Origin of the sequence: Profundibacterium mesophilum KAUST100406-0324 (assembly GCF_009835145.1) — a bacterium.
In the GTDB taxonomy this organism is placed as follows: Bacteria; Pseudomonadota; Alphaproteobacteria; order Rhodobacterales; family Rhodobacteraceae; genus Profundibacterium; species Profundibacterium mesophilum.
Genome location: NZ_APKE01000001.1, coordinates 114,525 through 169,155 on the forward strand (window position 1 = coordinate 114,525; position 54,631 = coordinate 169,155).

Annotated in this window: 50 protein-coding genes and 2 tRNA genes (1 of these 52 running past the window's edge); 28 read left to right on the forward strand and 24 right to left on the reverse strand. The window is 67.4% G+C overall.

What is annotated here, in order from left to right; translation table 11 throughout:
• Positions 1–573, reverse strand: the beginning of a protein-coding gene (aceE, locus tag PMES_RS00490; protein ID WP_159963564.1) for a pyruvate dehydrogenase (acetyl-transferring), homodimeric type. Its footprint begins 2,082 nt before the window's first position; 573 of the gene's 2,655 nt are visible here — the first part of the coding sequence; the start codon lies at positions 571–573; its stop codon lies off the left edge, out of view.
• A gap of 449 nt (positions 574–1,022) precedes the next feature.
• Here aceE and hisB point away from each other — a divergent pair, with 449 nt between their 5' ends.
• Positions 1,023–1,610 carry an imidazoleglycerol-phosphate dehydratase HisB gene (gene hisB / locus PMES_RS00495; protein WP_159963565.1) on the forward strand — a complete coding sequence of 196 codons (588 nt, stop codon included), beginning with the start codon at positions 1,023–1,025 and terminating at the stop codon, positions 1,608–1,610.
• A gap of 103 nt (positions 1,611–1,713) precedes the next feature.
• Complete coding sequence (hisH, locus tag PMES_RS00500; protein ID WP_159963566.1) at positions 1,714–2,355, forward strand: imidazole glycerol phosphate synthase subunit HisH; 642 nt, start codon at positions 1,714–1,716, stop codon at positions 2,353–2,355.
• Positions 2,356–2,485: 130 nt separating this feature from the next.
• Here the strand turns inward: hisH and PMES_RS00505 are convergent, their stop codons facing one another.
• Positions 2,486–2,869: a DUF2147 domain-containing protein gene (locus tag PMES_RS00505; protein ID WP_159963567.1), complete on the reverse strand. Its 384-nt coding sequence runs from the start codon at positions 2,867–2,869 to the stop codon at positions 2,486–2,488.
• A 146-nt stretch (positions 2,870–3,015) separates the two neighbouring features.
• Here PMES_RS00505 and hisA point away from each other — a divergent pair, with 146 nt between their 5' ends.
• Positions 3,016–3,732 (forward strand): 1-(5-phosphoribosyl)-5-[(5-phosphoribosylamino)methylideneamino]imidazole-4-carboxamide isomerase, encoded by a 717-nt coding sequence (hisA, locus tag PMES_RS00510; protein WP_159963568.1) that lies wholly within the window; start codon positions 3,016–3,018, stop codon positions 3,730–3,732.
• Positions 3,733–3,805: 73 nt separating this feature from the next.
• On the opposite strand, the gene PMES_RS00515 is transcribed toward hisA, so the two are convergent.
• Positions 3,806–4,252, reverse strand: a complete 447-nt coding sequence (locus PMES_RS00515; protein WP_159963569.1) for a DUF302 domain-containing protein — start codon at positions 4,250–4,252, stop codon at positions 3,806–3,808.
• Positions 4,253–4,421: 169 nt separating this feature from the next.
• Between PMES_RS00515 and hisF the strand changes: the two genes are divergently transcribed.
• Both hisF and PMES_RS00525 read left to right on the forward strand, forming a co-directional pair.
• A complete protein-coding gene (gene hisF / locus PMES_RS00520) occupies positions 4,422–5,183 on the forward strand; it encodes an imidazole glycerol phosphate synthase subunit HisF (protein ID WP_159963570.1) in 762 nt (253 codons plus the stop codon).
• Entirely contained in the window at positions 5,180–5,503 is a 324-nt protein-coding gene (locus tag PMES_RS00525) for a phosphoribosyl-ATP diphosphatase (protein ID WP_159963571.1), read from the forward strand. The genes hisF and PMES_RS00525 overlap by 4 nt, the downstream gene beginning before the upstream one ends.
• 63 nt (positions 5,504–5,566) lie before the next feature.
• On the opposite strand, the gene PMES_RS00530 is transcribed toward PMES_RS00525, so the two are convergent.
• Both PMES_RS00530 and rlmB read right to left on the reverse strand, forming a co-directional pair.
• Positions 5,567–6,034 (reverse strand): CoA-binding protein, encoded by a 468-nt coding sequence (locus PMES_RS00530; protein WP_159963572.1) that lies wholly within the window; start codon positions 6,032–6,034, stop codon positions 5,567–5,569.
• Between the two features lie 212 nt (positions 6,035–6,246).
• Positions 6,247–7,029, reverse strand: a complete 783-nt coding sequence (rlmB, locus tag PMES_RS00535; protein ID WP_159963573.1) for a 23S rRNA (guanosine(2251)-2'-O)-methyltransferase RlmB — start codon at positions 7,027–7,029, stop codon at positions 6,247–6,249.
• A gap of 153 nt (positions 7,030–7,182) precedes the next feature.
• On the opposite strand from rlmB, the gene PMES_RS00540 reads away from it, so the two are divergent.
• From PMES_RS00540 to PMES_RS00575, 8 genes are all read left to right on the forward strand, one after another.
• Positions 7,183–7,266: transfer RNA gene (locus PMES_RS00540), tRNA-Tyr, on the forward strand.
• Between the two features lie 276 nt (positions 7,267–7,542).
• Positions 7,543–7,749 (forward strand): 50S ribosomal protein L32, encoded by a 207-nt coding sequence (rpmF, locus tag PMES_RS00545; protein WP_159963574.1) that lies wholly within the window; start codon positions 7,543–7,545, stop codon positions 7,747–7,749.
• Positions 7,750–7,771: 22 nt separating this feature from the next.
• Entirely contained in the window at positions 7,772–8,881 is a 1,110-nt protein-coding gene (gene plsX, locus PMES_RS00550; protein WP_159963620.1) for a phosphate acyltransferase PlsX, read from the forward strand.
• Positions 8,882–8,885: 4 nt separating this feature from the next.
• On the forward strand, positions 8,886–9,857 hold the full coding sequence (locus PMES_RS00555; protein ID WP_159963575.1) for a beta-ketoacyl-ACP synthase III: 972 nt from the start codon (positions 8,886–8,888) through the stop codon (positions 9,855–9,857).
• A 123-nt stretch (positions 9,858–9,980) separates the two neighbouring features.
• Positions 9,981–10,283, forward strand: coding sequence for an integration host factor subunit alpha (gene ihfA / locus PMES_RS00560; RefSeq protein ID WP_159963576.1), 303 nt, complete (start codon positions 9,981–9,983; stop codon positions 10,281–10,283).
• A 17-nt stretch (positions 10,284–10,300) separates the two neighbouring features.
• The gene (locus tag PMES_RS16970; protein ID WP_438943215.1) at positions 10,301–11,089 is read left to right on the forward strand and encodes a MerR family transcriptional regulator; all 789 of its coding nucleotides are present in this window, start codon (positions 10,301–10,303) and stop codon (positions 11,087–11,089) included.
• A 75-nt stretch (positions 11,090–11,164) separates the two neighbouring features.
• A tRNA-Pro gene (locus tag PMES_RS00570) sits at positions 11,165–11,241 on the forward strand.
• A gap of 58 nt (positions 11,242–11,299) precedes the next feature.
• On the forward strand, positions 11,300–12,379 hold the full coding sequence (locus PMES_RS00575) for a 2'-deoxycytidine 5'-triphosphate deaminase (RefSeq protein ID WP_159963577.1): 1,080 nt from the start codon (positions 11,300–11,302) through the stop codon (positions 12,377–12,379).
• Positions 12,380–12,395: 16 nt separating this feature from the next.
• Here PMES_RS00575 and scpB read toward each other — a convergent pair whose 3' ends face one another.
• The 5 genes from scpB to argS form a co-directional block, all read right to left on the reverse strand.
• Entirely contained in the window at positions 12,396–13,091 is a 696-nt protein-coding gene (scpB, locus tag PMES_RS00580) for an SMC-Scp complex subunit ScpB (RefSeq protein ID WP_159963578.1), read from the reverse strand.
• Positions 13,088–13,873: a segregation and condensation protein A gene (locus tag PMES_RS00585; RefSeq protein WP_159963579.1), complete on the reverse strand. Its 786-nt coding sequence runs from the start codon at positions 13,871–13,873 to the stop codon at positions 13,088–13,090. Before PMES_RS00585 ends, scpB begins: the two co-directional genes overlap by 4 nt.
• A gap of 4 nt (positions 13,874–13,877) precedes the next feature.
• Positions 13,878–14,870, reverse strand: a complete 993-nt coding sequence (gene nagZ / locus PMES_RS00590) for a beta-N-acetylhexosaminidase (RefSeq protein WP_159963580.1) — start codon at positions 14,868–14,870, stop codon at positions 13,878–13,880.
• A gap of 4 nt (positions 14,871–14,874) precedes the next feature.
• A complete protein-coding gene (locus tag PMES_RS00595) occupies positions 14,875–15,990 on the reverse strand; it encodes an SPOR domain-containing protein (protein ID WP_159963581.1) in 1,116 nt (371 codons plus the stop codon).
• A 100-nt stretch (positions 15,991–16,090) separates the two neighbouring features.
• A complete protein-coding gene (gene argS / locus PMES_RS00600) occupies positions 16,091–17,815 on the reverse strand; it encodes an arginine--tRNA ligase (RefSeq protein WP_159963582.1) in 1,725 nt (574 codons plus the stop codon).
• 137 nt (positions 17,816–17,952) lie between these two features.
• Here argS and PMES_RS00605 point away from each other — a divergent pair, with 137 nt between their 5' ends.
• Positions 17,953–18,498, forward strand: coding sequence for a hypothetical protein (locus PMES_RS00605; protein WP_159963583.1), 546 nt, complete (start codon positions 17,953–17,955; stop codon positions 18,496–18,498).
• A gap of 45 nt (positions 18,499–18,543) precedes the next feature.
• Here PMES_RS00605 and PMES_RS00610 read toward each other — a convergent pair whose 3' ends face one another.
• On the reverse strand, positions 18,544–20,376 hold the full coding sequence (locus PMES_RS00610; RefSeq protein ID WP_159963584.1) for a cation:proton antiporter: 1,833 nt from the start codon (positions 20,374–20,376) through the stop codon (positions 18,544–18,546).
• Positions 20,377–20,566: 190 nt separating this feature from the next.
• On the opposite strand from PMES_RS00610, the gene PMES_RS00615 reads away from it, so the two are divergent.
• Positions 20,567–22,141: an alpha-amylase family glycosyl hydrolase gene (locus PMES_RS00615; protein ID WP_159963585.1), complete on the forward strand. Its 1,575-nt coding sequence runs from the start codon at positions 20,567–20,569 to the stop codon at positions 22,139–22,141.
• A gap of 50 nt (positions 22,142–22,191) precedes the next feature.
• On the opposite strand, the gene PMES_RS00620 is transcribed toward PMES_RS00615, so the two are convergent.
• The gene (locus PMES_RS00620; protein WP_159963586.1) at positions 22,192–23,367 is read right to left on the reverse strand and encodes a deoxyguanosinetriphosphate triphosphohydrolase; all 1,176 of its coding nucleotides are present in this window, start codon (positions 23,365–23,367) and stop codon (positions 22,192–22,194) included.
• A gap of 77 nt (positions 23,368–23,444) precedes the next feature.
• Here PMES_RS00620 and PMES_RS00625 point away from each other — a divergent pair, with 77 nt between their 5' ends.
• The 4 genes from PMES_RS00625 to PMES_RS00640 all read left to right on the forward strand — a co-directional run bounded on the left by PMES_RS00625 (position 23,445) and on the right by PMES_RS00640 (position 27,794).
• Positions 23,445–23,774 carry a HesB/IscA family protein gene (locus PMES_RS00625; protein ID WP_159963587.1) on the forward strand — a complete coding sequence of 110 codons (330 nt, stop codon included), beginning with the start codon at positions 23,445–23,447 and terminating at the stop codon, positions 23,772–23,774.
• Positions 23,775–23,850: 76 nt separating this feature from the next.
• Positions 23,851–26,034: a PBP1A family penicillin-binding protein gene (locus PMES_RS00630; protein ID WP_159963588.1), complete on the forward strand. Its 2,184-nt coding sequence runs from the start codon at positions 23,851–23,853 to the stop codon at positions 26,032–26,034.
• A gap of 19 nt (positions 26,035–26,053) precedes the next feature.
• Positions 26,054–26,833: an exodeoxyribonuclease III gene (gene xth / locus PMES_RS00635; RefSeq protein WP_159963589.1), complete on the forward strand. Its 780-nt coding sequence runs from the start codon at positions 26,054–26,056 to the stop codon at positions 26,831–26,833.
• Positions 26,834–26,927: 94 nt separating this feature from the next.
• On the forward strand, positions 26,928–27,794 hold the full coding sequence (locus tag PMES_RS00640) for a hypothetical protein (RefSeq protein ID WP_159963590.1): 867 nt from the start codon (positions 26,928–26,930) through the stop codon (positions 27,792–27,794).
• A 39-nt stretch (positions 27,795–27,833) separates the two neighbouring features.
• Here PMES_RS00640 and uvrA read toward each other — a convergent pair whose 3' ends face one another.
• The 5 genes from uvrA to PMES_RS00665 form a co-directional block, all read right to left on the reverse strand.
• Positions 27,834–30,710 carry an excinuclease ABC subunit UvrA gene (uvrA, locus tag PMES_RS00645; protein ID WP_159963591.1) on the reverse strand — a complete coding sequence of 959 codons (2,877 nt, stop codon included), beginning with the start codon at positions 30,708–30,710 and terminating at the stop codon, positions 27,834–27,836.
• Between the two features lie 234 nt (positions 30,711–30,944).
• A complete protein-coding gene (locus PMES_RS00650) occupies positions 30,945–31,523 on the reverse strand; it encodes a DUF924 family protein (RefSeq protein WP_159963592.1) in 579 nt (192 codons plus the stop codon).
• A gap of 63 nt (positions 31,524–31,586) precedes the next feature.
• Positions 31,587–32,873, reverse strand: coding sequence for an MFS transporter (locus PMES_RS00655; protein ID WP_159963593.1), 1,287 nt, complete (start codon positions 32,871–32,873; stop codon positions 31,587–31,589).
• A 221-nt stretch (positions 32,874–33,094) separates the two neighbouring features.
• Complete coding sequence (queA, locus tag PMES_RS00660) at positions 33,095–34,156, reverse strand: tRNA preQ1(34) S-adenosylmethionine ribosyltransferase-isomerase QueA (RefSeq protein WP_159963594.1); 1,062 nt, start codon at positions 34,154–34,156, stop codon at positions 33,095–33,097.
• A gap of 26 nt (positions 34,157–34,182) precedes the next feature.
• Entirely contained in the window at positions 34,183–37,476 is a 3,294-nt protein-coding gene (locus PMES_RS00665) for a YhdP family protein (RefSeq protein ID WP_159963595.1), read from the reverse strand.
• A 200-nt stretch (positions 37,477–37,676) separates the two neighbouring features.
• On the opposite strand from PMES_RS00665, the gene PMES_RS00670 reads away from it, so the two are divergent.
• From PMES_RS00670 to PMES_RS00680, 3 genes are all read left to right on the forward strand, one after another.
• Positions 37,677–38,153 (forward strand): peroxiredoxin, encoded by a 477-nt coding sequence (locus tag PMES_RS00670; RefSeq protein WP_159963596.1) that lies wholly within the window; start codon positions 37,677–37,679, stop codon positions 38,151–38,153.
• Between the two features lie 266 nt (positions 38,154–38,419).
• A complete protein-coding gene (locus PMES_RS00675) occupies positions 38,420–39,730 on the forward strand; it encodes a M23 family metallopeptidase (protein ID WP_201288933.1) in 1,311 nt (436 codons plus the stop codon).
• A 70-nt stretch (positions 39,731–39,800) separates the two neighbouring features.
• On the forward strand, positions 39,801–40,250 hold the full coding sequence (locus PMES_RS00680) for a bactofilin family protein (RefSeq protein ID WP_438943216.1): 450 nt from the start codon (positions 39,801–39,803) through the stop codon (positions 40,248–40,250).
• Positions 40,251–40,523: 273 nt separating this feature from the next.
• Here the strand turns inward: PMES_RS00680 and prfB are convergent, their stop codons facing one another.
• The 4 genes from prfB to PMES_RS00700 all read right to left on the reverse strand — a co-directional run bounded on the left by prfB (position 40,524) and on the right by PMES_RS00700 (position 46,924).
• On the reverse strand, positions 40,524–41,648 hold the full coding sequence (gene prfB, locus PMES_RS00685; protein ID WP_159963598.1) for a peptide chain release factor 2: 1,125 nt from the start codon (positions 41,646–41,648) through the stop codon (positions 40,524–40,526).
• Positions 41,649–41,733: 85 nt separating this feature from the next.
• Positions 41,734–44,250 carry a penicillin-binding protein 1A gene (locus PMES_RS00690; RefSeq protein WP_159963599.1) on the reverse strand — a complete coding sequence of 839 codons (2,517 nt, stop codon included), beginning with the start codon at positions 44,248–44,250 and terminating at the stop codon, positions 41,734–41,736.
• Between the two features lie 140 nt (positions 44,251–44,390).
• A complete protein-coding gene (locus PMES_RS00695) occupies positions 44,391–45,650 on the reverse strand; it encodes an N-acetylmuramoyl-L-alanine amidase (protein WP_236549643.1) in 1,260 nt (419 codons plus the stop codon).
• A gap of 134 nt (positions 45,651–45,784) precedes the next feature.
• Positions 45,785–46,924 carry a pyridoxal phosphate-dependent aminotransferase gene (locus PMES_RS00700; protein ID WP_159963623.1) on the reverse strand — a complete coding sequence of 380 codons (1,140 nt, stop codon included), beginning with the start codon at positions 46,922–46,924 and terminating at the stop codon, positions 45,785–45,787.
• A 208-nt stretch (positions 46,925–47,132) separates the two neighbouring features.
• Here PMES_RS00700 and PMES_RS00705 point away from each other — a divergent pair, with 208 nt between their 5' ends.
• Positions 47,133–47,888, forward strand: a complete 756-nt coding sequence (locus tag PMES_RS00705) for a DsbA family protein (RefSeq protein ID WP_159963600.1) — start codon at positions 47,133–47,135, stop codon at positions 47,886–47,888.
• A 32-nt stretch (positions 47,889–47,920) separates the two neighbouring features.
• Here the strand turns inward: PMES_RS00705 and PMES_RS00710 are convergent, their stop codons facing one another.
• A complete protein-coding gene (locus PMES_RS00710; RefSeq protein ID WP_159963601.1) occupies positions 47,921–48,832 on the reverse strand; it encodes an isopenicillin N synthase family dioxygenase in 912 nt (303 codons plus the stop codon).
• Positions 48,833–48,937: 105 nt separating this feature from the next.
• On the opposite strand from PMES_RS00710, the gene tpiA reads away from it, so the two are divergent.
• Positions 48,938–49,696 (forward strand): triose-phosphate isomerase, encoded by a 759-nt coding sequence (tpiA, locus tag PMES_RS00715; RefSeq protein ID WP_159963602.1) that lies wholly within the window; start codon positions 48,938–48,940, stop codon positions 49,694–49,696.
• Here the strand turns inward: tpiA and PMES_RS00720 are convergent.
• Positions 49,671–50,864 carry an FAD-dependent monooxygenase gene (locus tag PMES_RS00720; RefSeq protein WP_159963603.1) on the reverse strand — a complete coding sequence of 398 codons (1,194 nt, stop codon included), beginning with the start codon at positions 50,862–50,864 and terminating at the stop codon, positions 49,671–49,673. The genes tpiA and PMES_RS00720 overlap by 26 nt on opposite strands.
• A 124-nt stretch (positions 50,865–50,988) precedes the next feature.
• A complete protein-coding gene (dksA, locus tag PMES_RS00725; RefSeq protein WP_159963604.1) occupies positions 50,989–51,411 on the reverse strand; it encodes an RNA polymerase-binding protein DksA in 423 nt (140 codons plus the stop codon).
• Positions 51,412–51,588: 177 nt separating this feature from the next.
• On the opposite strand from dksA, the gene PMES_RS00730 reads away from it, so the two are divergent.
• The 4 genes from PMES_RS00730 (at position 51,589) to PMES_RS00745 (ending at position 54,508) form a co-directional block, all read left to right on the forward strand.
• The gene (locus PMES_RS00730; protein ID WP_159963605.1) at positions 51,589–52,428 is read left to right on the forward strand and encodes an AAA family ATPase; all 840 of its coding nucleotides are present in this window, start codon (positions 51,589–51,591) and stop codon (positions 52,426–52,428) included.
• A gap of 102 nt (positions 52,429–52,530) precedes the next feature.
• Complete coding sequence (locus PMES_RS00735; RefSeq protein WP_159963606.1) at positions 52,531–52,971, forward strand: GNAT family N-acetyltransferase; 441 nt, start codon at positions 52,531–52,533, stop codon at positions 52,969–52,971.
• A 5-nt stretch (positions 52,972–52,976) separates the two neighbouring features.
• Positions 52,977–54,347: a DUF2927 domain-containing protein gene (locus PMES_RS00740; protein ID WP_438943218.1), complete on the forward strand. Its 1,371-nt coding sequence runs from the start codon at positions 52,977–52,979 to the stop codon at positions 54,345–54,347.
• Complete coding sequence (locus tag PMES_RS00745) at positions 54,344–54,508, forward strand: apolipoprotein acyltransferase (RefSeq protein WP_159963608.1); 165 nt, start codon at positions 54,344–54,346, stop codon at positions 54,506–54,508. Before PMES_RS00740 ends, PMES_RS00745 begins: the two co-directional genes overlap by 4 nt.
• Positions 54,509–54,631 lie beyond the last annotated feature (123 nt).

The following is a 54,631-nucleotide window of genomic DNA, read 5'->3' on the forward strand; positions in this document are numbered from 1 at the left end:
GACGGTCGGAAACTGCCAGTAATCGGGCATCAGCCACGGATGCGGATAGGAGGACAGCCCGCCCCCGTCGACCTCGGAGCGGAAGCTCTCGAGCTGCTCCTGGCTGATCCGCCCTTCCATGAAACTGCGCGCGTAGATGCCGGGGACCACGTGACCCTGGAAGAATACGAGATCGCCGCCATGCATCGACGAGCGTGCCCGCCAGAAATGGTTCAGGCCGATATCGTACATCGCGGCCGAGGAGGCGAAGCTGGCGATATGGCCGCCATATTCGCTGCTCTCCTTGTTGCGCCGCACCACGGTGGCCATCGCGTTCCAGCGGTTGATCGTGCGGATGCGCCATTCCATCTCGCTGTCGCCGGGTATCTCCAGCAGGTCATCGGCGGGGATGGTGTTCTGGTAGGGGGTCGTGGCGCTGAAGGGGAGCTGGGCGCCGGCGGCACGGGCCTGCTGCACCGCCTTGTCGAGAAGAAAATGCGCCCGGTCCGCGCCGTCACGCGCGATGACGTCCTCGATCGCCTCCTGCCATTCTTGCGATTCGACCGGATCGATATCGGGTGTTCCGTCTTTCATGAGTGCCTCCCGTGACGAGATGAGTGAGCTGCGCATCCGGCGGCCCCGAGGGCCAGGCGTAGCGCGAAACGTGTTGGGGGAACGACGCGAGGGTGCACCGGGTGACGGGTCGACCGTTGCATACCGAGGATGCCGACGTGGCTCCGCCCATGCATTCGGGATCGTTCTGTCATCCGTGCTCCTCCTCGCCCGCGCAGCGCGGGGTCCCCTCGGCCGGTCTTAGACCGCGGCCGCCGGCGGCGATACCGCCGCGCAGGGAATACCCGCTATGCTCTTTTCGCTGCTCTCGAATGCGTTCCATGTTCGCGGTAACGTTCTGCAAGGACGCTCCGAGTGCAATCGTTTTCCTTCCCTTGCGTCAGAACACGCGCTTTTCGAGCGAACTTCCAGCCCTTTCATTAAGGTCGCACCCGTTCTATAACCCACGCGCCCGCGATCAGGAGTGCTCGATGCGCAAAGCCACCATCACCAGAACGACAGCAGAGACCGAGATCGAAGTCGAGATCGATCTCGACGGCAGTGGCCGCGCGGACATGGCGACGGGGGTCGGCTTCTTCGATCACATGCTCGATCAGCTGGCGCGCCATTCCCTGATCGACATGCGCATAACCTGCCGGGGCGATCTGCATATCGACGATCACCACACGGTCGAGGATTGCGGTATCGCTCTGGGTCAGGCGCTGAGCCGCGCACTCGGCAACAAGCGCGGGATCAACCGTTACGGCGAATGCGCGCTGCCGATGGACGACACGCTGGTGCGCTGCGCGCTCGATCTGTCGGGCCGTCCCTGGCTTGCCTGGAACGTGCAGATGACCGCCCCCGCGATCAAGGGCTTCGACACCGAGCTGGTGCGCGAATTTTTCCAGGCGCTGAGCACCCATTCGGGCATGACGCTGCATCTCGATCTCGTGCGCGGGATCAACAGCCATCACATCGCCGAGGCGACCTTCAAGGCGGCCGCGCGGGCGTTGCGCCGCGCGGTCGAGCCCGATCCGCGCCAATCGGATGCGATCCCCTCGACCAAGGGCAGCCTCTGACCGGGCTCCGGCCCGCCCGCACCGAGGCGAATGCGCGGACCTGCGCCCTGCCGGCCGCCGCCGCGCTGCGTCAACCCCCTTCCCCCATTCGCGGAGGCTTTCGATGCTCACGGTTCTGATCGATTACGACAGCGGCAACCTGCATTCCGCCGAGAAGGCGTTCCAGCGCGTCGCCAACGAGACCAACGGCGGCGACGTCCTCGTGTCGAGCCTTCCCGAGGACGTGGCCCGCGCCGACAGGATCGTCCTGCCCGGTGACGGCGCTTTCCCCGCCTGCCGGAACGCCCTCACCCGGGACCGCGCCGCGCTCTACGAGGCGTTGATCGACGCCGTGGAGACACGCGGCCGTCCGTTCCTCGGCATCTGTGTGGGAATGCAGCTGATGGCCCGGTGCGGGCATGAATACGAGCCGACGCAGGGGTTTGGCTGGATCGACGGGGAAGTGACCGCGATCCGCCCCTCCGATCCGGCGCTCAAGGTGCCGCATATGGGCTGGAACGACCTCGTGATCGACCGGACGCACCCGGTGATCGAGGGTTTGCGCTCAGGGGATCACGCGTATTTCGTTCATTCCTACCAGATGGAGATGAGCGATCCCTCGCAGCGCCTGGCCCATTGCGAGCATGGCGGTCCGGTCACCGCCATCGTCGCGTCGGAAACGCGGATCGGGGCGCAATTCCACCCCGAGAAAAGCCAGGAGGCGGGCCTTCGGCTGATCGCCAACTTCCTCCACTGGACCCCGTAGCGGACGGGCTTCATCGGACGAAGCCGCGCGGGCGGGCTCATGCATGCCGGTCCGGTTGGATGAACGTGCCCCGGGCGCATCGAGGCCGAACGGGGCGAAGGCGCGGATCATGCGCGCCCGCCCCGCCCGCTTACTGGACGCGGCGCCAGGTCTGCTTCTTGCAGATCGGACCGATGCAGCCCGACACCTTGAGCACGTTGCCCTCCAGCGTCATCTTCGAGCGGTAGGTCTTGCCCGTCGAGGGCTGCCAGATCTTGCCATCGCCGTATTTGCCCGGCTTTTGCTGAACCATGTTCCATACCAGCGGCTTGCCGATGTTCTCCGAGCGATATTCCCCGGCGGCGTTGAAGGTCCGCGCGATGGTGCCGCAGATCGCGCCGCCGCAGGGCGCCATGCTGACATGGGCGAATGCCCCGTCATCGGCCTCGGTCTGCCAGATGCCCTCGACCGGATCGGCCCAGGCGGCAGCCGCCATCGAGATTGCCGCCGCCGCGGCCAGGATCAGCGTCTTCATGTCGATTTCCTCCCTAGATGCGCCAACGATGCCAAGGCGCCTGCAACCTCGCAAGACTGACGTGAGGTCGGCGGCATCGCGCATCGGGCTTGAGCTTGGCGGCCGCATGGGCTTAGACCGCCATCGACATCACAGGAGACGCAGCCATGATCCTCTACCCCGCAATCGACCTCAAGGATGGGCAATGCGTCCGCCTTCTCAAAGGCGAGATGGACAAGGCGACGGTCTTCGGGGATGACCCGGCCGCGCAGGCGCGGCTCTTCGCGCAATCGGGATGCGAATGGCTGCATGTCGTCGACCTGAACGGGGCCTTCGCGGGCCGCCCGGTCAACGCGGAGGCGGTCGAGGCGATTCTCGCGGCAGTCGACATTCCCGTGCAGCTCGGCGGCGGCATCCGGGACATGGCCACGATCGAGACCTGGCTCGAGAAAGGCCTGTCGCGCGTGATCCTGGGGACCGTGGCGGTCGAGACACCCGAGCTGGTGCGCGCGGCCGCCCGCGCCCACCCCGGCAAGATCGCGGTGGGGCTCGATGCGCGCGCCGGCCGCGTTGCCACGCGCGGCTGGGCCGAGGAGACGGACATGATGGTAACCGACCTCGCCGCCGCCTTCGCCGATGCGGGTGTCGCGGCCATCATCTACACCGATATCGACCGCGACGGCGCCATGCAGGGGCCGAACATCCCGGCGACCGCGGCGCTGGCGAGATCGACCTCGATCCCCGTCATCGCCTCGGGCGGCGTTTCGTCGCTCGCCGACCTCACGGCCCTGCGCGATACCGGGGTGATCTCGGGCGCCATCTCGGGTCGGGCGCTTTACGACGGCGCGCTCGATCTGCGCACGGCGCTGGAGGCCTTGCGCTGACAGCTGCCCCTTCAGCTTCGTGAAAATACCTTCTTCGGCGGGCCGGGCGACACGCGCACCGGCCCGCCCCGTCTTATTCCCCGGCGGCCGCCGCGGCGAGCTTCTCGAGCGCGTCCTCCATCTTGCCGACATATTCGGCGTCATCGTCGACGTCGAGATTGTCGAGGGTCTCCTCGACCTCCTCGTAGGCGACCCAGGTCTGACCTTCCGCATCCGCGTAGACCAGCACCTTGAGCGGCAGGTAGAGCCCCGCGAGAGCATCCGCCTGCATCGCCGGGGTGCCGAGCGCGGGATTGCCGAAGATCAGCAGCTGGCTATCGGCAAGTGTCATCCCCGCCTCGCGCGCGCCGGCCGCGTGATCCACCTTGGCAAAGATCGTCGCGCCGGCCTCCTTCACGGCCGCTTCGAGTCGGGCCATGGCTTCGCCCACATTGCCGTGCGCCTTGCTCCGCTCGATATCAGCGAATGCGGGGATAGCGAGGGTTGCGACAGCGCCTGCCGCGAGAATCGTCTTGAACATGATGTGCCTCCTGTTGTTGCCGTCCCAACCGGGAGGGCGGCGCCATTGTTCCGGTGCGGCCCCGCTTCGTCCCGCGCATCCCCGCGCGCGCGACGATACGCTCAAAGGCACGGCGCGGGGGGTGCAAAGACGCTGGCATCGGCGCGGCAAGGGGCCTAGAACCGCGGTCATGCTGAAGACACGTATCATTCCCTGCCTCGATGTCGCCGATGGCCGTGTGGTCAAGGGCGTCAATTTCGTCGATCTCGTGGATGCCGGCGATCCGGTCGACGCCGCGCGCGCCTATGACGCGGCCGGCGCGGACGAGTTGTGCTTTCTCGACATTCACGCCACGCACGAGAATCGCGGCACGCTTTATGATCTTGCGCGGCGCACGGCGGAGCATTGCTTCATGCCCCTGACCGTGGGCGGCGGGGTGCGCAGCCCCGACGACGTGCGCAACCTGCTCCTTGCCGGCGCCGACAAGGTCAGCTTCAATTCCGCCGCGGTCGCCGATCCCGACGTTGTCGCCGCCTCGGCCAATCGTTTCGGCTCGCAATGCATCGTCGTGGCGATCGATGCCAAGACCGTCGCGCCCGGCCGCTGGGAAATCTTCACCCATGGAGGCCGGCGCGCCACCGGCATCGACGCCGTGGAATTCGCGCGAACGGTGGTGGCCAAGGGTGCCGGCGAGATCCTCCTGACCTCCATGGACCGCGACGGAACCCGCTCCGGGTTCAACCTCGGCCTGACACGCGCCATCTCGGATGCCGTTCGGGTGCCTGTCATCGCCTCCGGAGGGGTCGGCACGCTTGACCATCTCGTCGAGGGGGTGACGGAGGGCGGCGCCAGCGCGGTTCTTGCCGCGTCGATCTTCCATTTCGGGGATCATTCGATCGGCGAGGCCAAGGCGCACATGGCCGCCGCCGGCATCCCGATGAGGATGTCATGAGCGCGCTTCACAGGCTCGCCGCCACGATCGAGGCGCGGCGCGGCGCCGATCCGGAAAGCTCCTGGACCGCCAAACTGCTCGACAAGGGTCCCGAGAAATGTGCCGAGAAATTCGGTGAGGAGGCCGTCGAGGCGATCATCGAAGCGGTCAAGGGGGACCGATCGGCCCTCGTGGGCGAAGCTGCCGACGTGCTCTATCACCTCCTGGTGATGCTTGCGGCACGCGATCTTGGCCTCGCCGACATCGAGGCCGAACTCGAACGCCGCGAGGGCCGCTCCGGCATCGCCGAGAAAGCCGCGCGCGGAAAGCCTGCCGGCTAGGCCGCACCTGCCGGGGGCTTCGCGCCCCCGGATCCCCGCGAGGTATTTTCGCGAAGCTGAAGGCTAGAGCGAGGAGGAGATGATGCCGGTGGCGAAACCGCCCCGACGCAACTCTCCGAACAATCTTTGATACTCGATCTTGGGGCAACGGTCCTGCACCACGGTGATGCCCCGCTCGCGCGCCCGGTGCGCCGCCGCCTCGTGCCTGACCCCGATCTGCATCCAGATGACCCGCAGGCCCGGGAGCGTCTCGAGTGCCTCGTCCACGAGGGCCGGGACATGTTCGGAGCGGCGGAAGATGTCGAGCATGTCGATCCGTCCCTCCAAGGATGCCAAGTCCGGCTGCACGGCTCGTCCGAACATCGTCTGCCCCGCCAGGCCCGGATTGACCGCCGTCACCTCGTAGCCGCGTGCGGCGAGATACCTCGCGACGAAATGGCTGGGCCTGACGGGATTGGCCGACACGCCAACGCAGGCGATCGTCCGGGTCTCGGTCAGCAATGTCTTCAGTTCGGCGTCATTCAGGCTCATACCCCGATCTGCACTCGATCCGCGGCCGCGCGCAATGCCGATCACGACCCGGCACGCAAAAAAGCGCCCGGGACGGACCCGGGCGCAGGTTTGAACGAGGGACAGTAAGGGTCTCGCGGAGCTGTTCCGTCTCCGCGACCTGATGGTCAGATGGGGTTACCCGGCGGCGGCTGCGAGCGCTCTCGCGCAAGCGTGAAGCCCGCGTGAGCCGGTCAGCCACGCATCATGGCCGCGTGCAGGCTCACTGCCGCCGCGTTCGACACGTTGAGCGAGCCGAAGCCGCGCGCAGCGTCGATCCTCGCCAGATGATCGCAGGTCTCTTTCGTGCGGGCCCGCAGGCCAGGCCCCTCGGCCCCCAGAACGAGCCCCACGGGGCGGCCAGCACCCTGCCCGACCGCTTGCGCAAGGCCCAGCTCGCCCTCAGCGTCGAGCCCGATCAGCACGAAACCCATGTCCTTCAGCCGGCCCATTGCCTCCGCGAGATTGCCGACGCGCAGGTAGGGTTGACGCTCGAGCGCGCCCGACGCGGTCTTGGCCAGGGCGCCGCTCTCGGGCGCCGAATGGCGGGAAGGAGCAATGACCGCCGCCGCGCCGAACACCTCTGCCGAGCGCAGGATGGCCCCGACATTGTGCGGATCCGTCACCCGGTCGAGCAGCACCACGAGCGGATGCTCCCCCGACCCGCCGAGGCAGACCTCCTCGAGCGGGCCCCATTCCAGCGGCCGCGTCTCGAGCGCGGCGCCCTGGTGAACCGAGCCGGGATCGAGCGGGACGGGAAACTTGCGCGGATCGGCGATCTCGGGCGTGATGCCCGACATCTCGATCGCCTTGGTGAGCTTGGCCTGCGCGTTGCGCGTCACCACAAGGCGCAGCTTCTGGCGCGCCGTGTTCTCGAGGGCATCACGGACCGCGTGCAGGCCGAAAAGCCAATGCGTCTGGTTGGCCTCCGCCCGCGCGCCGCGCTCCTTGTCGATCACCCATTTCGGCTTTTTCATGACGGTTCCATCCTGTTCGGCGCCCATTCGTCCCTCGCGCGACCCATGCGGGGCGCACCGCCCGAGCGCAAGGATTTTTCCTGTTGACGCTGCCGGGAGGCACTTGTATCCCACGCCTCGCCGGATGGGGCAAACACCCCGGACATGGCAAGTGGGCGACAGGCCGCAAGGTGTGGCAGGGGACTGTAACTCCCTCGCGGAGACGCACGCCTGGTTCGATTCCAGGGTCGCCCACCACTTGCTTCTTGACATCACCATGCTTTGAAATGCCCAGACCGTCTTGGCCTGCGTCCCATGTGGGTCTATAGGGCCCGGGCGCCCGGCGTCCCTTTCGCACGCCCTGCCCGGCCCGCCCGCATGGGGGACGATCGACAGGAAAACGGGTCCCATGCGAGTTAGTTGCCTCGCCGGGCTTGATCCGGGCCGATGAAGGGCGTAAAGCCCCGCGGACCAATTCATGCGAATTCCACATGACCACCGGGCCAGCGGCCCCCGAACCATCGAGGTTGAGACATGGCTGTCCCTCAGAATAAGATCACGAAGTCGCGTCGCAACATGCGCCGTGCCCATGATGCCCTGACCCCCGGCAACCCTGCCGAGTGCCCCAATTGCGGTGAGCTCAAGCGTCCGCATCACGTCTGCGGCGCCTGCGGTCACTATGCCGAGCGCGAAGTCGTCGCTCAGGCGGCAGAGGTCGATCTCGACGACGACGCGGCCTGAAGGCGCGGCGGCTCGCATGGGCATGTCCCCCCAAGGACGACAGGCACAGGCAGCCGCAAGCTCCGAGGATGCCGATCCGCCGGTCATCTCGGTTGATGCGATGGGCGGCGATCAGGGTCCGGCCGCGGTCGTGGCCGGTGTCGTCCGCGCCGCCCGCCAGCATGGCGAGGCGCGTTTCCTGCTGCATGGGCGCTCCGCCGAACTCGCGCCGTTGCTCGCCAAGGCGGGACTTGGCGCGCGCGCCGAGTTGCGCAAGGCGGATGGCGTCGTCACGATGGACGACAAGCCCAGCCATGTCATGCGTCATGGCAAGGACACCTCCATGTGGTCGGCGATCAGCGCGGTGCGTGCCGGCGAAGCCAGCGCGGCCGTAAGCTGTGGCAATACGGGCGCGCTGATGGCCGTCTCGATGCTGCGCCTGCGCAAGATCGAGGGGGTCAACCGCCCCGCCATCGCCTGCCTCTGGCCCTCGCGCGGGGCATCCGGCTTCAACGTGATGCTCGATGTCGGCGCCGATATCAGGGCCGATCAGACCGACCTTCTGCAATATGCCCTGATGGGAGCCGCCTATGCGCGCAACGGGCTCCAGATCGAGCAGCCGCGTGTCGGCCTGCTCAATGTCGGCACCGAAGAGCACAAGGGGCGTGCCGAGCTCAAGGCGGCGCATGAGCTGCTGAGCGTCAACGCGGGTGAGGCCGGCTTCGATTTCGTCGGCTTCGTGGAGGGCGGCGACATTCCCTCCGACAGGGTCGATGTGATCGTCACCGACGGCTTCACAGGCAACGTGGCGCTGAAGACCGGCGAGGGTACCGCGACGCTGATCCGCGACCTGCTGCGCGACGCGCTCCAGACCGGCCTTCTGTCGAAGCTCGGCGCCGTGCTTGCCATGGGCTCCTTCAAGAAATTGCAGACCAGGATCGACCCGCGACAGGTCAATGGCGGCGTCTTCCTCGGGCTCAACGGAACGGTGGTCAAGAGCCACGGCTCGGCGGATGCGACCGGCATCGCCGCGGCACTCTCGCTCGCCGTCACCCTGTCCCGCAGCGGCTTCCAGCGGCGCCTTGCCGCCCGTGTTGCAACCGTGAACGCACTTCGACAAGATGCTCACAGCCCCGAACAAGACGGATCCTGACAGCATGACGAGACGAGCCGTGGTCCGCGGAGCCGGCCACTATCTGCCCGAGCGCGTGGTGCCGAACGCCGAGTTCGAAGGCTCCATCGACACGTCCGACGAATGGATCCGCAGCCGGTCGGGCATCGAGCGGCGCCATTTCGCGGCAGAGGGCGAGACCACCTCCGATCTCGCGGCCCGGGCGGCCGAGGCTGCCCTGAGCGACGCGGGGATGGACGCGGCGCGCATCGACGCGATCATCCTGGCGACATCCACGGCCGACATGACCTTCCCCTCCGCGGCTACGATGGTGCAGGCGAAACTGGGCATGCAGTCGGGCTTCGCATTCGACGTGCAGGCGGTTTGCGCCGGGTTCGTCTATGCGCTGAGCACGGCGAACGCGCTGCTCGTTTCCGGGCAGGTCGACCGGGTCCTGGTGATCGGTGCCGAGACGTTCAGCCGGATCATGGACTGGAGCGACCGCTCGACCTCGGTTCTCTTTGGTGACGGCGCCGGCGCCCTCGTGCTCGAGGCCGAGGATGGCAGCGGCGCGGCATCCGATCGCGGCATCCTGTCATCCGACCTCAATTCCGACGGCCGCTTCCGCGACCTCCTCTATGTCGATGGCGGAGTCGCCACGCGCGATACAGGCTATCTGCGGATGCAGGGCAAGGAAGTGTTCAGGCACGCCGTCGAGAAGCTGGCGCAGACCGCGCATCAAGCTCTCGACAAGGCGGGACTGACCCCTGCCGACGTGGACTGGATCGTGCCCCACCAGGCGAATCTGCGGATCATCAAGGCGACCGCGCAGCGAATGGACCTGCCGATGGAGAAGGTGATCGTCACCGTTCAGGATCATGGCAACACCTCCGCCGCCTCCATTCCCCTCGCCCTGTCGGTGGGCAAGCAGCGCGGCCTGATCAAGCAGGGCCAGCTGCTCGTGACCGAGGCAATCGGCGGCGGCCTTGCATGGGGCTCGGTGGTGCTGCGCTGGTAGGTCACGCCCGGCACCGGTGGTATACCGCTCATACCTTGCTTTAGGCGCATTCTCCAAGCGTCTGATATTGACAAGATTTCCCGAAAGGATCATGTTTTCCCAACATCATCGGGGGATCATGCAATGAGCGAAAAGACGTTGACACGAATGGATCTCAGCGAATGCGTGTTTCGCGAGGTCGGGTTGAGTCGGAACGAATCCGCTCAACTTGTGGAATCGGTGCTCACGAGCATGTCGGATGCGCTCGTGGCCGGGGAGACGGTGAAGATCTCCTCCTTCGGCACGTTCAGCGTCCGCGCCAAGGCGGCAAGGGTCGGACGCAATCCGAAGACCGGCGAGGAGGTTCCGATCCATCCGCGCCGTGTCCTGACCTTTCGGCCCTCCCATCTGATGAAGGACCGCGTCGCGGCCGGCAACAAGAAGTAGAACGAGCAGAGCGCAGCATGGAAAAATCACCAGATGCCTTTCGCACCATAAGCGAGGTCGCCGACTGGCTCGACGTACCGACGCATGTGCTGCGGTTCTGGGAAAGCCGTTTCACGCAGATCAAGCCGGTCAAGCGGGCCGGCGGGCGGCGCTACTACCGCCCGGCAGACATGGAACTGCTCGGCGGCATCAAGCGTCTGCTGCATGACGATGGGCTGACCATCAGGGGCGTGCAGAAGCTCCTGCGTGAGGATGGTGTCAAGCATGTCTCCTCCCTGTCGGCGCCGCTCGGCATCGGCGAGGAGCCGGCGCAGGATGCCGGGCCGCCCCCGGTGCCCAAGCATCGCCAGCAACCCGCCCCGGCCCGGACATCTCACACGGCGCCGCCCGCCGAGGATGCCAATGTCGTCCAGCTGCAACCGGCACGCCCCGGCGCCGGGCGTTCCGGCACGCCGCTCGAGCTGGCGGACGGCACCCCCCACCGCGCCTTCAACGAAGATCACGCCGATCTCGTCTCCAGCGGGAATGGCCGCGGAAATGGTGGAAGGCACGTACCTTCCCAAGAGGATCAGGAGCATGACGCGGCACGCCGCGGCGTCTCCACCGCATTCGCGAGCGATGCGCCCGAGCAGGACCCGGCAGATGACGATCCGGCCTTTGCCGGCGGCGATCCGGTCCTTCTCGCCGCGCTCGAGATCGCAGGCGCGGCCTCGGGCCGCGATGCCCTGCCCGATCCCGCGGTGATCGGACAGTTGCACCAGCGCCTGTCGGCCCTGCATGAACGCCTCTCCATCCGCCAAGGGTGATCCGCGCAAAAAGGCCAGAGAATTGCCCGATCTGCCCTTGCCTCCGCCGTTCGATCGGTTAAAAGCAGCCGCAGTCGGGCTATGGCGCAGCCTGGTAGCGCGTCCGTCTGGGGGACGGAAGGTCGCAGGTTCGAGTCCTGCTAGCCCGACCAAACCGACATCGCCCGCCGCCCGAAAGGGCAGCGGGCGTTCGTCTTTCAGGAGCGCGTCATGACAGGTGTCCTTCCCAGCCAGGCGATCGCCCAGCTGATCGACCGCCGCGTGATCGACGCCCCGATCCCCGTGCACCGCGATCAGCTGCAACCGGCCTCTCTCGACCTCAGGCTCGGCAGCATCGCCTACAGGGTGAGGGCCTCCTTCCTCGCCGGTCACGGCAAGTCGGTGGCCGAACGGCTCGAGGATTTCACCATGCATAAGGTCAGCCTCGATGGCGGCGCCGTGCTGGAGAAGGGTTGCGTCTATGTCGTTCCACTGATGGAACGCCTGGCCCTGCCCGCTGATATCGGCGCCGCCGCCAATGCCAAGAGCTCCACCGGACGGCTCGATCTGCTGACCCGCACCATTGCCGATGGCGGGACCGAATTCGACCGCGTGCCCGAGGGTTATCACGGGCCGCTCTATGCGGAGATCTGCCCCCGGTCATTCAGCGTGCTGGCCCGGCCGGGCATGCGCCTTAACCAACTGCGCCTGCGCCGGGGCGAGGCGCGGCTCGGTGACGATGCGCTCGCGCGGCTGCATGGCCGCACGCCGCTCGTCGACGGGACGGCCGTGATCGGCGACGGGCTCGGTTTCTCGGTCGATCTGGGCCCCGGCCGGGGCGATCTCGTCGGCTACAGGGCCAAGCCGCATACGGGCGTCATCGACCTCGACCGCATCGGCGCCTACGCGCCGGAAGCCTTCTGGGAGGAAATCCGCACAAGGCGCGGCCAGGTGATCCTCGATCCCGGTGCCTTCTACATCCTCGTGAGCCGCGAGGCCGTGACCATACCGCCGGGGCATGCCGCGGAGATGGCCCCCTACCTGGCCATGGTCGGCGAGTTCAGGGTCCATTACGCGGGCTTCTTCGATCCGGGCTTCGGCTATGCGCCCGCGGGCGGCGCCGGATCGCGCGGCGTGCTAGAGGTGCGCTGCCACGAGGCGCCTTTCGCCCTCGAGGACGGGCAGATCGTCGGCAGGCTCATCTACGAGACGATGGAGGAGATCCCCGAACAGCTCTATGGAAGCGGGATCGCCTCGAACTACCAGGGCCAGGGGCTGAAGCTCTCCAAACATTTCTCCCCCGCGTCCTGAGCGCGGCGGCGCGGCCTCACGGGGTCTCGTCGGGGGGCCTGCCGGTCTGCGGGTCGAGGAACGCGGCCTGAACCCCGTCGGACGCACGCGCCTCGGGCATCGGCCGGCTTGCAAGCAGCCCCGAAGCGCGCAGCTCCCCCAGTCCCGGCAGATCGCCCGTGGATGGCAGGCCGAAGTGATCCAGGAAATCGTCGGTCGTCACGTAAGTGACGGGCCGGCCGGGGGACTGCCGCCGCCGACCGAAACGGATCCAGCCCATCTCGATGAGTTGGTCCAGGGTTCCGCGCGAGGCCGAGACGCCCCTGATCTCCTCGATCTCCGCCCGGGTGACCGGCTGGTTGTAGGCGATGATCGCCAGGGTTTCGATCGCGGCGCGGCTGAGCCGCCGGGTCTCGACGATCTCGCGCTCCATCAAGAAGCCCAGATCGGGCGCGGTGCGCAGGGCATAGCCCTCGCCTGCCCGCGTGAGGACCACACCGCGCCCGGCATAGCGCGCCTCGATCCGGGCAAGCGCGGCGGCCACGTCGCAACCATGCGGCAGGCGGACCTCGATCTCGGCGGCGGTGATGGGGGCGGCGCTGGCGAAGAGCATGGCCTCGACCATCCGCTCCTGCTGCGCGATGTCGGGCGCGATCGGCGGCGCGCTGGAAAGGTCCGGCTCCGGACGGGAATCCCGCGCCACGCTCGCTGCTGCCTCGTCGGTCCGGCTCATGTCTGCGATGTCCTGCGGATATGGATGGGTGCGAAGGTTCCGGCCTGTCGCAATTCGAGCCGCCCCGCCTTGGCCAGCTCGAGGGAGGCGGCAAAATGCGAGGCGGTGGCCGAACGCCGGCGCTGCGGGTCGCCCTCCCATTCGGCAGGAAGATAGGCCGACAGGCAGGTCCAGTCGCCCTCAAAGGCAATGAGCCCCCGCAGCCGGTCGAGCGCCTGCTCCATGCTCATCACGTTCGAGCGGTCCATCACGAAGGGGCGGAAATCGTCACGCGTGCGAACCCGCGCATAACCCTGCATCAGATCGAGCAGCGTCGCCGTATGGCGCAGTTTGCGCTTGCGCGAGAATGTCTCTGGCGCTCCGCGCGCGAAAACATCCCGGCCAAGCCGATCGCGCGCCATCAACTGCGCCGCGGCCGTGCGCATCGCCTCGAGACGTTGCAGCTGGAATGCCAGATGCGCCGCCATCTCCGCACCGCTCGGCTCCTCGTCCGCCGGGTCCGGCGGCAACAGCAGGCGCGATTTGAGATAGGCGAGCCAGGCCGCCATCACGAGGTAGTCCGCCGCCAGCTCGATGCGCAGGGCACGGGCACGCTCGACGAAGGCGAGGTATTGCCGCGCGAGCTCCAGCACCGAGATCTGGCGCAGGTCGAGCTTCTGGCTCCGGCCGAGGCTGAGAAGCAGGTCGAGCGGACCCTCGAACCCGCCAACATCCACGATCAACGCCTCCGCCGCGCGGCGTTCGGCGACGTCGGTGCCGTCGGTGCCTGTTGAATCCGTCATGGCTCTACCCGGCCAGAAGCGCGTCCAGCTCGCGCTCGAGCGCGGCGATGTCGGCATCATCGGGCGCCGCCCTCATCGCCAGCGCTTGGTCGGCCCTGGCGGCGGCGGCGGCGGAGAACCTGCCGGCCTCGCTCACCGCCTCTTCCATTTCCGGCCGCTCGCCATTGCAATGCAGGATCAGGTCGCAACCGGCATCCATCGCCGCACGGCTGCGCACCGCGATGCTTCCGCCGAGGGCCTCCATCGAGATGTCATCGGTCATCAAAAGACCGCCAAAGCCGATCTGCTCGCGGATCAGGGCGATCACGGAGCGCGACTGCGTTGCGGGGCTTTCGTCGAGAGCGCCATAGACGATATGCGCCGTCATCGCCATCGGCAGGTCCGCCAGCGCGGCGAAGGGTGCGAAATCCTCCGCTTCGAGATCACGCCGCGTCGCGCTGACCACCGGCAGGGCAAGATGCGAATCGCGCGTTCCCCGCCCATGGCCGGGAATATGCTTGAGCACCGGCAGGACACCGCCCGCCAGAAGTCCCTGCGCGACGGCACGGGCGATCCCCGCGACGAGCCCCGGCTCCGATCCGTAGCAGCGATTGGCAAGGAAGGGATGTGTCTCCGGCCGCGCGACATCCGCCGAAGGCGCGCAGTTCACGTCGATGCCGAGCGCATGCAACTCGTCCGCCATCAGCCGCGAGCGCAGATACATGGCGCGCTCCGCTGCCGCTCCGGCCGCGCGCACGTGATCGAGCGGTGGGCTCCAGGGGCGCCAATACGGCGGCCGCAGGCGCTGCACGCGCCCGCCCTCCTGGTCGATCAGGATCGGCGCATCGCGCCCGACGCTGCCGCGCAGGTCATCCGTCAGTCGGCGCAGCTGCTCGGGCGTGTCGACATTGCGCGAAAAGAGAATGAAGCCCCAGGGGTCGGCCTCGCGAAAGAAGGCGGCCTCGCCGGCTCCGAGGCGCGTCCCCGCGCAGCCAAGGATACATGCCCCCGCCGTCATACCCTTAGCGCAGCTCGACCGGGATGCAATCGGTGCCCTCGGCCACGAGTGCCGAGCAGAAGCGGCGTGCGTCGCTGAGATCGGCGAAGCCTTCGGCACGCAGACGGTAGAAGGTCTTGCCGCCCGACTTGGCGCGCTGCACCACACGGCGCTTGCCGGCGAAATACTGGTCGAACCTGCCGGAGATCTTCTGCCATTCGGCGCGGGCGACGTCGTCACTGTCGAAGGCGCCAAGTTGAACGAGGCGGGTGCCGACAGTCAGGATCGACGGGTCGATCTCGATCCCGCCGGGCGCGCTGACGGTCTCGATCTGGGAGGGGTCGACGGTCGAGGCCTCGGCCGGCGAGGCCACGGCATTCGCTGCCGCGAGCAGGAGCTGCGCCGGACGGGTCAGGGGGCGCGGGGAGCGTGAAATGCCCTTCCGGTCGCGCTCGGCGCCGATCGTCTCGGCCTCGGACAGGCGGGGCACGCCCGCGCTGATCGCTTCGGCGAGGGCCAGCGCGTCGGCCTGCGCATCGCCCGTCGATGCCGGCAGCAGCCCGAGCGCCTCGGCCACCGCGCGGTCGCTGGCCGAAGCAAGCAGCGTCTCGCCCTGCGTTCCGGCCTCGGCATTCGTCTCCGCCATCTCGTCCATCTCCGAGGACGCCACATCCGCTTCGGCATCGGCGCCGGGCTGCGCATCGGCGAAGATGTCCTCGCCGGGCGCGAGGTCGGTGACGCTTCCATCGTCTTCCGGCGCGGCCATCAGGCCGGCATATTCGCTCCCCGCGCGATCCTCGTCAGACAGGAGCACGGGTTCGGGCGCGAGAATGACCTGATCGGCGACACGACCGGCGGAGCCCACGGCGGCGACCTCGTTGACAGCGAGGCCCTGGTGATCGGCACGGCTGCCGCCCGGATCCTCGGGAATGATGCGCATCGGACCGTCGAGGGCACGAACCACCGGGATGCCGGTCACGTCGCGCATGACGAGCTGGTAGCCCCACATGGCGGTTCCGGCGATCATCGCGAGAGAAACCACCCCGCCCGAAAGGCTGAGCATACGGGAGACGCGCACGCCCCTGCTCGGCGTATCGAAATCGGTCACGAAGCCGCCGGCCTCGTCGTGATACTTGTTCATCCTGTTGCCTCACTGCCGGTGACCCCGAATTCCCCGCCGAAGGTCACTGTCTGCCTGCTCGATCCCACGGAAGGGGCGCTTTATCGCGGCTTTGCAGCCGTCAGCGCATTTCCTCGACCGGGGTCACCCCAAGAATACCAAGCCCGGCCGAAATGACAACGGACACCGCTTTAGGCAGCACTATTTTGCCTGCCGTTGCCCCAGGGTCACCATCCTGGACGAATCTGAGGGACATGTCGTCATTTCCCTTGTTCCACAGTGCATGAAGCGCGCTTGCCAGATCGTAGAGGTAGAATGCGATGCGGTGCGGCTCGTGATTGCGCGCCGCGATCTCGACGAGACGCGGCCACTCGGCAAGTTTGCGCGCAAGGTCGATCTCGGCCGGGTCCGTGATCTGCGGTTTATCGGCGGGCGCGATGCCCTCCGCCTCGGCCCGGCGCAGCACGGAGCGAATCCGCGCATGGGCGTATTGGACGTAGAAGACGGGATTGTCCTTCGACTGCTCCGTGACCTTGGCGAAGTCGAAATCCAGCGGCGCGTCGTTCTTCCGCGTGAGCATGTGGAACCGCGTGACATCGGGGCCCACCTGTTCGACCACGTCGCGCAGGGTGACGAAGGTCCCTGCCCGCTTGGACATCTTGAACGGCTCGCCGTTCTTGTAGAGCTTGACGAGCTGCGTCAGCTTCACGTCGAGCGGCACCCGCCCCTTCGACAGGGCGGAGACAGCGGCCTTCATGCGCTTGACATAGCCGCCGTGATCGGCGCCGAAGACATCGATCAGCTCGTCGAAACCGCGGGCGATCTTGTCATGGTGATAGGCGATGTCGGGAGCGAAATAGGTCCAGCTACCATCGGATTTGAGCACCGGACGATCGACATCGTCGCCATGGGCGGTGGACCGGAAGAGGGTTTGCTCACGCGGCTCCCAATCCTCCGGCAGCTTGCCCTTCGGCGGCTCGAGGGTGCCGCGATAGATGAGCCCGTCATCGTCGAGTGTCTTGAGCGCCTCCTCGATCCGGCCGGTTCCGTAGAGGGCCTTCTCGGAGAAGAAATTGTCCATGTTCACCCCGAGGGCGGCGAGATCCTCGCGGATCAGCCGCATCATCGCGGCTGTCGCGAAGGCGCGCACATCCTCGAGCCAGTATTGCTCGCCCTTGTCGACGAAGGCATCGCCCACCTTCGCCTTCAGCGCCTCGCCCACGTCGATCAGGTAATCGCCGGGATAGGTCCCGTCCTCGAAGGCGACCTCGCGCCCATGCGCCTCGAGATAGCGCAGGTAGACCGACCGCGCGAGCACATCGACCTGCGCCCCGCCATCGTTGATGTAATATTCGCGCGTCACATCCCAGCCGGAATAATCCAGCAAGGCGGCCAGCGCGTCGCCAAAGACCGCCCCCCGCGTATGGCCGACATGGAGCGGCCCTGTCGGGTTGGCGGAGACATACTCGATATTGACCTTGCGCCCCGCGCCCATCGCCGAGCGCCCGAACCCGTGCGGATCGGCAAGCGCGGCACAGGTGATCTCTTCCCAGATCTCGGCGCCGAGCGAGATGTTGAGGAAACCCGGCCCGGCGATCTGCACCCCGGCGATGCGCGGGTCCGAGGACAACCTGCCGGCAAGCTGCTCGGCGATGTCGCGCGGCTTCATCTTCGCGGGCTTGGCCAGCACCATCGCGGCGTTCGTCGCCATGTCGCCATGCGCGGCGTCACGCGGCGGCTCGACCGCGACGTTCGAGGTATCGAGACCGGCGGGCAGCACGCCTTCGGCGGCCAAGGCGTCCAGTGCCTCGATCACGAGGCCGCGGATTTCGTCGAAGATGTTCATGGCTTTTGTCCTTGCAGGTGGCGCGGGTTTACCACGGCGCCGCCGGCGGTCAACCGCGCCGCGCCCACGGGGCTTGCGCACGGCGTGCACCGACGCCACTCTGCGGCCTTGCCATATCCTAGGAGACCTTACCAGACATGCGCTCGTTCATTCTCGCAACCGCACTCAGCCTGCTGCCCGCCATCGCCATCGCCGAGGGGCACTCGCCGCAGGACGGACGCGTCCTGATCACCGTCGGGGGCGATGCCGGCCCGATGCAGACCGCATCCGAAGGCGCGCAGTCTCTCTTTGCCAAATACGGGATCGACCTTGCCGGCGCGCAAGGCCTCGACGCCGCTGCCCTGGCCGAACTCGAAAGCGCCGAGGTGGTCTCGAACCTGCCCGGCACGCAGACCCAGGTGACATTCTCGGGGCCGCTCCTGTCGGAAGTGATGCGCGCGGCCGGGGCGCAGGACAAGGGCGCCCTTCCGATGGCGCTCGACGGGTATCAGCCCGAGATCTCGGCGGAGGACATCGCGGCTTATGGACCGATACTCGCCACCCATGCCGACGGCATCCCCCTCGCGATCGGCGATATCGGTCCGGCGATGATCATCTTCCCGAAGATCGACGATGCGGAAGCCGCATCACGACTTGATCCGGCGCGTGTCTGGGCCGTGTTCTACCTCGGCGTCGCCGAGTGAATTGAGGGCGCCGGCCCCCATCAGAAGGGGGGGCCGGCGGACCGCTCAGCCGGTGCGAAGGGGCTTGTCGTTCTCCTCGGGGGGCAGCATCGAGACGAGCTTGGTGCCGGGCTCGGGATGCAGATCCCCCTCGTTGCTGCCGAGGAAATGGATCTCGCCCTCGGGATCGATATAGGCCAGCAGAAGCGCGTTGGGCCGCTTCTCGCGCCATTCGGCCATGCCGTATTCCTCGCTCAGACGGGTCACGCGGAAGGTCCAGCCCTGCCACATCATCCGGTTGAGCTCGTTATAGGTGGCCTTGTGGGCGATGCTCTGCCCGCCGAGAGAGGCGGGAAGCGCATGGCGCGCCGTCTCCGATTTCTCGCGGCCGATCTGATAGATGTTCTCGCGGCCGAAATCAGGCGCAAGATCGGTTGCCACGAGCGTGTTGTAGGCATCGTTGTCGGTGGCCACGAGAAGCGTGCTGAACGAGGCCATGTCGATATTGCGCTCCGCCCCTTCCGACAGGATGTCGCCGTAGAAGGTCGTCACGCCCGCCTCGCGTGCGCGGCGCAGGTGGCTGCGGTTGGGATCGGAGATGAGCACCGGCAGATCGAGCTCGCTCTTGAGCGTCTCGGCAAGGCCCGTCGTCCAGCGCGAGCCGCCCACGAAGAGAACGCCCGGCGTCTCGGCGGCCTGCAATCCCAGGGCCCGCGAGAACGGCTTGAGCGTGAAGCCGTGGATCACCACCGTAACCGCCACGAGCACGAAGGCCAGCGGTCCGATCAGCGCCCCATCCTCGACGCCGAGCTCGACAAGGCGCTCGCCGAAGAGGCCGGCCACCGCCACGAGCACCACGCCGCGCGGACCGGTCAGCGCGATGAGGGCGCGCTCGCGCATCGGGATGCGGGTCGAGGCGAGTGCCACCATCACCGTGAGCGGACGGGCCACGATGACCACGGCCGCGACGAAGATGCCGGCCCGCCAGGTCAGCTGACCCAATGCCGAGAAATCGAGCGAGGCGGCCAGAAGGATGAAGACGCCCGAAACCAGCAGCACCGTCGCATGCTCCTTGAACCGGCGCATCTCCTCGTAGCTGGGCAGGTTGGCGTTCGCGAGATAGATGCCCATGATGGTCACCGCCAGCAGGCCGCTTTCGTGCAGGACGCTGTCGGAGACGGCGAAGACCGCGAGCAGGATGGTGAAGAGCACCGGCACCTTCATGTATTCCGGCACCCAGGCGCGGCGGAAGGCCTGCGTCAGACCGTAGCCCGCCGCGAGGCCCAGCGCCGTTGCCACGCCAATGCCGACGCCGAGCTCGATCACCGCGCCGCCCACCTTCTCGGCGGTGCGCAGCACCAAAACCACCTCGAAGGCCAGCACCGCCGCAAGCGCGCCGATGGGATCGTTGACGATCGCCTCCCATTGCAAAAGCAGCGCGGGACGGCGCGCCAGCCGCGCGGTTCGCAGCAGCGGCGCGATCACCGTCGGCCCGGTCACGATCATGATCCCGCCGAAGACGGCCGAGCTCTCCCAGCTCAGCCCCGCGCCCCAGCGCAGCGCCAGCGTCGAAAGCAGCCAGCCCAGAGGCGCGCCGATGAATACCAGCCGCTTCACCCCTTCGGCCGCATCGCGCAGCGTGTGGAAGTTCAGCGTCAGGCCGCCCTCGAAGAGGATCACCGCCACCGCCACCGCGATGATCGCGTTCGTCATCGGTCCGATATCGCGCATGGGATCGAAGAAGCCGAAGACCGGCCCCACCAGCAGGCCGGCGACCAGCATGAGCACGATGGCCGGCATGCGCAGCCGCCAGGCCAGCCATTGCGATCCCACCCCGAGGGTGCCGACGAGGGCGATCGCCATGACGGGATCAAGGCTCCCGATGCTTTCTGCTGCCATGTGCTCTCTTTCTGATCGGCCGCGCGTAACGGCTTGCATTTTCGGTTCTACCGGGATTTGACCGCGCGATGACGAAGGTCAAGGAAAACCGCGCGGCATCGGGGACGCATCCCGCGCCGGCCATCCATGCCGGCTCGGGGCCATGCAGCGCGGCCCGCCGAAACGCGGTCAAACCGGGGGAGTTCCGACAATGACGCACAAGCAGGTCGAATGGTGGAAGCAGGGCGTGATCTACCAGGTCTATCCGCGCTCGTTCCAGGACAGCACCGGCAACGGCGTGGGCGATCTGCGGGGGATTGAACGGCGCCTGCCCTACCTGCGCGACCTGGGCGTCGATGCGATCTGGATCTCGCCGATCTTTCCCTCGCCGATGCGCGATGCCGGCTATGACATCACCGATTACACCGGGATCGAGCCGCTCTTCGGCGACCTCGAAGCCTTCGACGCCCTGGTGGACGCGGCCCATGGGCTCGGGTTGCGCGTCCTTCTCGATTTCGTGCCGAGCCACAGCTCGGATCAGCATCCGTGGTTCCGGGAGGCTCGTGAAGGGCGCGGATCGCGGCGGCGCGACTGGTACATCTGGCGCGATCCCGGTCCCGACGGCGGCCCGCCGAACAACTGGTTGAGCGAGTTCGGCGGCCCGGCCTGGACCTTCGACGCGGCCAGCGGTCAGTATTACCTCAACATCTACCTGCCGGAGCAGCCCGCGCTGAACTGGCGCAATCCCGATCTGCGGGCCGCGATGCTCGATGCGTTGCGCTTCTGGTTCGACCGGGGCGTGGACGGGTTCCGGGTCGATGCGGCCGAACATATCGCCCCCGATGACGCCTTCCGCGACAACCTGCCCAACCCCGACTGGCACGAACGGCTCGGCCCCGCGCGGCAGCTCTTTCGCACCTATTCCTCGCATCAGCCCGACGGGTATGCCTTCGTGCGCGAGATGCGCGCGGTCGCCGATGCCTACGAGGGCCGGGTCCTGGTGGGAGAGGCCTATGGCGAGCTGGCGCAGGTCATGCGCTATTACGGCGACGCCCTGGACGGCTTCCACCTGCCCTTCAATTTCGGCCTGATCGAGGCACCGTGGGATGCGGACCATATCGCGGGGCTGATCCGCGACTACGAGGCCGCCCTGCCCGCGGGCGGCTGGCCCAACTGGGTGCTCGGCAACCACGACCGCGCCCGCATCGCCAGCCGCGCGGGCCCCGCGCAGGCGCCCGTGGCCGCGATGCTGCTGATGACCCTGCGCGGCACACCGACCATCTACCAGGGCGACGAGCTCGGTCTCGAGAACGGTATCGTGCCGCCCGAACTGATCCAGGACCCCTGGGAGCGGAACGTGCCGGGACAGGGGCTCGGGCGCGACCCGGTGCGCCTGCCGATGCCATGGGATGACGGGCCCGGACGTGGCTTCACGCAAGGCACGCCATGGCTGCCGTTATCGGAGGGCAGCAGCGCCGAGGCGCAATCGAATGATCCCGGCTCGATGCTGTCTCTGCACAAAAGACTCCTGTCGCTGCGCCGGAGCGAGCCCGCGCTCTCGCTCGGCGCGCTCGAGCTGCTTGCGGTGGAGGGCGGCACGGTGCTGCGCTACCGCCGAACCCACGAGGGGCGCGTTCTCGAGATTGCCCTGAATTTCGGCACGCAGGATATCGCGCTGGAGCCCGGCGCCGCCCTCGTCATGTCCACCGACACGCAGCGGCAGGGCTGGGACGGACAGCTCGCAGGCAACGAGGGGGTCATCCTGGTGCCCGACGCTGCCGGCTGATCGTGCCCCCCCGGCATTCCACCGGGTGGGTCCTTTCCGCCCGCCGCGCGTCAGAGCGGCGGTGCCATCAGGCTCGGTTTGGGCAGCGCCCCGAGGCAGAGCCGCGCGTGGCTCTGGATCGCGAAACGGTCGGTCATGCCGGCGATGTAGTCCGCGACGATCCGGGCAAGGGCCAGCTCGCCATCGGCCTCGGCCACGTCCTTGCGCCACTGCTTGGGAAGCAGGGACGGGTCGGCCATGAAGAGCGGGAAAAGGTCGTGCACCACGCGCGTCACCTCACCGCGCATCTCGACCACCGACGGCGCGCGGTACATCCGCGTGAAGAGAAAGCGGCGGATCACCTGCAGGTCGCGCCAGAGCGGCTCCGAAAAACGCACCACCGGCCGCCCGGCCATCCGGACTTCCTCGGCGCTGTTCGCGCCCAGTGCCTTGAGCGCGCCACGCGCCTGCTCGATCACGTCCTCGACCAGCAATCCGAAGAACCGGCGCAACGCCTCGTGACGGCGGCGATAGTAGTTCAGATCGGGATAACGCGCATCGACCTCGTTGAAGCATTCCTTCAGGAGCGGCATCTCCGCCAGCTCGTCGGTCGAGAACAGCTCGGCGCGAAGCCCGTCATGCAGATCGTGATTGTTGTAGGCGATGTCATCGGCCAGCGCGGCCACCTGTGCCTCGGCACTGGCATGGGTGTGCAGTTCGAGGTCATGGCACGCATTGTAATCGGCGAGCGCGTAGGGCACCGGCCCGGTCACCGGACCGTTATGCTTGGCGATGCCCTCGAGCGTGTCCCAGGTCAGGTTCAGCCCGTCGAACTCGGCGTAATGGCGTTCCAGCGAGGTGACGATGCGGATCGCCTGCGCGTTGTGATCGAACCCGCCATAGGGCGCCATCAGTTCCTGAAGCGCGTCCTCCCCGGTATGGCCGAAAGGCGGATGGCCCAGATCATGGGCAAGCGCCACGGCCTCGGTCAGCTCGGCATTGAGCCCCAGCACCCCGGAAATCGTGCGCGCCACCTGCGCCACCTCGATCGAATGGGTCAGGCGGGTGCGGAAATAGTCGCCCTCGTGCTCGATGAAGACCTGCGTCTTGTGCTTGAGCCGCCGGAAGGCGCTGGCATGGATGATCCGGTCGCGGTCGCGCTGGAAGCAGGAGCGGAAGGCGCTCTCCTCCTCGGGATGGCGCCGGCCCCGGCTCTGTTCGGGTCGCATGGCATAGGGTGCGTGCATGGTGCCGCCTGCTGTTGTCGTTCCGCCTGCCACTCCATATATTGAACGAAGCGTCATTTGCCATGCGGATTGCCAATATGGAACTCAACCTTCCACCCAAAGTAACGGACCGCGCCTTCGAGCGACTGGCCGAGATCAATTCCGGCACCGAGGGCCAGGCCCTCAGGGTCGCGGTCGAGGGCGGGGGATGCTCGGGTTTTCAATACGAGATCAAGCTCGATGCGCCCGCCGAAGACGACCTCGTTCTGGAGAAAAACGGGCAGAAAGTGCTGGTCGACAGCGTCTCTCTTCCCTTCCTCGCCAATGCCGTCATCGACTTCACCGAAGAGCTGATCGGTGCCCGCTTCACGATCGAGAACCCGAACGCCACCTCGTCCTGCGGTTGCGGCACGTCCTTCTCGATGTGATGACGACATCGCGCCCCGCGCGGGCATGCGCCGCTTCGCCTCGCGCGGCGGCATCGATACCGAGCGCGGGGCGCCGATGAGCAAGACCGAAGACGAAAGCGGCACGAATGCGCAAGAGCGCGGCGACGGGTCTTCTCAAAGCAGTGTCGCGGCGGGGCGTGCCTTCGGCAAGGCGGTGCTGCGCGACGCGCGGCGGGGGGCGGCGCTGGGTGCAGGGGCCCTGCAGCGGGGCGGAAGGCTCCTTTGGTCCCGTCTCGCGGCGAAAACCACGAAAAGCGAAAGACGTGCGTCCCCGGCGCGATCCCCTGCCCCGCGCGGCCCGGAGAGCGGCGCGCCCGCATCACCGCCATTCGGGCGCCGGCGCCTTCGCCGCCTCATGGGCGCGGCGCTCCTGTCGCTGCCGGTCATCATCGCCCTCTCAGCCGCCATGGCGCATATCCTGCTCCCGAACCTCGAGGAGATGGGGGCGCGCGCCGAGGACAGGCAGGTTTTCGAGGATGCGCATGGCGCCCCCCTGATCATCCGCGGCGCCGTTCCGTCGGCCTATGCCCCGCTCGACACCTTTCCACGGCACCTGGTCGATGCGGTGATCGCGATCGAGGACCGGCGCTTCTTTCAGCATGGCGGGATCGATATCGAGGCGATCGCCCGTGCGTTGCTGCGCAACATCCGCTCGGGCGGCATCGCGGAAGGCGGCAGCACGCTGACGCAGCAGCTCGTGAAGATCAGTTATCTCGCCCCCGAGCGCAGCCTCTCGCGCAAGCTTCACGAGGCGATCCTGACCCGGCAGCTCGAACGCCGCGACAGCAAGGAGCAGATCCTCGAGGCTTACCTCAACTCGGTCTATCTCGGCTCGGGCGCGACGGGGGTCCCGGCGGCGGCGCGGATCTATTTCGACAGTGCCCCCGAGGACGTCACCCTTGCCCAATCGGCGGCCCTCGCCGCCATGATCCAGGCGCCCAGCGTGGTCAATCCCCTGGCCGATCTCGAAGCGTTGCGCGCGCGCGGCGCGCTCGTGCTGGACGCGATGGAGGCACAGGGGCGCATCGATGCGGACGAAGCGGGGCAGGCCCGCGACGAGATGGCCGCGCTGGTGCCACGCCCCCCGGCCATTCGCTACGGCACCTGGTTCTCGGACTGGATCACCCGGAGCGCCGAAACCCTTGCCCCCGCGCCGCGCGGCGTGAGCCTCCTGCGCACCACGCTCGAGCCGGACCTGCAGGTGGCCGCCGAGCGCATCATCGAGCAGCATCTCGCCGCCGCGGGGAGCGGGGCGCAGGCCGCGCTGGTCGCGCTGCGCCCCGACGGTGCCGTGGCGGCGATGGTCGGCGGGCGCGACTACGGCGAGAGCCAGTTCAACCGTGCCGTCGACGCTCTGCGGCAGCCCGGCTCCACCTTCAAGACGATCGTCTATCTCGCCGCGCTCGCCGAAGGGTTCGAACCGGGCGACCGCATCCTGGACCGGCAGCTCGACATCGACGGCTACACGCCCGTGAATTTCGACGGCCGCTACCGCGGCGAGGTCACGATGCTCGACGCGTTTGCCGCCTCGCTGAACGCGGCGACGGTGAACATGGCGATGACCGTCGGACTGGACCGTATCGCGCAGACCGCCCGGACCCTCGGAATCGACACGGAGCTGCGACAGACGCCGGCCCTTGCGCTCGGCGCCTCGGAGATACCGCTGATCGAGATGACCGAGGCCTATGGCGCGATCGCGACGGGGCGCATCCCGTTCGAGGCCTTCGGGATCCGCTCCGCATCCGGAATGGCCGGGCAGGATCGCATTGCGCTCAATCCCGTTCCCGGCGCCTCCGGGCCGCAGATCGACAGGATCATGGCCGCACGCCAGGACATGGCCACCCTCCTGCGCCGGGTGATCGACGACGGGACGGGACGCCGCGCGGCCCTGACCCAGCCTGCGGCCGGCAAGACCGGCACGACGCAGGAAAGCCGCGATGCGCTTTTCATCGGCTGGAGCGGCGATCTGATCACCGGCGTCTGGATCGGCAATGACGACAACACGCCCATGGACGGCGTGACGGGCGGAGGCCTGCCGGCGCAGATCTGGTCCGAGTTCATGATCGTCGGACTGAACCTTGCCGATGCGACGACAGTGGGGGGCGCAAAGAGCCTCGAGACCACCCCCGCCCCGGCGCAATGCAACGTCACCGCCTGCCGGCGCGCCTATCGCTCCTTCGATGTGTCGGATTGCACGTTCCAACCCTATAGCGGCCCGCGCAAGCTGTGCACCAGATGATCAGATCACCGGAGGATCCATGAAGATCGCGACGTTCAACATCAACGGCGTCAAGGCGCGGATCGACACCCTGTCGGCATGGCTCGAGGCGAGCAAGCCCGACGTCGCGATGCTGCAGGAGATCAAGTCCGTGGACGAGGGATTCCCCCGCGCCCATTTCGAGGACATGGGATACACCGTCGAGACGCATGGGCAGAAGGGGTTCAACGGGGTGGCATTCCTGTCGCGCCTGCCCCTCGAGGATGTGACGCGCGGCCTGCCGGGAGATGACGACGACCCTCAGGCCCGATGGATCGAGGCCACGGTGATCGGAACGCGCGCGATCCGGTTGTGCAACCTCTACCTGCCGAACGGCAATCCTGCGCCGGGTCCCAAATACGACTACAAGCTTGCCTGGATGGAGCGCCTCGCCGTGCGGGCCCGCGCGCTTCTGGACGCGCAGGAGCCGGCTCTTATGGCAGGCGACTACAACATCATCCCGATGGACGAGGATGCCGCCCGTCCCGAGGTCTGGCGCGAGGATGCGCTGGCGCGCCCCGAAAGCCGCGATGCCTTCCGCCGGATCCTCAATCTCGGCTTTACCGAGGCCTTCCGCGCGAGGGTCCAGGGGCCAGGACATTACAGCTTCTGGGATTACCAGGCCGGGGCCTGGGACCGTAATCACGGGATCAGGATCGATCACGTTCTCATGACCCCCGACTGTGCCGACCTCCTCGTCGAATGCTGGATCGAGGCGGAGCAGCGCGGCCGTGACAAGCCGTCGGACCACGTCCCCGTCTGGGTCGAACTGGACGCCTGAAAGCAGGGTATCTCCGATCCCGACTGGAGGCCCGGGGGGAACCGGAGCGGACACCGCCGGGTTCCAGACAGGCCAAGCTCCCGGAGGATGCGTCATGAAACCAAGTCTTGCCCTCGCCCTCGTGGCGGCATCCCTGTCATTGACCGCCATTCCAGCGGCAGCCAAGGAGCACAAGGAAAAGAAGGGCGGCAAGGCGAAGATCGAGATCGCATGCCCTGCCTTGCTGCAGCGCGAGGGCCTTTGCGACAAGGGAAAGATCAAGATCAAGCATAAGAAGGCCAAGGATCACGACGACGGCACGATCGCCGTCGAGATCAAGGGGCTTCAGGGTGGCAAGCGGACCATCCTGCTCGATCCGCAAATTCCGGCAGCCCGTCCTGCGGAAACGGCGGCACGGGCGGCCCCCGCTCCCGCGCCGGCCGCTCCGGCCATTCCCGCATCGAGCATCGCGCCCCGTGTCAGCCCCTTCCCGCGTCCGGCCCCGCCGGGACTTGCCATGACAACACGCGGCAACGCCCCGATCGAGATCGATCCGCGGCGCACCGTAATTTCGACCGACGAGCGGACCGATCCGGCAGCTGCAAGCCGGCGGTCGCAGACCATCACCGCGATCGAGACCATGCCGCGCCGGATCATGCTCGACACCGAGGCGCCCGAGATGATCGCCGCGCCCGGAACGCAGACGCGCTCCACCACGACAATCGCGGGCGGTGCGAAGACGGTGCGCCCCCAGCTGCAATCGGTCAGCCTCGATGACGGACAGCGCATCACCCGCGGCGAACGCCTCGATGGGGCGGTGCGTGCGCAATATGTTGGCCTGCGGGATCCCGCGCTTTTCGGATTGCCGGCCGTGACCGCGCCCCGGAGCTACCTGCGCATCGGCGACGCGGCCGTGGTCATCGACGACACGACCGGCGAAGTCCTGGATTTCCTGCCCCTTGGCAGCGTCACGATCAACTGAGCATCGGCGCGGTCCCGGCGGCAGGCCGGGACCATCACCTCATTCGGCCGCGATCTCGCGCGGTGAGAGCATCGGCTTGAGATAGTGACCGGTGTGGCTCTCGGCGACTTCGGCGACCGTCTCGGGCGTGCCTTCGGCCACCACCTGCCCCCCGCCATCACCCCCTTCGGGACCGATGTCGATGATCCAGTCCGCAGTCTTGATGACGTCGAGATTGTGTTCGATCACCACGACCGAATTGCCCTGCTCCACCAGCTCGTGCAGCACTTCCAGCAGCTTGCGCACATCCTCGAAATGCAGGCCCGTCGTCGGCTCGTCCAGGATGTAGAGAGTGCGACCGGTCGAGCGCCGCGCCAGCTCTTTCGACAGCTTCACGCGCTGCGCCTCGCCGCCTGACAGCGTGGTCGCCTGTTGTCCGACCTTGATGTAACCGAGACCCACCCGCATCAATGCGTCCATCTTCTCCCGGATCGACGGAACGGCCTGGAAGAAGCCCTGCGCGTCTTCAACCGTCATATCAAGAACGTCCGCTATGCTCTTGCCCTTGTGACGAATCTCCAGGGTTTCGCGATTGTATCTCTGGCCGTCGCACGTCTCGCAGGTCACGTAGACATCCGGCAGGAAATGCATCTCGATCTTGATCACGCCATCGCCTTGGCAGGCCTCGCAGCGGCCGCCCTTGACGTTGAAGCTGAAGCGGCCGGGCTTGTAGCCGCGTGCCTTCGACTCGGGCAGGCCCGCGAACCAGTCGCGGATCGGCGTGAAGGCCCCGGTATAGGTCGCGGGGTTGGACCGCGGCGTACGCCCGATGGGGCGCTGGTCGATGTCGATCACCTTGTCCAGATGCTCGAGCCCCTTGATCGTCTCGCAAGGGGCGGGCGTCTGGCGCGCCCCGTTCAGGCGCATCGAAGCCGTCTTGAACAGGGTCTCGATGGTGAGCGTGGATTTGCCGCCCCCAGACACGCCCGAGACGCAGACGAACTTGCCCAGCGGGAAATCGACCGAGATCCCGCGAAGGTTGTTCCCCACCGCCTTCACGACGCTGATCTTCTTCTTGTTGCCTTTGCGTCTTGTCTGCGGAACCGCGATTTCGCGCCGCCCGGCAAGGTAGTCGCCGGTGACGGAGGCGGGATTGTCGACGATCTGCTGCGGTGTGCCATGGGCCACCACGCTGCCACCATGAACGCCCGCGCCGGGGCCGATGTCGAAGACGTAGTCGGCCTCGCGGATCGCTTCCTCGTCATGCTCGACGACGATCACGGTATTGCCCTGATCGCGCAGGTTCTTCAGCGTCGTCAGAAGCCGGTCGTTGTCGCGTTGATGCAGGCCGATGGAGGGCTCGTCCAGCACGTAGAGCACGCCTGTCAGCCCCGAGCCGATCTGGCTCGCCAGCCGGATCCGCTGGCTCTCACCGCCCGAGAGCGTGCCGGCATTGCGGCTCAGCGTCAGGTATTCGAGCCCGACATTGTTCAGAAAACCAAGACGCTCGCGGATCTCCTTCAGGATGGCACGCGCGATCTCGTTCTTCTGCTGGCTCAGCGTCTGGGGAACCGTGTCGCACCATTCGAGCGCGTCTCGGATCGATTTCTCGACCACCGCGCCCACATGATGGTCCGCGATCCTGACCGCGAGTGCCTCGGGCCGCAGACGGTAGCCGCCGCAGGTGCCGCAAGGCCGGTTGTTCTGATAGCGCTCGAATTCCTCGCGCACCCAGGCGCTGTCGGTCTCGCGGTAGCGGCGCGCCATGTTGGGGATGACCCCCTCGAACGGCCGGCTGACGGTATAGACGCGCCCGCCCTCGTCGTAGCGAAAGCTGATCTCGGTCTTGCCCGAGCCTTGCAGGAAAACCTGCTGCACCTCTTCCGACAGGTCCTTCCAGCGGGTCGAGGGGCTGAATCCGTAATGCTTGGCGATCGACTGGATCGTCTGGGTGAAATGCGGGGATTTGCCCTTGCGCCACGGCGCGATGGCCCCGTCGCCGATCTTGAGGTTCTGGTCGGGCACCACGAGGCGCTCGTCGAAGAACAACTCCATCCCCAGCCCATCGCAGGCGGGACAGGCGCCGAAGGGCGCGTTGAACGAGAAGAGCCGCGGCTCGATTTCGGGAATGGTGAAGCCGCTGACCGGACAGGCGAAATTCTCCGAGAAGGTGATCCGCTCGGGCTCCGCTGGGGTCTCGCCCTCCTCCGCGCGCGGTGCCGTCTCGACGAGGGCGATGCCATCGGCGAGGTCGAGCGCGGTGCGCAGGCTGTCGGCCAGCCGCGTCTCGAGCCCCTCGCGCACCACGATCCGGTCCACGACCACGTCGATGTCATGGCGGAACTTCTTGTCGAGGGTCGGCGGCTCGTCGAGCTCGTAAAAGGTGCCGTCGACCTTCACACGCTGGAATCCCTGCTTGCGCAGCTCGAGGAATTCCTTGCGATACTCACCCTTGCGGTCACGCACGATCGGCGCGAGCAGGTAGCCGCGCGTGCCCTCCGGCAGCGCCATGATGCGGTCGACCATGTCCTGGACCTGCTGCGCCTCGATGGGCAGCCCCGTCGCCGGGCTGTAGGGGGTGCCGGCCCGCGCGAAGAGCAGACGCAGGTAGTCGTAGATCTCGGTGACGGTGCCGACGGTCGAGCGCGGGTTCTTGCTGGTCGTCTTCTGCTCGATGCTGATCGCGGGGCTCAGGCCGGAGATGTGATCGACATCGGGCTTGCCCATCATGTCGAGGAACTGGCGCGCATAGGCCGACAGGCTCTCGACATAGCGCCGCTGCCCCTCGGCGTAGATCGTGTCGAAGGCAAGGCTCGACTTGCCGGAGCCCGACAGGCCGGTGATCACCACGAGCTGGTCACGCGGAATGTCCACGTCGATGTTCTTGAGGTTGTGTTCGCGCGCGCCGCGCACCTCGATCTGCTTCAACTCGGCCATGTCCCACCTCTTCGCGAATGTGCAACAGATAGGAGCCGGCGGCGCGGAACCCAAGTGAAAAAAGAGAACGCACAGGGAACGGTTGCGGAAAACCGTAATTCCCCATCCGCTATATCACGCCATGGGCGCGGATTTCCCCGGGGCCATGCGACGATGGCACGCAGCCGTGGGGGCGTGGCGTGGCACTGCGGGCCCGCGACCGGGCGCCGATGGGGCGGCCCGGCTCGCGCGTGGTCACCCCTCCGATTGCAGCGCGCGCACCGTCGCGCCATAGGCGCCGGCATCGAGATACTCGCGCTCCACCGGCTTGCTCTGCCGTCCGAGCGCATCATTGCGATAGGGGAACCGTCCGAATTTGCGGATCACCTCGCGATGCGCGCGCGCGTGAAGCAGGTTGCCGGCGCCGCCATCCGGCATCCGGCTGAGCATCAGCCGCACGCAGCGATCCTGATCCACGAGATTCTCCGAGTGCATCAGCGGCAGGTAGAAGAACTGCCGCTCCGGCGCCGCGATGCGCAGGTCCCATTCCCGTCCGATCGCCGCCTTGGCCGCCCCGAGCGCGAGACCGTCGGTGGCGAAGGCCCGGCCCTCGCCGCGGAACATGTTGCGCGGGAACTGATCGGTGAGGATGATATAGGCGAGCGCGCTGCGCGGATCGGCGAGCCAATCCGTCATTCCGCCGTCCCGGGCGGCCTCCCATGCCGGTGCGAAGCGTGCGCGAATGCTCGTGTCGAGCGCCTCATCGACGTCGTACCAGCGGTCCTGACCGACCTCGTCGATCCAGAAATCGAGGATGTCCTGCGGCGTTGTCATGGGGTGCTCTCCGACCTCTTTACACATCTCTTCAAGACGATGTTTCGCAGCATCAAGCTTCGCTCACAACCCGGTGGCGGTGCTTGCCCTGCCTTCCTCTTCCTCGCGATCCTCGGCATCCTGCTCGGACACCCACTCCTGCGCGGCGCCGAGAGAGACGGCGGTCGCGCTCGGCAGGATCGACACGTAGGCCGAGCCGCTATCGGCAGTGGGCGCGGCGCGTCGCGTCATGCGCCACAGAGCATAGCCTGCCATTGCCAGCATCAGGGCACCGACGAAGAACCAGAAGCCATCGGGTCCGAACTCCTCCATCGCGATACCGGTCGCGAGCGGCCCCGTCACCGAGCCGACACCGTTGATGAAAAGGAGCCCGCCGGACGCGGCCGCCATGTCTTCCTGGTCAAGGTAATCGGCGGTATAGGCGATGAGCAGCGCGTAGAGCGGGTTCGACAGTCCGCCCAGCAGGAAGCCGACGACGAGGAGCACCGTGTAGCTGCCGCCCAGCCATACACCTGCGAGGCTGGAGAGGCCGCCCAGCAGGGCCGCCGCGAAGATCAGGGGCCGCCGGTCGAAGCGGTCCGACAGGTAGCCGATGGGATATTGCAGCAGCATCCCGCCGAGGTAGATCGCCGCCATGAAGCTTGCGACCTGCGGCACGGTCATGCCGATCTGCGTGGCATAGACGGAGGCCATGCCGAATTGCGCCGAGAAGACGCCGCCCATGATGAACATGCCCACGCAGCCCAGCGGCGAGAAATTGTAGAGTTGTCGAAGGCTCATCGGCTTTGTCGTGTCGAAAGCCGGGGTCGGATTGATCGACAGGAGGATCGGCGCAAAGCTCAGCGACACGAGCACCGAGGGGATCACGAAGAGGACGAATCCCGACGGATCGCCCAGCACCAGGAGGCCCTGCGCGATCACGATGCCGCCCATCTGCACGATCATGTAGAGCGAGAGCGACTGACCCCGTGTCTCGTTGGTGGCCGCGTTGTTGAGCCAGCTTTCCGCGGTCACGTAGACGCCGGAGAAGCAAAAGCCGACCGCGATGCGCAGCAAGGCCCAGGCCCAGGGGTCGGTCAGGGTCGGGTAGAGGATCAGGATCGCGGAGATGAACGAGCCCAGCGCGGCAAAGACCCGCACGTGGCCGACACGCCGGATCATGCTCGGCGCGAGCTGTGATCCGCCGAGAAAGCCGAGGAAATAGGCCGACATCACGATCGACATCTCGAAGGTCGAGAAGCCCTCGAGGGCGCCGCGCACACCCAGAAGCGTGCCCTGCATGCCGTTGCCGATCATCAGGAACAACATGCCGAGAAGCAGCGCCCATGCGCTTCCAAGAACCTGCAGCATGATTGACCCCTTCGATTCGTCCATTGCCCGTTCGCGGCGAGCGAGACTAGAGAAACGCGCCGAGAACAAGCAATTTCGCCCCTCGCTTCGCGTCACGACCGGATTTTGCCGACATCCCCCGCCCACGGCAGGTCACGGTGCATCCACAGCCGGGAAGCGGGTACGCCCTTCGCGGCTCCGCGGAGTGCCCCCCCCCCGAACGGCCCCGAACGGCCCCGGCCCTAGCCCTTCGGCAGCAGCAGGGACCCGTCGCCGTAAGAGAAGAACCGGTAGCGCTCGGCGATCGCATGGGCATAGACGCGCTTGATCTCGTCCTGCCCCATCAGCGCGGAGACCAGCATCATCAGGGTCGATTTGGGCAGGTGGAAATTCGTCATGAGCCCGTCGCAGACCTTGAACTCGAAACCGGGGGTGATGAAGATGTCGGTCTCGCCGCGCCAGGGCGCGATCGCCCCGCTGTCGCGCGCCGCCGATTCCAGGAGCCGCATCGCCGTCGTGCCGACCGGGATCACCCGGCCGCCCTCGGCGCGGGTCCGTGCGATCTGCGCCGCGGCATCCGGTGTCACTTCCCCCCATTCGGCATGCATCTTGTGGGTGCTGACATCCTCGACCTTGACCGGCAGGAAGGTGCCCGCCCCGACATGCAGCGTCACATAGGTCAGCTCGACCCCGCGCCGGCGCACTGCATCCAGAAGCCCTTCATCGAAATGCAGCGAGGCGGTCGGGGCGGCGACCGCGCCGCTGCGCCGCGCCCAGACGGTCTGGTAATCCTCGGCATCCTGCACGTCCGCCGCGCGCCTGGCGGCGATATAGGGCGGCAGCGGCATCGCACCGGCCCGGCTAAGCGCGTCGTCGAAATCGGCACCGCGCCGGTCGAAATCGAGAAACGCGGCACCCTCCTCACGCCCGAGCACCACCGCGCTCAGGTCCTCGGAGAAGAGGATGCGCTCGCCATCGCGGATCTTGCGCAGCGGCTTGACGAGGGCGCGCCAGCTTCCATCGGCACGCGGCTCGAGCAATGTCGCCTCGATCCGCGCCGCGCCATCCTGTTGCCCGCCCTGCCCCTTGCGCAGGCGTATCCCGTTCAGGCGCGCGGGGATGACCTTCGTGTCGTTGAGCACCAGCCGGTCGCCGGGGCGCAGCCAGTCCGGGAGATCACCCATCACCGCATCGGTGATCTCGCCGGCGCTGTCCACCAGCAAGCGCGCCGAGGAGCGCGGCCGCGCCGGCCGCGTCGCGATCAGCGTCTCGGGCAGATCGAAATCGAAATCGCTGAGCTTCATCTGTGCCTCCGCAGGGATTCGAGGCGCTAGTTACGGCTTGGTGGCGGCTTTCGGAAGATCTCGCGGAACATTCCGGGCGTCAGGAGCGATAGCGGGTTGACCCCGACATCCGGCGCACCCGCCGATCCGGCCAGGGTGAAGCTGACACCGAAAAGCCCCTCGCCGCGCCGCGTGAAGATCGATCCGATCCCGTTGAGAAGGTAGATCGGCGAGACAACGCCCTGCATGTCCATCCGCTTGGTCTCGAGGTCATAGACCCCGTCCATGGAAATCCCGAGCGAGGCCCCGACGGCGCTCGAGCTGTAGAGCGCGAGGCGGCCGGGCGACAATCCGAAATCGGCCGTCGCGTCCTCGAACACGATGCCGCGCCCGTTCAGCTGCTCAAGCAGGCCGACCACGCTGATGGCGGCGAGAAGATCCGCGAGGGCCGGCGCGCCGCGCACCCTTGGCCCGCGCACCGTCAGCCGCCCGTCATAGCTGCCGGGCGCGCCAGTCGGCTGCAGCCGCAGCTCCATCTGCCCGTCATGCACGCGCTCGGTGATGCCCGCATCGCGCAGCACCGCCCCGCCGTCGGGCGCGGTCACCCGGAGCGCCGTGCCCGTCCCGGTGTTCACCAGAGCGCCGGCGACCCGCGCCCCGCCATTGACCCGCCCGCTCAGCCGCCCGTCAAAGCCGCGCCCCGCGTCGATCTGTGCGGTGAAGGGCGAGAGCGCGATCGTATCCGTGAGGCGCAGCGTGTCGAGCGAAAGGCTGATGGGGCCATGCGCGGCCGCATCCCCCCCGGCCCGGCCCCCGCCGCCCTCCCTGCCCCCGCCGCGCGGTGCGCCGCGTGCATCGAGCCGCCCCCCGGTCAGCGCGATGGCGGGGGGACGTCCCGCGCCGCGTCCCGTCACCGTGGCCGCGACATCGAGCCAGGGCCTCAGCCGCACCCTGTCGAGCCGCGCCGTGCCGAGCCCGCCGCCCGGCGCGGCCGTGATGCTGCCGCGCGCCTCGAGCCCTGCCGCGGCGAGGGCGATGCGCTCGACCTTGGGCGCCGCGCCGAGCCGGGCGCTGAGCGACAGCTCGCCCGCCTGCCCCGCCGGCTTGCGCCAGTCCAGCGCCGGCACCGAAAGGGCGATGCCCCGCAATGCGCTTTCGAGCGTCAGGGCGGGCGGCGCGCCGCGTTCCAGATCGAGCGTGTAGCGCCCCGTTCCCGTGCCGCTGACAACCCCCGCGGGCAGCGCCACCCCGAAGGTGCGCAGCGTCTGCGGGCCGAGGGCGACGCTGCCGGTCACACGGCTGCGGCCCCGGGCGCCCGCCGTGAGGGGCTGCCGCCAGCGAAAGGTGGTCGCGACCCCGTCGATCGCGGCATCCCCCGAGACGGTCAGCGCGGCGGGATCGGCCGCGACGACGAGGCGCTGCGCCGTCAGACGCCGCCCTTTCACGATCCGGTCGCTGGAGACGTCCGTGAGGATCGCCTGGGCGTCGAAGATCACGTCCTCGGGCGTGTTGCCCTTGCGCAGCTCCAGGGCGATCTCTGCGCGGCCGCTGACCTGCGCCTCTGCCAGGTCCGGCGCGCGGCCGCTCGCCTTCAACGCGTTCAGGGGCGGGCGGTCCAGCAGCGCCAGCAAGGCCGTCATGCTGCCATCGGCGGCAAGGGAGAACTCCCCCCGCGCCGGCTTGCGCCGGATGTCGGGAACGGTCATCGTCGTGCCGGAAAGATCGAGCGGGCCGCCCATGCGCGGCGTGACGATGCCCTCCTCGAGCCGGATGACGAAACGCCCGTCCGAAAACGCGCCGTATCCCGCCCCGCCGGTGATCGGCGGCATCTGCTTGAGGAAGGTCACGCTGGCGTCGCGAAAGCTGAAATTCGCGGCGCTGCGCGGCGGCTTGCCGGGCGAGAGGCGCAGCGCGGCCGTCACGTCCTCGATCACCGCCGCATGCAGGTATTTGTCGAGCCAGGCCCGCGTCTTGGCCGCGACGGGAACCGGCCAGAAGGCGGAGATCATTTCTCTCGGGAGTCGCTCCGAAGTCACGTCGAGCGCCGCGCTCCAGCCGTTTGGGGCGGCCGCCACCTGCCCGCTCACATCGATGCGGCCCATGCCCGGCCCATCACCCTCGAGCAGGACCAGCTGACCGATGCGCAATTCCAGGGGATCGAGCCCCACGCGCAGATCGGCGATGCCCCGCGCGAGCCGTACCGGGCCACCGAAGATGTCGCGCCGCTCGAAGGTCAGATCGCGCAGGTCGAGCTGTGCGAGCAGCGCGCGCGGAAAGCCGGCCGCATCGGGATCGCGCAGATAGGCATGCCCCGACAGCGCGGCATCGAGGCTCGGCCCGCGCAAGGTCACGTCGTCGAGGTCGATCCGGCCGGCGGCGGGATCGAAGCGGAGCGCGGCGCGGGCGCCGTCGAAGGGGACCGGATCGCGCGAGGCGCCGGGTCGCAGGACGCCGGCGCCGATCGACAGCGCCGCCTGCAGGTCCCGCGGCGCCCCTTGGGCATCGAGGCGTCCACGCGCCTCGCCCGAGATCAGCGCATCGAGCAGGGCGAGCGGCGCCAATGCCGGCGATTGCGGCGCCAGGTCCGAGGCGGCCACATCGCGCATTTCCACGTGCAGCGCGGCGCTCGAATCGCCGGCGGCCGTCGTCAGGAGGCCCGAGAGCGTCGCCCCGCCGGGACCGGTCAGATCGAGCGACAACTCGGCCCCCTCCGCGCGCCTGTCCAGCGCGGCCCCGCCTTCGAGATGCCAGCTCCTGTCGCCCTCGACACTGCGCAACGTGACACGGCTCCGTGCGATCTCGATCCGCTGCAATCCGGCAAGGGCCTGCGCGGCAAGGGCCGCGTCGAGCGCGTCCAGCGCCTCGGCCGGACCGTGGACCGCCTGTCCTCCGCCCCCGAAGCCAAGGGTCAAGCGGCCCTGCGCATCGCGCCGCACCGCCATGTCGAGACCTTCGAGCCGAAGGATACGCGGTGCGAAGCGTCCGCGCAGGATGCCGCCGGGCGAGAATGCCGCCCCCACTGTCTCGAGCCGGATCGGATCGGCCCCGCCCCTTGGCGAGAGGGCCACGCCGCGAACGGTCAGGCGGGGAATGCCCTCGGCGTCGATCGCGAAGACGATGTCGTCGATGGCGATGTCGAACCCGAGCCCCGCGCGCGCCAGCCGCGCCTCGATCCGCTCGACGAAACCGCCGGGCAGATGGAGCGGCGCGCCGCTGGCCCAAAGCCCCGCAAGCAGGAGCGCAAGGGCGACCGCCAGTACGCTGGCAAGGCGCACGATCGCGCGTATCGGGCGCCATGGGGCCGGCTTGCGCCTTCTGCGCCGCACGTCCGTCTCGACCATCGTGACCGGGGCCTCCCCTTCGATCCAGTTCCGCGCGGCCGCATTCCCGCGCCCCGCCGCCATGCGCACCCGGCACTCGGGCCCTCGGCCTCGCTCTCCCGGCCCCGCCCCGCGGCCGCCGCTTTATCTTCTCGCGAAGTTGCGCCAAGTTCCACCGCAGTCTGCGACAGGCAACCCTCATGCGAAGCGAAAGGCCGCCGATGCCCGAAACTGGCGAGATCGCCCCCGATTTCACCCTGCCGCGCGATGACGGCCCGCCGCTCACCCTGAGCGATCAGCGCGGGCAGCGTGTCGTTCTCTTCTTCTATCCGCGCGATGCCACCGCGGGCTGCACCGCGCAGGCGCGGGGCTTCTCCGAGCGTCTGGACGCGTTCACGGCACTCGGAACGCAGGTCTGGGGCATCTCCCGCGACAGCCTTGCGAGCCATGCCCGGTTTCGGGAAAAACATGCCCTGCGCGTGCCGCTTCTGTCGGATGCGCAGGAGCCGGCGGAGAATGGGGTCTGCGCCCTCTACGGCGTGTGGAGAGAGAAGAAGCTCTACGGGCGCGTGCATATGGGCATCCTGCGAAGCACCTTTCTGATCGGCGCGGATGGCCGCATCGCGGCCTCCTGGACCGGGGTGCGGGTGCCGGGTCATGTCGATGCCGTTTATGATGCCATCGCCGATACGCGATGACGGAGCCCTGCGCCAATACACCGAAAGAGCCGCGCCCCGTATGAAATGTGCATGTCTGAGAGTGTAATCCGGTCTCGCTCAACCTAAAGGAGCATCACGGCCAAGTGAGGACCGGCGGTAAATCGCCGATACGGGCGGTAATCCCGCCGAGTTTCAAGGGCCGCCGGTTAATTTCTTGCGGTGATGCAATCGGGTCGCTAACCCCTAGTCACGCGGTCAGTTCCCAACGAACGACCGTGCGGGGATGGCTACTACGGGGATACTTCGTGACTCAGAAGCGATTTGCTTTCATCGACACCGCTCTTGCACGCGCATTTCCCGAACAGCGACTCTTTTTGAGATCGGACCGCGAAACGCGGTTCATCCGTCTCTCTCCGGCCACACAACTTGTCGCCCTGAGTGGCAGCGCCCTCGTCGTCGGCTGGTCGATCGTCGCCTCGGCGATCCTGCTGATGGACACGATCGGGGCCGGCTCGGTCCGCGAGCAGACCCAGCGCGAGCAGATCCTCTACGAAGACCGCCTGAACGTCCTGTCGCAGGAACGCGAGAATGCCCTGCACCAGGCGGGCGATGCGCATGAGCGGTTCAACGCCGCGCTTTCGCAGGTATCCGACATGCAGGCCGCCCTTCTGGATTCGGAGCTGCGCCGCCACGAGCTCGAGCGCGGGATCGAAGTGACGCAGGACACGCTGCGCCGCACCCTCAAGGAGCGCGACATGGCGCGTGCGGCGCAGGCCGAGCTTGCCGGACAGGACGGCGCGGCCGCGGATGCCGCGGCGGGTGCCGAGGATCTGGCCAGCACCCTCGACATGCTGAGCGCCGCGCTCGACGCGACCTCCGGCCAGCGCGACGCGATGGCGCACGAGGCCGCCGAAGCCGAGCGCTTCGTCGAGGAGATGATGCACAAGGCCAGGCTCGCCGAGCAGCGCAACGACGAGATCTTCACCAAGCTCGAGGATGCCTTGTCCGTTTCGGTCGAGCCGCTCGACAAGATGTTCCGCAAGGCCGGTCTCGATTCGGAATCGCTGCTGGCCACGGTGCGCCGCGGCTATTCGGGCCTCGGTGGCCCGCTGACCCCGATGAGCTTCTCGACCAAGGGCCAGGCGCCCGATGCGAACAGCATGAGGACCAATTCGATCCTCGAGAAGCTCGACAAGATGAACCTCTATCGCATCGCCGCGCAGAAATCGCCCTTCGCGGTTCCGATCAAGGATTCCTTTCGCTTCACCAGCGGTTTCGGGCCGCGCTGGGGACGGATGCATAACGGGACCGACTTCGCCGCGAGCCTCGGCACGCCGATCTATTCGACCGCCGATGGCGTCGTGATCCATTCGGGATGGTCTTCGGGTTTCGGCAAATTGGTTAAGATCCAGCACGAGTTCGGGATCCAGACATATTACGCACACCAGTCCAAGCTGCGGGTCAAAAAGGGACAAAGGGTATCGCGCGGTGAACGCATCGGTGATATGGGAAGTACGGGCCGTTCGACAGGCGTCCACCTTCACTATGAAGTCCGCGTGGACGGGAAACCCGTCAACCCGATGACCTATATCAAGGCAGCGAAAGATGTTTTCTAAGAGCAAGATACATGAGCCTGGCCCCCGGCAGGGTGGCGAGACCGCAGCGCAACACCCCAACGAGTACGAGATGAACGCACCCAAGACGTCCACGACCCTTCCCGCTGCTGCCTCGAAGTCCAAGCCCCCTGCGTCGGTCCTCTCGGCGGACCTGCTGATCAAGGGCAACATCAAGACCACGGGCGATGTCCAGATCGAGGGCAATGTCGAGGGCGACATCCGTGCCCACCTGCTGACCGTTGGCGAAGGCGCGACCGTGAAGGGTGAGGTCATGGCCGACGATGTCGTGGTCAACGGCCGCGTGATCGGCCGTGTGCGCGGCCTCAAGGTGCGCCTGACCTCGACCGCACGTGTCGAGGGCGACATCATCCACAAGACGATCGCGATCGAAAGCGGCGCGCATTTCGAAGGCTCCGTTTCGCGCCGCGAAGACCCGCTGAGCACCTCCGGTGGCGGCCGCTCCGGTAGTCCGCAGGGTCAACCCGCGCCCCAGGAGCAGGGCACGCGCTCCGCAGGCTGACACAGCTGTTTCAATGCAATCGAAAAGGGCGCCCGGCTTGCCAGCCGCGGCGCCCTTTTCGATCTCTGTGCCGCCCTTGAACCGGCCGGAGGGCCAGGGTGATCGGGCGTTCGAAGGCCGCCGCGGTCTCGGCTCTACGGCCTCGATGCCGGGCATGCGCGCCGCCATGACACCCGCAGCATCGGGTCCCACGCTCCGCCCACCGGCCATTTCCGGCCGTGGGCGGAGCGTGGGACGGCACGCGCCATCGCGGCGCCGTCGAAGCTGGAGGGATCAGTCCTCGCCCTGCGCCTCGGCGCGGCTCTTGCCGGCCACGTCGAGGGCAAGCGTAGCCGCCATGAACGCGTCGAGATCGCCGTCGAGCACGCCTTGCGTGTCGGAGGTCTCCGTCGAGGTGCGCAGGTCCTTCACCATCTGGTATGGCTGCAGCACATAGGAGCGGATCTGGTTGCCCCAGCCGGCCGATCCCTTGTTCTCATGCGCCTCGGTGATCGCGGCGTTCCGGCGGTCGAGCTCGATCTGGTAGAGGCGTGACTTCAGCGCCTTCATCGCGATGTCGCGGTTCTGGTGCTGGGACTTCTCGGAGGAGGTCACGACGATGCCGGTGGGGATATGGGTGATGCGCACGGCCGAGTCGGTCGTGTTCACGTGCTGGCCGCCCGCGCCCGAGGAGCGGTAGGTGTCGAGGCGGATGTCGGAGGGATTGACCTCGATCTCGATATTGTCGTCGACGACCGGGTAGACCCAGACGCTTGCGAACGAGGTCTCGCGCGTTCCCTTGCCGAAGGGCGAGATGCGCACCAAGCGGTGCACGCCGGATTCGGTCTTGAGCCAGCCATAGGCATTCTGCCCGCTGATCTTGTAGGAGACGGACTTGATCCCGGCCTCGGCGCCAGCCTCCTCCGATTGCAGCTCGACCTTGTAGCCCTTCTTCTCGGCCCAGCGGACATACATGCGCTGCAGCATCTGCGCCCAGTCGCAGGCCTCGGTGCCACCGGCGCCGGCATTGATCTCGAGAAAGCTGTCATTGCCATCGGCTTCGCCGTCCAGCAGCGCCTCGATCTCGGCCTTCTCGGCGCTCATGCGCAGCGTCTTGAGGGCGGCTTCCGCCTCGGCGATGACCTCGGCATCCTCCTCCGCCTCGCCCAGCTCGATCAGCTCGACGTTGTCGGAAAGCTCGCGCGCCATCGCGGTATAGCGCTCCATCGTGTCCACGAGGTTCTGCCGGTCGCGCATCAGTTTCTGCGCCTTTTCGGGATCGTCCCAAAGGCCCGGATCCTCGACCATCGCGTTGAATTCCTCGAGCCGGTGCGGCGCCGTTTCCCAATCCATGCGCTGCCGCAGCAGCGTCAGGGATTTCTCGATCGCCTGAACCGTGTTCTGCGTCTCAGCCCGCATTCGTCGTCCTTCCCGCGTGAAAATTCGCCCCGCCGCTGATAGCAACGGGGCGCGCGCGCAGCAAGCGCTGCGCCATGTTGTGCCGTCAGTAGAGGCCGCCCGAGGAGAGCGTCCCGAAGGTCGCTTTCTTCTTGGGGATCACCTTCACCGCGCCCGTCGCATCGCGCACCTGCTGGCCGACATTGCTGCCCTGCTCTGAGAAGAGCGGCAGGTTGTCCCCCATCGCGAAACCGCCATCGAAGGAAACCCCGAAGACCGGCTCCTCGCCCAGGCGGAAATACTCGGCCACGACATTGTCGCCCGTGGCATCGTCGCTGAGCCGTGCGCCCGTATGGCGATCGATCTTGATGAACTGCCCGCCTTCGGGCACCTCGAAGGGGCCACCGCCGTATTTCTCTGTCGCCTTCTTCATGTATTCGTCGAAAACCGGGCCGCACATCGTGCCGCCCGCGGCCCCCCGGCCCAGAGAGCGGGGCCGGTCATGACCGATATAGCACCCCGCCGCGATGTTGCTGGTGAAGCCCACGAACCAGACATCCTTGGAATCGTTGGTGGTGCCGGTCTTGCCGGCAACGGGCACGTCGAGATTGACGCGGCCCTTCGCGGTGCCGCGCTCGACCACGCCGCGCATCATCGAGGTCAGCTGGTAGGCGGTGACCGCATCCATCACCCGCTCGCGGTCGCTGGCGATGCGTGGCGCCTGTCCGGGCGGCAGCGCGGCGCTGTCGCAATCGAGGCAGCTGCGCGGATCGTGCTTGTAGACGGTCTTGCCGTAGCGGTCCTGCACCCTGTCCACGAGGGTGGGCTCGACCCGCTCACCGCCATTGGCGAACATCGCGTAGGCGGCGACCATCTTGTAGAGCGTCGTCTCCTCCGAGCCCAGCGAGTTCGCCAGGAAGCGGCCCATGTTGTCGTAGACGCCGAACTTCTCGGCATAGCGCGCGACGGTTTCCATGCCGATCTCCTCGGCCAGACGCACCGTCATCAGGTTGCGCGACTGCTCGATCCCGGTGCGCAGCGGGGTCGGACCATAGAAGCGGTTGGTATAGTTCTTGGGCCGCCACAGGCCCTGCGGCGTGTTGATCTCGATCGGCGCGTCGACCACGACCGTGGCCGGCGAGAAGCCCGAATCGAGCGCGGCGGCATAGACGAAGGGCTTGAAGCTCGAGCCGGGCTGGCGCGTCGCCTGCGTGGCGCGATTGAACACGGAATGCTGATAGGAAAAGCCGCCCTGCATCGACAGGACCCGGCCCGTATGCACGTCCATCGCCGTGAACGCCCCCTCGACCTCGGGAACCTGGCGCAACGTCCAGCGGATGAAGCTGCCGTCGTCATCGGCGGTCATCCGGCGCACATGGACGACATCGCCCACTTCCAGCAGCGCGGGAAGCGACTTGCCGGTCCATTCCACGTCGCGCGCCGGAACCACGGGCGGGGGCGCGTCGGCGCCGGTATCCTCGATCCCGAGGCGGGCCTGCTCGGCGCCGACTTCGAGTACGACCGCCGGAAGCCAGGGCGCTTCCAGGTCGATATCGCGCGCGATGTCGGTTCCGGCCAGCGCCTCGCGCCATGCCTCCTCGGAGGCGAGCGCCTCGGCCGGCAGGCTCAAACCGCTGCCGCGCCAGCGTCCGAGGCCGCGGTCATAGCTTTCGAGACCGCGGCGCAGGGCGGAGGCGGCGACTTCCTGCAATTCGGGGTCGAGCGTGGCGCGCACCGCCATGCCCCCGCCGAAGAACTCCCCTTCGCCGAAATCCCGGCTCAGCTGCCGGCGGATCTCGTCGGTGAAGTAGTCGCGCGGCGGCAGGGCCGATTTGAAACTGTCGAAATCGCCGTTCTGAACCGAGAGCAGCGGTGCGACCCGCGCGCTGCGATAGGCCTCCTCGTCGATATAGCCGTTCTCGTACATTTCGCGCAGCACGAAGTTGCGCCGCGAGATCGCCCGTTCGCGGGCACGCACCGGGTGATAGGTCGAGGGCGCCTTCGGCAGGGCAGCGAGATAGGCGGCCTCCTGCGGCTCGAGCTGTGAGAGGGTCTTGTTGAAATAGGTCTGCGCGGCCGCCGCGACCCCGAAGGAGTTCTGCCCCAGGAAGATCTCGTTGAGATACAGCTCGAGTATCTTGTCCTTCGACAAGGTGCCCTCGATCCGGCTCGCGAGGATCAGCTCCTTGACCTTGCGCTCGGCCGAACGCTCCCCCCCGAGAAGGAAGTTCTTCATGACCTGCTGCGTGATGGTCGAGGCGCCGCGCACCGCGCCGCCGCGTGCCGCGTCGATCGCCGCGGCGACCATGCCGCGCGGATCATAGCCTTTGTGGGTATAGAAATTCTTGTCCTCGGCAGAGATGAAGGCATGCTTGACCATGTCCGGGATCTCGGCGGCCGGCGCGAAGAGGCGACGCTCCTCGGCGAACTCGTCGATGATCCGCCCCTCCCCCGAATAGATCCGGCTGATCGTGGGCGGAGCATAGCTCGCCAGCTGATCGGTGTTGGGCAGGTCACGCCCATACATCCAGAAGATCGCGCCGATGGTCAGGGCAACCCCGATGGCCCCGAGGGTGACCATCGTGAATATGCCGCCGAAGAAGGATATGACGAAACGGATCAAGGCGTGTCTCCTGCCTGTCTCCCGGCCCGCCTGCCGGGAATGCCCCTGCTATAGACCTCGCCGGCGGCCCGGTCAAAACGCAAGGCGCGCAAACCCGGCCGATCGGCGCCCTTGCGGGCACAATCGCGCGAGCGCGGCACTCAGCGGCGCAGCAACTCGCCCTCGCGCGCATCCTCCTCGCCCCAGGCGAGAAGCGCGTCCCGGATGCCGGCGGCGGCCCTGCCCCGCCATGCGGGTGATGTCAGCCGTTCCAGATCGCTCCGGCTCGACAGGAACCCCAGTTCGATCAGCGCCGATGGGATGTCGGGCGCCTTGAGCACCGAGAAGCCCGCGCGCAGACGGGGCCGCTTGTGCATATCCCCGGTCTGCGCCGCGATCCCGGCGACGAGCGCATCGGCAAGCCGGTCCGATCGCGGCTCCGTCTCGAGCCGGGCAAGGTCCATGAGCACGGTTGCGACCGCGTCGTCGTGATAGGTCAGGTCCACGCCCGACAGCAGATCGGCCCTGTCGTGACGCTCCGCCAGCCGCGCGGATGCCTCGTCCGTGGCCGCGGCGGACAGCGTGTAGACGCTCGCGCCGGAGGCATTGCCTTCCGCCAGCGCATCGGCATGCAGCGACAGGAACGCGTCCGCCTCGACCTTGCGCGCAAAGCTCACCCGCGCCTCGAGCGGCACGAAGACATCCTCCTCGCGCGTCAGCGACACTTCCATCCCGGCCGCCCGCAGCACCTGCGCCAGCTCCAGCGCGAAGGTCAGCATCAGGTCCGCCTCGTCGAGCGCATCGACCTCCGCGCCCGGATCGATGCCGCCATGACCGGGATCGAGGACCACCCTGAGCGGCCGCTCGCCGGTGCGCCGCGCGCGGGCCTTCGGCATTTCCACCGCCCTGGGCCGCGACAGATCGCTCCCCGGCGGCGGGCCGGCGAGTTCGGCGAAGCGCCTGGCATCGGTCGGTGCGAGTTGAAGCTTCATGATCGCCCGGCCGGACGGGCCCGCGGCGGTCAGGCCGGCCGTCTCGACGATCATCGGCTCGGCGAGCGCGATCACCATGCGCGACCACCCTTCGGCGAAGGCGCCATACCGCAGGGCCGCGATTCGGTCGCTTGCCACCCGCTCCTCGAGAGCCGCGCCCGTGAAGTCGACCTCGTTGAAATCGAGGATCAGCCGGGGCGGCGCGTCGAGGGTGAAGACGCGCCATGGCACCGGTTGGCTCAGCGCCAGCGTGATCTGGAGCACCGCCCCGAAATCGACGATCTCCGATTGCGCGGCGACCGGGCGGGCAAGCGCCGTCAGCGGGACATCATCGCCGAAAGGCTGGGCGCCGGACGCGCCGGGTTGCCCCATCGCAAGCGCCAGACACAGCCCCGCGAGGGCCGCCATGTTGCATACCTTCATCTGCATCGCCTGAATACTGCTTGGGTTCTTGACGACCCGATAGGCGAAGGTTAGCGCAAGAATCCGCCGACCGGAACATCAAAGGCCGCCTCGGGGCTGCAAAAATCGCGCCCGGCCCATGCCCCGACCACCTGCCGGCCTCAGCGCGCCTTGTGCCAGCGGGTCAGCCGTTCGATCCCCTCGGTGATGTCCCGCGTCGAACCGGCATAGGAAAACCTTATGTATTCATGCCCGCGTGCGGGATCGAAATCGAGGCCCGGCGTCACCGCGACGCCCGCCTCCCGAAGGATCTCGGCGCACAGATCGAGGCTGCTGTCGGTCATCTGCGAGACATCGGCATAGACGTAGAAGGCCCCGTCCGGCGGCGCGATCCGGGTGAAGCCGGCCTTCGGCAACCCCTCGAGGAGCAAGGCGCGGTTGCGCGTGTAGACCTCGAGGTTGCCGCGCAGCTCCTCGTCGCAGTCCATCGCCGCCAGCGCCGCGACCTGGGAGGCGTGGCTCGCGCAGATGAACATGTTCTGCGCCAGGCGCTCGAAGGTCCTGACGCGATCCTCTGGCACGACCATCCAGCCGATGCGCCATCCGGTCATCGAGAAATACTTCGAGAAACTGTTCACGACGACCACGTCGTCGGAGATCTCGAGCGCGCTGACCGCGCGGCGCTCGTAATCGATGCCGTGGTAGATCTCGTCCGAGACGACCGCCGCCCCCTGCGCATGGGCCGCCTCGACAAGGGCACGCAGCGCGTCGTGATCGAGCATCGTTCCCGCGGGATTGCCCGGCGAGGCAAGAATGAGCCCGGCCGCATCGGCCGGCAGATCCCCGGGCCGCGGCTGGAACCGCTCATCGAGGCGTGTCTCGATCCCGACCGCATCGAGGCTCAGCGCCTTGAGGATATGGCGGTAGGAGGGATATCCGGGCAGGCCCAGCGCCACCTTCTCACCCGCATCGAAAAGCGCCGTGAAGGCCAGCAGGAACCCCGCCGAGGCACCCGAAGTCACGACCACGCGCTCCGCCGGCAGGGTGATGCCGTACCAGTCGGCATAAAGGCGCGCGATCCGCGCCCGGAGCTCCGGCAGGCCCAGCGCCACGGTATAGCCCAGCGGGCCGTCCTCCAGCGCGGCGGCCACGGCGCGCCGCGCGCCCGCCGGCGCCCCCGTTCCGGGCTGCCCCACCTCCATGTGAATGATCCGGCGCCCCTCGGCCTCGGCGCGCCGCGCCTGCTCCATCACATCCATGACGATAAACGGATCCACCTGTCCGCGTTGCGATTGTCTCATCGCGATCTCCTCGGCCATCCTGCGGCGCATGCGCCATCCTGCGGCGCATGCGCCATCCTGCGGCTCGCAATGCCCGCCCGCGCGGCGCGGGTCAATCGCGGCGCCGCGATCACGATCGAGTGAAGGGACACTTGCCCCGCCGGCGATCTGTGCGAGTGTGCGCGCGTGCCGGAGCGCTCCGGCGCCATGCAGCAAACAGGAGCCCTCCATGCGTATTCCCTATAAAACCTTCGGCGCGCTCGCCCTGTCGAGCGCACTTGCGGCGCCGGCCATGGCCACCGACATCACGCAGATGAGCGATGTCGAGACAGAAGCTTTCGGCGCCCAGGTGCGCAGCTACCTTCTGGAGAATCCCGAGGTTCTCATGGAAGCGATCGCCGTGCTCGAACAGCGCCAGGCGCAGCAGGCCGCAAGCTCCGACATCGACATGATCGAGCAGAACCGCGCGGCCCTTTTCGAGGACGAAAGCGCCTATGTCGGCGGCAATCCCGAGGGTGACGTGACGATGGTCGAGTTTCTCGATTATCGCTGCGGCTATTGCCGGAAGGCGCATCCCGAGGTGGCCGAACTGGTGGAATCGGACGGCAACATCCGCATCATCGTCAAGGAGTTCCCGATCCTGGGCGAGGAATCGCTGCGCGGCTCGCAATTCGCGCTGGCCGTCCTGCGCATGGCCGGCGGTGATGCCTACAAGAGCGTGATGGACAAGCTGATGACGCAGCGCGAGGCCATCACCGAGGACAGCCTGCGCAGCCTTGCCAAGGAAGAAGGCCTCGACGCCGATGCCCTCATCGAGGAGATGTCATCGCCGCAGATCGCGCAGATCATCGAAGAGAACCGGGCCCTCGCCACGCGGATGCAGATCAACGGCACCCCGAGCTTCATCTTCGGCGACCAGATGGTGCGCGGCTACATCCCGCTCGATACCATGCAGCAGATCGTCGAGGAAGAACGCGAGAGCTGACATCGCGGCGCCGGCAGCCGGGAGGGGCGCGCCTACCCCTTCCGGCCGAGATGCAGGTAGGTCTCGTCGTAGCGGCGCGACAGGTGCTCGCCCGCCAGGATCGGCGCGGGGGCGCCCGGCTCGGAGACATCGGTGTCGTAATCGGGATTGAAGAAGAGCGGCACCGAGATCCGCTCCTGCGCGTTGCCGATGACGCGGTGCGGTGTCGCCACGATCCGCCCGGCGGTCCACATCTCCAGCATTTCCCCGAAATTGACGATGAAAGTCCCCGGCGGCGCGCTCAGCGCGATCCAGCTTCCGTCCCGCCCCCGCACCTCGAGCCCGGCCTGCCCGTCCGTGGCAAGCAGCGTCAGGCAGCCGTAATCGGTATGGGGCGCGATGCCGAAATCGCGCGCCCCGGCCCAGTCCGGGCGCGCCGGGTAGTGGTTTCCCCGCAGCAAGGCCATGGGGCGCTCGAACCGGCCGTCGAACCGCGCCGGATCGGCGCCGACGGCGCCCGCCACTGCCGTGAGAAGCTCCCGGCAGACATCGAGTGCCTCGCCGTAGTAGCGCTCGAGGATGGACCGGAAGCCGGGCATGTCCCGCGGCCACAAGTTGGGCGCGTAATAGCGCGAGCCGCGCGCGGCGAGCGGATCGCCCGGCGGCAGTTCGAACCCCATGTCGAAGACCTGCTTGTAGTCGGGATTGGCGGCCGGATCGACCTGCTCCGAGCCGGGCGCGCCCCAGCCGCGATTGGTGCCCGTGCGCGCCATGTCGATATGGTTCTTCACCTCGGGCCCGCTGGCAAAGAAGTCGCGATAGGCCTCGATCACCGTGCGCACCTCGGCGGCGTCGATCGCGGTGCCGTGGACGGTCATGAAACCCGTTTGCATTGCGGCCTCGCGCAGGGCCGAGACTGTCTGCGGTGCGCCGAGACGCGCGGCGTCGATGCGTGGTATCGTCATGGGCTCTCTCCCCTGCCGGGCTGCGTGCATGCTTCTGCCCCTCTTTTTCACCCGGTGCAAACCCGTTAAGCCTCGCTGTAACGGGTTGGCAGAGGGAGTGATGTGATGACAACCAGAGGCAAGCTGGCGGCGGGAAACTGGAAGATGAACGGCCAGGGGTCCGATCTGCAACAGATCGAGACGCTGCGCGCGGCGCTGGACCGCGGGGAGCATGGGGAATGCGGCGTGCTGATCTGTCCTCCGGCAACCTTGCTGGAACGGATGGCACGGCTCGGCGGGGAGAACCTGGCGCTTGGCGGGCAGGATTGCCACGCCGCGCAATCCGGGGCGCACACGGGCGATATCTCGGCCCCGATGCTCGCCGATGCCGGGGCCTCGCATGTCATCGTCGGCCATTCGGAGCGCAGGGGCGATCATGATGAGCAGGATGCCGATATCCGCGCCAAGGCCGAGGCGGCCCATGGGGCGGGTCTGACGGCGATCGTGTGCATCGGCGAGACGCTCGAGGAGCGCGAGGCGGGCCGGACGCTGGACACGCTCTGCGCCCAGCTTGCCGGATCGCTTCCCGACGGCGCGTCGGCCGCGAACACGGTGGTGGCCTATGAGCCCATCTGGGCGATCGGCACGGGCAAGGTGCCCCAGGGCGCGCAGATCGCGGAGGTGCATGACCGCCTCCGATCGGAGCTCGAGACGCGGTTCGGGGAGGACGGCGCCGGGATCAGGCTCCTTTATGGCGGCTCCGTGAAAGCGTCGAACGCCGCCGAGATCTTCGCGATCGACAATGTCGATGGTGCCCTCGTGGGCGGCGCGTCGCTCAAGGCCGACGATTTCCTCGGCATCATCGCGGCGCTCGCGAAGGCCTGATCGCGGCGCGCGTGACGTCATGGCCGTAGAGCCAGTCGAAACGCGCGAGCATCCCGCCCGGCAGAACCCGGTTGCCCATCCGCAACGCGAGATGGGCGCCGCGGCGCAAGAGCGGGTTGCGCAGATGATAATTACGCGCATTTCCATCCGCGGCCTCGATCGCCCGTACCGTGCGGGCATAGCGCGCATCCTGATAGGCCGGCGGGCCGCGTTCAAAGCCCAGCTCGTCCAGCGCCGCGGCGAGGGTCCAGGCATCCTCGAGCGCCAGGTTGGCGCCCTGCGCGAGGAAGGGAAGGGTCGGATGCGCCGCATCGCCCAGAAGGGCCGCGCCGTCCCCGTGCCAACGACGCGCCACGCGGTGTCGGTGCAGCCCCCAGACATGCACATCGCGCACGTTCGAGACGAGGGCGCGCGGGGCCGGAGCGAAGCCGTCGAAAGCCGCGGCGAAGGCGGACGGGTCGCCCTCGTGCGACCAGCCCTCCTCCGCCCAGCTGCCGCGCTCCTCGACGCCCACGAGATTGATCGCCCCGCCGCGCAGCGGATAGGCTACGAGGTGCCGGCCCGGTCCCATCCAGACGCGCGCTCCCGGCAGGGATGCGGCCTCCCCCGCGCCCTTCGCGTCGATGAGCGCGCGCCAGGCCACCTGCCCGGTGAAGAAAGGCAGATCGGCGCCGTTCAGCGCCGTGCGCAGCCGGGAATGAAGCCCATCGGCACCGATGATGAAGGTCGTCTCGAGCGGATCGCCCGGCCCCTCGAGCCGCCAGCCGCCCGCGCTGCGACGCAGCCGGTCGATCCGCCAGCCAAGCACGATCTTCACGCCGCGCTCGGCCGCCACGCGGGCGAGACCCGCGATGAGGGTGGCGCGATGGAAGAGATGATAGGGTTTCCCGGCGAGATCCATGCGCAGGATCGGACGGCCGCTTGGACCGTCGAGAAGCGTGACGGCCTGCGAACGCAGAGCCTGCGCCGCCAGGTGGCCGAGCCCGAGCGCCCGCAGCACGGCCCAGCCATTGGGGCTGACCTGGATGCCGGCGCCGATCTGCTCCAGTGCCGGCGCCTGTTCGATCACGGTGACCTTCGCGCCGCGATCGGCAAGGGCGATGGCAACCGCGAGGCCGCCGATCCCCGCGCCGAGTACCGTGAGGCCCTGTCCCGCGATCCCGTTCATTGCCGCTCTCTCGAAATGACAAGGAGCACCGCTTCCGGTGCCCCTCCCCTTGAAGTCCTGTCCCCTACGGCGTCCATCAGCGTGACACGCGCCGCCCCCCGTCAGTCCGGGCCCTGACCGCGCCTCAGTCGTCGCGATGCACTTTCTCGCGGCGCTCGTGCTTCTCCTGCGCCTCGAGGCTCAGGGTGGCGATGGGACGTGCGTCGAGCCGCTTGAGTGAAATCGGCTCGCCGGTCATCTCGCAATAGCCGTATTCGCCCTCGTCGATCCGGCGCAGCGCCGCGTCGATCTTGGCCACGAGCTTGCGCTGGCGGTCGCGGGTGCGCAATTCGAGCGCCCGGTCCGTCTCCTCGCTCGCCCGGTCCGCGACATCGGGAATGTTGCGGGTGCCGTCCTGAAGGCCCTCGATGGTGGTCTTGCTGTCATCGAGCAGGTCCGATTTCCACTCGGTCAACTTCCGGCGAAAATACTTCAACTGCCGGTCATTCATGAAAGGCTCGTCTTCGGCCGGCCTGTAATCGTCGGTCAGAAACGTTTCGGCTTTCATATTGGTCCCCTCCATCCGCCTGGGCGAGGTGCCGGGCGGATACAATACTAATGGTATATCCCGTGGCGCGGAGATACTCCAAGGCCGTGCTCTTGTCACGCCCCATTCGCCCGGTTGATGGTGCTCCCGAAGGCACATATGCTCGCCTCAAGCTCGCAGCTCAGGATGTTGAAAACCATGAAGTTCACCTCGACCGACGCCTATGTCGCCACCGAAGACCTCACGGTCGCGGTCAATGCCGCGGTCACGCTCGAGCGCCCGCTTCTGGTGAAGGGCGAGCCGGGCACCGGCAAGACCGAGCTGGCCCGGCAGGTGGCCAGTTCCATGGGCCTCGACATGATCGAATGGCACGTCAAGAGCACCACCCGCGCCCAGCAGGGTCTCTATGAATACGACGCCGTTAGCCGCCTGCGCGACAGCCAGCTCGGCGATCCGCGCGTACAGGATGTCGGCAACTACATCCGTCGCGGCAAGCTTTGGGAAGCCTTCACCACGTCCGAGCGCGTGGTCCTGCTGATCGACGAGATCGACAAGGCCGATATCGAGTTCCCGAACGACCTGCTCCAGGAACTCGACCGCATGGAGTTCCATGTCTACGAGACCGGGGAGACGGTGAAGGCGCGCCATCGCCCGATCATCATCATCACCTCGAACAACGAGAAGGAGCTGCCCGACGCTTTCCTGCGCCGCTGCTTCTTTCACTACATCCGCTTCCCGGACATGGCGACGATGCGCAAGATCGTCGAGGTGCATCATCCGGGCATCAAGGACACGCTGCTGACGGTTGCCCTGACGCAGTTCTACGAGCTGCGCGAGCAGCAGGGTCTGAAGAAGAAGCCCTCGACCTCCGAGGTGCTCGACTGGCTGAAGTTGCTTCTGGCCGAAGACCTGACGGCGGAGGATCTTCGCAAGGATGGCGCCGGCGCCCTGCCCCGTCTGCACGGCGCGCTCCTGAAGAACGAGCAGGACGTGCATCTCTTCGAACGCCTCGCCTTCATGGCACGCGCCGGGCGCTGAGCGTCACGGGCATGGCCGCGCCGGCGGATGCCGTCTGCGCATCCCGGCGCGGCCGAGGCGCGCCGCCCGCAGGTTTCGGAAAACACACAAGGAAACCCGTCGATGTCGTATCACGTCCGCCCGCTCGCACCAGACGATCACGACGACTGGGTGCGCCTTTTTACCGCCTATCTCGATTTCTACTCCACCCGCCTCGATCCCGAGCAGATCGAGCTGCAGTTCCGCCGCCGGCTCGAGGATAGCGAGGCCGAGTTCCGCTGCCTCGTGGCGATCGCCGACGACAAGGCGGTCGGGATCGCGCATTACCTCTTTCACCGCCATGGCTGGCGCGAGGAGCAGGTATGCTACCTGCAGGATCTCTTCGTGACGCCGGAACACCGCGATCACGGTGTCGGGCAGACGCTGATCGGCGCCGTCTTCGCCGCCGCGGATGCCGCCGGGGCGCCGAAGGTCTTCTGGATGACCGAGAATTCCAACCGCCAGGCCCGCAAGCTCTACGATCGTATTGGCAAGCTCACCGCTTTCGTTAAGTATGAGCGCTGATGATAGTGCGCCTCCTCCTTCTCGCCGGCAGCCTTGCCCTTGCAAGCTGCGCGCCCGTCCCGCGCCAGCATGTCGCCGAGCGCGGCGAATACATTCCAAGCCGCCTGCCGCCGATGAAGACCTTCACCCGTTCCGGTGCACAGGCGCCCGAGCGCTCCAACAGCTCGATCGCAAACGACTTTCTCGATCTTTCCTTCCAGCTTGAGAGCGGGCGGACCCTGCCCGTCTTCACGCGGTTCGAGGGTCCGGTGACGGTCCGGGTGACGGGGAATGCGCCGGCCAGCCTGGATGCCGATCTGACGCGTCTGCTCGCACGGCTGCGCACGGAGGCGGGAATCGACATCACCCGGATCGCTCCCGGCCGCCCCGCCGGCATCAACATCGAACTGGTGACTCGGACCCAATTGCAGCGTGCCGTGCCGCAAGCGGCCTGCTTCGTGGTGCCGCGCGTGGCCAGCTGGGCGGAATTCCGCCGCAACCGCCGGGGCGCGATGACCGACTGGACGACGCTGCGCAGCCGCGAGCGGATGTCCGTCTTCATTCCCCGAGATGTCAGCCCGCAGGAGGTCCGCGACTGCCTTCACGAGGAGATGGCGCAGGCGCTCGGCCCGCTGAACGATCTTTACCACCTGACCGACAGCGTCTTCAACGACGACAACTTCCACACCGTCCTGACCGGGTTCGACATGCTGATCCTGCGCGCGACCTATGCGCCGGAGCTGCGTTCGGGAATGACACGGGCGGACGTGGCCGCCACGTTGCCGGGCGTTCTTGCGCGGCTGAACCCCAAGGGCGCGCAGATTCAAGAGCGGCCCCGCGGCCGGACGAGCCGTGCCTGGATCAACGCGATCGAGGGTGCGCTGGGCCCGCAGAACACGATGGAGGCACGCCAGGGGGCCGCCAAGCGCGCGGTGCATATCGCCGGCGACGAGGGGTGGGACGACAACCGCCTCGCCTTCAGCCTCTTCGCACTCGGGCGCCTGTCGCTCGGTGCCGATCCCGAACTGGCGCTCAACGCCTTTCTCAAGGCGTCGAATATCTACGCCTCCGACCCCTCGACGGTCCTGCACGAGGCGCATATCGCGATGCAACTTGCCGCGTTCGCCCTCTCCTCGGATCAGGCCGGAACGGCGATCGCCATCGTCGACCGCTCCCTGCCCTCCGTCAGGCAGGCCGAGAACGCGGCCCTTCTGGGCTCTCTGCTGCTGGTCAAATCCGAGGCGCTCGACGCGATGGGCCGGCCGGACGAGGCGGCGAGACTGCGCCGCGAAAGTCTTGGATGGGCCCGCTACGGCTTCGGCACCGACGCCGAGGTGCGCAAGCGCGCCGGCGAGATTGCGGCGCTCAATCCGAACAGTAGACAGGACAGGACATGATCGTATTCGCCGTCGCCCTCATCGGGGCGATCTGGGGCGGGCTGCAGGCGCGGCGCCGCGGGGGCAATCGACTGGACATGCTTCAATATGCTGCGGGATACGCGATCCTGTTCGGGCTGCTCGGCCTTGTCGCGACGATCATCATCGCAAGGACGATGTAGAGCCGATGTTTCTGCCCTTCTTCGAAACGCTCAGGGCGCACTGTATAGGGCGGTTGCAAATTAGGCCACGGTAGCGCCGGTATTTTGCCGGGGCGGGCGGCGCAAAAGTCGTCCACTTTTGCT

What these genes read in the sequence shown, in the direction of transcription:
- queA (WP_159963594.1), bottom strand. Translation starts at nt 34,156, where the DNA reads ATGAAGCTCAGCGATTTCGATTTCGATCTGCCCGAGACGCTGATCGCG.
- dksA (WP_159963604.1), bottom strand. Translation starts at nt 51,411, where the DNA reads ATGAAAGCCGAAACGTTTCTGACCGACGATTACAGGCCGGCCGAAGAC.
- ihfA (WP_159963576.1), top strand. Translation starts at nt 9,981, where the DNA reads ATGAGCGAAAAGACGTTGACACGAATGGATCTCAGCGAATGCGTGTTT.
- PMES_RS00605 (WP_159963583.1), top strand. Translation starts at nt 17,953, where the DNA reads ATGCGCTCGTTCATTCTCGCAACCGCACTCAGCCTGCTGCCCGCCATC.
- PMES_RS00530 (WP_159963572.1), bottom strand. Translation starts at nt 6,034, where the DNA reads ATGAGCCTGAATGACGCCGAACTGAAGACATTGCTGACCGAGACCCGG.
- PMES_RS00505 (WP_159963567.1), bottom strand. Translation starts at nt 2,869, where the DNA reads ATGAAGACGCTGATCCTGGCCGCGGCGGCGGCAATCTCGATGGCGGCT.
- PMES_RS00700 (WP_159963623.1), bottom strand. Translation starts at nt 46,924, where the DNA reads ATGAGACAATCGCAACGCGGACAGGTGGATCCGTTTATCGTCATGGAT.
- PMES_RS00695 (WP_236549643.1), bottom strand. Translation starts at nt 45,650, where the DNA reads ATGCAGATGAAGGTATGCAACATGGCGGCCCTCGCGGGGCTGTGTCTG.
- PMES_RS00640 (WP_159963590.1), top strand. Translation starts at nt 26,928, where the DNA reads ATGAAACCAAGTCTTGCCCTCGCCCTCGTGGCGGCATCCCTGTCATTG.
- PMES_RS00650 (WP_159963592.1), bottom strand. Translation starts at nt 31,523, where the DNA reads ATGACAACGCCGCAGGACATCCTCGATTTCTGGATCGACGAGGTCGGT.
- PMES_RS00515 (WP_159963569.1), bottom strand. Translation starts at nt 4,252, where the DNA reads ATGTTCAAGACGATTCTCGCGGCAGGCGCTGTCGCAACCCTCGCTATC.
- scpB (WP_159963578.1), bottom strand. Translation starts at nt 13,091, where the DNA reads ATGAGCCGGACCGACGAGGCAGCAGCGAGCGTGGCGCGGGATTCCCGT.
- PMES_RS00665 (WP_159963595.1), bottom strand. Translation starts at nt 37,476, where the DNA reads ATGGTCGAGACGGACGTGCGGCGCAGAAGGCGCAAGCCGGCCCCATGG.
- PMES_RS16970 (WP_438943215.1), top strand. Translation starts at nt 10,301, where the DNA reads ATGGAAAAATCACCAGATGCCTTTCGCACCATAAGCGAGGTCGCCGAC.
- PMES_RS00620 (WP_159963586.1), bottom strand. Translation starts at nt 23,367, where the DNA reads ATGCACGCACCCTATGCCATGCGACCCGAACAGAGCCGGGGCCGGCGC.
- argS (WP_159963582.1), bottom strand. Translation starts at nt 17,815, where the DNA reads ATGAACATCTTCGACGAAATCCGCGGCCTCGTGATCGAGGCACTGGAC.
- tpiA (WP_159963602.1), top strand. Translation starts at nt 48,938, where the DNA reads ATGACAACCAGAGGCAAGCTGGCGGCGGGAAACTGGAAGATGAACGGC.
- PMES_RS00610 (WP_159963584.1), bottom strand. Translation starts at nt 20,376, where the DNA reads ATGGCAGCAGAAAGCATCGGGAGCCTTGATCCCGTCATGGCGATCGCC.
- rlmB (WP_159963573.1), bottom strand. Translation starts at nt 7,029, where the DNA reads ATGAAAAAGCCGAAATGGGTGATCGACAAGGAGCGCGGCGCGCGGGCG.
- PMES_RS00555 (WP_159963575.1), top strand. Translation starts at nt 8,886, where the DNA reads ATGACGAGACGAGCCGTGGTCCGCGGAGCCGGCCACTATCTGCCCGAG.
- PMES_RS00745 (WP_159963608.1), top strand. Translation starts at nt 54,344, where the DNA reads ATGATCGTATTCGCCGTCGCCCTCATCGGGGCGATCTGGGGCGGGCTG.
- PMES_RS00735 (WP_159963606.1), top strand. Translation starts at nt 52,531, where the DNA reads ATGTCGTATCACGTCCGCCCGCTCGCACCAGACGATCACGACGACTGG.
- hisA (WP_159963568.1), top strand. Translation starts at nt 3,016, where the DNA reads ATGATCCTCTACCCCGCAATCGACCTCAAGGATGGGCAATGCGTCCGC.
- PMES_RS00710 (WP_159963601.1), bottom strand. Translation starts at nt 48,832, where the DNA reads ATGACGATACCACGCATCGACGCCGCGCGTCTCGGCGCACCGCAGACA.
- hisF (WP_159963570.1), top strand. Translation starts at nt 4,422, where the DNA reads ATGCTGAAGACACGTATCATTCCCTGCCTCGATGTCGCCGATGGCCGT.
- PMES_RS00730 (WP_159963605.1), top strand. Translation starts at nt 51,589, where the DNA reads ATGAAGTTCACCTCGACCGACGCCTATGTCGCCACCGAAGACCTCACG.
- hisB (WP_159963565.1), top strand. Translation starts at nt 1,023, where the DNA reads ATGCGCAAAGCCACCATCACCAGAACGACAGCAGAGACCGAGATCGAA.
- PMES_RS00595 (WP_159963581.1), bottom strand. Translation starts at nt 15,990, where the DNA reads ATGAACAAGTATCACGACGAGGCCGGCGGCTTCGTGACCGATTTCGAT.
- PMES_RS00670 (WP_159963596.1), top strand. Translation starts at nt 37,677, where the DNA reads ATGCCCGAAACTGGCGAGATCGCCCCCGATTTCACCCTGCCGCGCGAT.
- PMES_RS00525 (WP_159963571.1), top strand. Translation starts at nt 5,180, where the DNA reads ATGAGCGCGCTTCACAGGCTCGCCGCCACGATCGAGGCGCGGCGCGGC.
- PMES_RS00575 (WP_159963577.1), top strand. Translation starts at nt 11,300, where the DNA reads ATGACAGGTGTCCTTCCCAGCCAGGCGATCGCCCAGCTGATCGACCGC.
- PMES_RS00705 (WP_159963600.1), top strand. Translation starts at nt 47,133, where the DNA reads ATGCGTATTCCCTATAAAACCTTCGGCGCGCTCGCCCTGTCGAGCGCA.
- PMES_RS00630 (WP_159963588.1), top strand. Translation starts at nt 23,851, where the DNA reads ATGAGCAAGACCGAAGACGAAAGCGGCACGAATGCGCAAGAGCGCGGC.
- plsX (WP_159963620.1), top strand. Translation starts at nt 7,772, where the DNA reads ATGTCCCCCCAAGGACGACAGGCACAGGCAGCCGCAAGCTCCGAGGAT.
- hisH (WP_159963566.1), top strand. Translation starts at nt 1,714, where the DNA reads ATGCTCACGGTTCTGATCGATTACGACAGCGGCAACCTGCATTCCGCC.
- uvrA (WP_159963591.1), bottom strand. Translation starts at nt 30,710, where the DNA reads ATGGCCGAGTTGAAGCAGATCGAGGTGCGCGGCGCGCGCGAACACAAC.
- PMES_RS00585 (WP_159963579.1), bottom strand. Translation starts at nt 13,873, where the DNA reads ATGACGGATTCAACAGGCACCGACGGCACCGACGTCGCCGAACGCCGC.
- PMES_RS00720 (WP_159963603.1), bottom strand. Translation starts at nt 50,864, where the DNA reads ATGAACGGGATCGCGGGACAGGGCCTCACGGTACTCGGCGCGGGGATC.
- PMES_RS00680 (WP_438943216.1), top strand. Translation starts at nt 39,801, where the DNA reads ATGAACGCACCCAAGACGTCCACGACCCTTCCCGCTGCTGCCTCGAAG.
- PMES_RS00655 (WP_159963593.1), bottom strand. Translation starts at nt 32,873, where the DNA reads ATGCTGCAGGTTCTTGGAAGCGCATGGGCGCTGCTTCTCGGCATGTTG.
- rpmF (WP_159963574.1), top strand. Translation starts at nt 7,543, where the DNA reads ATGGCTGTCCCTCAGAATAAGATCACGAAGTCGCGTCGCAACATGCGC.
- nagZ (WP_159963580.1), bottom strand. Translation starts at nt 14,870, where the DNA reads ATGACGGCGGGGGCATGTATCCTTGGCTGCGCGGGGACGCGCCTCGGA.
- PMES_RS00625 (WP_159963587.1), top strand. Translation starts at nt 23,445, where the DNA reads ATGGAACTCAACCTTCCACCCAAAGTAACGGACCGCGCCTTCGAGCGA.
- PMES_RS00615 (WP_159963585.1), top strand. Translation starts at nt 20,567, where the DNA reads ATGACGCACAAGCAGGTCGAATGGTGGAAGCAGGGCGTGATCTACCAG.
- prfB (WP_159963598.1), bottom strand. Translation starts at nt 41,648, where the DNA reads ATGCGGGCTGAGACGCAGAACACGGTTCAGGCGATCGAGAAATCCCTG.
- xth (WP_159963589.1), top strand. Translation starts at nt 26,054, where the DNA reads ATGAAGATCGCGACGTTCAACATCAACGGCGTCAAGGCGCGGATCGAC.